The organism is Pseudomonas sp. CCI4.2 (genome assembly GCF_034350045.1).
Classification (GTDB): Bacteria; Pseudomonadota; Gammaproteobacteria; order Pseudomonadales; family Pseudomonadaceae; genus Aquipseudomonas.
Window position 1 is genome coordinate 3,272,501 of sequence record NZ_CP133781.1, and the last position, 57,223, is coordinate 3,329,723.

The following is a 57,223-nucleotide window of genomic DNA, read 5'->3' on the forward strand; positions in this document are numbered from 1 at the left end:
TGCGGTAGAGGAGCGTTCTGTAAGCCTGTGAAGGTGAGTTGAGAAGCTTGCTGGAGGTATCAGAAGTGCGAATGCTGACATGAGTAACGATAATGGGTGTGAAAAACACCCACGCCGAAAGACCAAGGTTTCCTGCGCAACGTTAATCGACGCAGGGTTAGTCGGTCCCTAAGGCGAGGCTGAAAAGCGTAGTCGATGGAAAACAGGTTAATATTCCTGTACTTCTGGTTATTGCGATGGAGGGACGGAGAAGGCTAGGCCAGCTTGGCGTTGGTAGTCCAAGTTTAAGGTGGTAGGCTGGAATCTTAGGTAAATCCGGGATTCTAAGGCCGAGAGCTGATGACGAGTGTGCTTCGGCACATGAAGTGGTTGATGCCATGCTTCCAAGAAAAGCTTCTAAGCTTCAGGTAACCAGGAACCGTACCCCAAACCGACACAGGTGGTTGGGTAGAGAATACCAAGGCGCTTGAGAGAACTCGGGTGAAGGAACTAGGCAAAATGGCACCGTAACTTCGGGAGAAGGTGCGCCGGTGAGGGTGAAGCATTTACTGCGTAAGCCCACGCCGGTCGAAGATACCAGGCCGCTGCGACTGTTTATTAAAAACACAGCACTCTGCAAACACGAAAGTGGACGTATAGGGTGTGACGCCTGCCCGGTGCCGGAAGGTTAATTGATGGGGTTAGCTAACGCGAAGCTCTTGATCGAAGCCCCGGTAAACGGCGGCCGTAACTATAACGGTCCTAAGGTAGCGAAATTCCTTGTCGGGTAAGTTCCGACCTGCACGAATGGCGTAACGATGGCGGCGCTGTCTCCACCCGAGACTCAGTGAAATTGAAATCGCTGTGAAGATGCAGTGTATCCGCGGCTAGACGGAAAGACCCCGTGAACCTTTACTATAGCTTTGCACTGGACTTTGAATTTGCTTGTGTAGGATAGGTGGGAGGCTTTGAAGCGTGGACGCCAGTCTGCGTGGAGCCAACCTTGAAATACCACCCTGGCAACTTTGAGGTTCTAACTCAGGTCCGTTATCCGGATCGAGGACAGTGTATGGTGGGTAGTTTGACTGGGGCGGTCTCCTCCTAAAGAGTAACGGAGGAGTACGAAGGTGCGCTCAGACCGGTCGGAAATCGGTCGTAGAGTATAAAGGCAAAAGCGCGCTTGACTGCGAGACAGACACGTCGAGCAGGTACGAAAGTAGGTCTTAGTGATCCGGTGGTTCTGTATGGAAGGGCCATCGCTCAACGGATAAAAGGTACTCCGGGGATAACAGGCTGATACCGCCCAAGAGTTCATATCGACGGCGGTGTTTGGCACCTCGATGTCGGCTCATCACATCCTGGGGCTGAAGCCGGTCCCAAGGGTATGGCTGTTCGCCATTTAAAGTGGTACGCGAGCTGGGTTTAGAACGTCGTGAGACAGTTCGGTCCCTATCTGCCGTGGACGTTTGAGATTTGAGAGGGGCTGCTCCTAGTACGAGAGGACCGGAGTGGACGAACCTCTGGTGTTCCGGTTGTCACGCCAGTGGCATTGCCGGGTAGCTATGTTCGGAATAGATAACCGCTGAAAGCATCTAAGCGGGAAACTAGCCTCAAGATGAGATCTCACTGGGACCTTGAGTCCCCTGAAGGGCCGTCGAAGACTACGACGTTGATAGGTGGGGTGTGTAAGTGCTGTGAGGCATTGAGCTAACCCATACTAATTGCCCGTGAGGCTTGACCATATAACACCCAAGCAATTTGCGATGAAGCAAATTGAGGTGTGTGAAGACGACACAACCGAAAATTCGAAACCCACAGATCTATCACATCCCCATTCGCTGGCACGTGAACTCGCAGGAGGGCACGCACTGGCTACTGAATTTCTTGACGACCATAGAGCATTGGAACCACCTGATCCCATCCCGAACTCAGCAGTGAAACGATGCATCGCCGATGGTAGTGTGGGGTTTCCCCATGTGAGAGTAGGTCATCGTCAAGATTAAATTCCAGAACCCCTGATCGCTTACGCGTTCAGGGGTTTTGTTTGTACGCAGCAAAAACCACGACGAATCCAACGCATAAAAAAACCACCATACAGGTGGTTTTTGTATAACTGCCGACCTCAGTCGCCCCGATACTCGCAGCCACTGGTGCACGTCTCGTGAATACGAATGGCCGAGAGCTCCGGCAGCAGAGGCTTCAGCTGTTCCCAAATCCATTTGGCCAACACTTCGCTGGTAGGATTTTCAAGACCGGGAATATCGTTTAAGTAGTTGTGATCAAGACGCTCGTACAGCGGCTTGAAGATCGCTTTGATTTCAGAGAAATCGCGAATCCAGCCGGTATGAGGATCAACCTTGCCCGCCAAATAGATAGCGACGCGAAATGAGTGGCCATGCAGACGTCCGCATTTGTGACCTTCGGGGACATGAGGAAGGCGGTGTGCGGATTCAAACGTAAATTCTTTAAAAATTTCCACAGTGTATTGAGCTCTAAAAATGGCATTCGCCAGGGCGAAAAAAGCAGAAGGGCAGTTTAGCAGCAATGGTTTACCCGATGGGCGAAACAATGGAGCCAACACCGGGCCTGCATACCCAGTTTGAATTGGGTAACAGCGGCCAGTCGCTGCTGGTGTTGCGTGAGGACTTTCGACGGTTCGACCATTTGCTGTCCGTCACCCTGGCGCTGGACTACACGCCAGTTAAAGCCAGCTTCGATTGCTTTCGGCAAATTGGCATGGGCGTCGGAATGGCTGCATTGCTGTTAATGCTCGTACTGCAAGGCCTCACCGTTCGTAGGGCATTGCGGCCCCTTGAACGCATCCGTGAACAGATCGCTCAATTGCACAGAGAGCAGCGTTCACAACTGGAGGCTCATGTTCCGGTAGGGTTGGAGTCTCTGGTGGCTCAGGTTAACCATTACTCGCCCACACCGAAGACAGTCTCAAACGCTCGCGCAACGCGCTGGGCAACTCGGCCATGCACTCAAAACCCCGTTAGCGGTTTTGGTAAGCGTTACCGAAGGTGCAGAACTTGATGGGCAACCTACCTTGCGCAGGCTATTGCGCGGGCAGGTTGAACAGATGAGCTACGTCTTTCCCGCGAGTTGAACAGGGCGCGCCTTTCAGGAGACACGCTTGCGGGCGCCCAGTTTGACTGCGACACGGGGTTACCCAGCTTATTAGCGACACTACGCATGGTCCATGGCAGCCACCTTCAGATCAGCACCACGCAGCCCCTGGATTGCATTTGCCCGGAGAGAGGACCTCCTTGGGTTGTTGGGCAACCTATTAGACAGCGCCTGCAAGTGGGCGGACGGCAACGTCCACCTGACTATCATCCACCACTGGCCGACTTACTGCGTGGTGATTGACGATGACGGCCCGGGCACTCCCGAAACCCGTCGCGACGTCATGCTCAGTCGCGGCGCTCGGCTGGATGAGCAGGTCCCAGGGCATGGTTTGGGGCTAGGGATCGTCCGCGATATCGTCGACGCCTGGGGCGCACACCTGGAATTGGGGACCAGCCCCTTGGGAGGGTTGCAAGTGCGCATAGAACTTCCTGAAAAATAGTGGCTATTTGTGTTTTTTACCCATAAACAGCGTTTCCTGATGCCCCGACCGTTGAGGCTCAACTTTTTAACGCCGGGGCCGCTAACCAGACGAATGTATCAACTAAAACGCTGGATCCTGGATAAGAGTGGAAACTTATGCGTCTCAATTTGAAGGCCAAAGTACTGTCACTGGCAGTGTTGCCAGTGCTCATTTTCGCGTTAGTGATTAGTGCGACCACCGTCATCATGTTGCAGGATCAGGCAAAAAAAGAAGTTGACGACACCCGTGAGCGACTCCTTAACGACGCAAAAGCAAATCTGGAAAACTTCGTTGCGGTAGCGCTGGGCGCGATCAAGCCCTTGTACGATGCCTCCGCTCAAGGCGATATGGTGGCCCGCGCGCAAGTCGTGAAAATGCTCTCCGCTATTTCCTACGGCAAAGAAGGTTACTTCTTTGGCTACGATTCGGAGGCCGTTCGCCTGTTCAAAGGCAACAGTCCCGATGACATCGGTAAAAGCTTCAAAGACGTGCGTGACGCCAACGGCGTCTATTACAACCGCGATCTGGTAGCAGTGGGCAAAGCCGGGACGCATTACTTGCAGTATTCTTCGGCGATGCCGGGTAAGCCTCAGGAATTGATTCCGAAGTTGGGTTACACCGAGTACCTGCCGAAATGGGATATGGCGGTTGGTTCCTCCGTCAGCATTGCGGGCATTGAAGCCCAGGTAGCGGCTGTGGAGAAGAATGTCGACGAGCGCATGCACAACATGTTGATAAGCATCGTTGGTATTGCGCTGTTGGTATTGGTGATCATTTCCGTCGCTGGGGTGCTGTTGACTGGCACGATTGTGCGTCCGCTACGCCTGATGAAAGCCAACCTGGACGACATTGCCTCGGGCGACGGTGACTTGACCCGTCGGCTGAGCGTTTCAGGTGACGACGAATTGGGCGAGTTGGCAGGTTCTTTCAACCGTTTCGTCGACAAGATTCATGGTCTGGTGCGCCAGATCGCTGAGATGACCAGTCAGTTGTCTGGATTGGTCACTGAGGTGTCGGACCAGGCTCACCGTTCAGAAAAGGCCATGGACCGTCAGCGCCAAGAAACTGATCAGGTGGCTACCGCGATCAATGAGATGTCTGCCGCCGCCCATGAGGTCGCAAAAAGCGCTCAGGGCGCCGCGATTGCGGCGCAGCAAACCGACGCGGAAGGCCAGGCGGCCAAGCGTGTGGTGGACGGCAGCATTAAGCAAATTCACGCGCTGGTTAACGATATTCGCAGCAGCGGCGCGTCGTTGGACAGCTTGCAGAATGATGTTTCTTCGATCGTAAGTGTTTTAGGAGTGATTCGCTCCATCGCTGATCAAACCAACTTACTGGCACTCAACGCAGCCATCGAGGCCGCGCGAGCAGGTGAGGCGGGTCGCGGATTCGCGGTCGTTGCTGACGAAGTTCGGGCACTGGCCAGTCGAACCCAGCAGAGCACGCAAGAAATTCAGACCATGATTGACCGTCTTCAAACCGGAACGAAGGGCGCTGTTGAGGCCATGCGTCGCTCCAGTGAAGCAGGCGACGGCACCTCGGCGCAGGCTAACGAAGCGGGTACTTCACTGGACACCATTGCGGCGCTGATTGGCACCATCAACTCGATGAACGCACAGATCGCCAGTGCCGCAGATCAGCAAACCTCCGTGGCTGAAGAAATCAACCGCAGCGTGCACCAGATCGCCGAAGCGGTAGACAGCGTGGCCGACCAAACCCAACAAAGCGCACAAACCTCCCGCAACCTGGCGGACCTGGGACAGCGACTGGGCAAACTCGTTGGCCAATTCCGTATCTGATCTGCTCGGGGTAGGGCTGCAATGGCTCTACCCCATCTTTTTACTGGTATTTCCTCTCGTCTCTTCTCCCGTCCAAGGACCGAACAACAACGGCACTCGCTCGAAGATTGGCTGACTAATCAGTAAGTCGCGTTAACGCGGAGTCTTACTGACATGGATCGGACATGAACGAAACCACGCTGCAATACAAAACCTTCCTGGTGCTGATGGTGTTGGTCACCATCGCGTTCATCTGGATTCTGATGCCATTTTATGGCGCCGTGTTTTGGGCTGTGATCCTCGGCGTCATCTTCGCGCCCCTGCAACGGCGGTTGCTGATGAAATTTGGCTGGAAGCGCAACCTGACTTCGCTCTGTACCTTGACCGTGTGCCTGCTGATCGCCATCTTGCCGGTCATCATTATCGGCATGTTGTTGGTTCAAGAAGGGGCAATGGTCTACAACAACATCGAAAGCGGGCAACTGGACATCGCCAAGTACCTGGCGCATTTCAAAGACGCATTGCCGCCGTACCTCAGGCACCTGCTTGACCGAGTTGGAATGGGTGACTTGAATGGTTTGCGGGAAAAAATCGTCAAAGCGTCCATGGAAGGGAGTCAATACCTCGCGACCCAGGCCTTCACCTTCGGTCAGGGCACGTTCGATTTCGTGATCAGCTTTTTCATCATGTTGTACTTGCTGTTTTTCTTCCTGCGCGACGGGCACGACCTTGTGCGCAGAATTCGCATGGCAATCCCGCTGGCGGAGCCACAAAAGCGTCGTCTGCAGCTGAAATTCAATCGCGTGGTGCGGGCGACGGTGAAAGGTAACGTCGTCATGGCGGTGGTCCAAGGGGTGTTAGGTGGGCTCATCTTCTGGGTGCTCGATATTCCCAGTGCCTTGTTGTGGGCAGTGATGATGGCTTTTCTTTCATTACTCCCGGCAGTGGGAGCGGGCATCGTTTGGGCTCCGGTGGCGGCTTACTTCTTGCTCAGCGGCATGATTTGGCAAGGGGTGGTGCTCACACTGTTTGGCATCTTCGTCATCGGCTTGGTGGACACCGTATTACGCCCGATTCTGGTGGGTAAGGACACGCGGATGCCGGACTACCTGATCTTGATTTCGACCTTAGGTGGCATGGCGGTCTTTGGACTCAACGGATTTGTCATCGGCCCGATGGTCGCCGCCTTGTTCATGTCTACGTGGGCCCTGTTCACCGAAGCGAAACAAACCGTGCACCTGCCAGGGTGACTTTCTAGTGGCCAATAAAAAGCCCTGCAAATGCAGGGCTTTTTAAGTGCGGGTGAATCAAAAATCAGCTGACCAGTTGCAGGCCAGCGTGATGCACCATGTCCAGCAACGGTTGTGGGTACACGCCGAGGATGAACGCCAACACCGCGATCACCAGCAGCATCACGCCGCCGGTACGTTGTGCCCAGTTAAACGGGGCATCGTGGCGGTGCAGGGTAGGTTCCACTAGAAACAGCGTGACCATCACTCGCAGGTAATAGAACAGGCCGATGGCGCTACCAATCACCAGCGTACCAGTCAGCCACCACAAGTGCGATTCCACACCGGTCGCGATGATGTAGAACTTGCCGATGAAGCCAACGGTCAACGGGATACCCGCCAATGACAGCATCATCACGGTCATCACGGCTGTCAGGTACGGACGACGCCAGAACAGGCCGCGGAACTCGAACAAGGCGTCGGCATCGCGACCACTGTACGGCGAAGACATCAACGTCACGACTCCGAAAGCCCCAAGGGTCGTAATGACATAGGTCACCAAGTAAACACCGATGGCTTCGACGGCAATGCCCTTGCTGGCTACCAACGCAATCATCAGGTAACCGAAGTGAGCGATTGACGAGTAACCCAGCAGCCGCTTGAGGTTAGTCTGGGTTAAGGCCAGCAAGTTACCGATCAGGATCGACGCAACGGCGATCACTGCCATGACGGTGTACACCACACCGCTGCTGGCCGCCGGTGAAATCTGGAACAGACGGACCAGTACCGCGAATACCGCAACTTTACTCGCGGTTGCCAGGAACGCCGCTACCGGGGCAGGGGCGCCCTCGTACACGTCCGGGGTCCACAAGTGAAACGGTACCAACGACAGCTTGAACGCCAGACCGACCAGCATCATCGCCAAGCCCAGCTGTGCGATGGGGCTGGGGTAGCCTGTAGCCGCTAACGCATGGCCGATGCCGCTGAAGCTCAACGAGCCTGATTCGGCATACAGCAACGCCATGCCGAACAGCAGAAACGCAGAGCCGGCAGCCGACAGCACCATGTACTTGATGCCGCCTTCAAGAGAGCGCTTGTTGAAGTAGGCGTATGCCACCAAGCCATAAACCGGCACCGACAGCAGTTCCAGGCCGATAAACAAGCTTGCCAAGTGTTGCGCGCTGACCAATACCAGCCCACCGGCCGCAGCCATCAGGATCAGCAAGTAAAGTTCTTCGCGGTTACCCGGATAGCCTGTCGTCTTCTCGCCCAGATAGGCGTGAGCCAAGGTGACGCAAGCCAGCGTCGCCGCCAGGATCAGCGCCATGTACAGGCAAGCAAAGTTATCGATCTGCAACAGCGGGGTGACCACCAGCGGCGCTACTTTCATTGCTGGGTAGATTGACAGCAGCGCCAGGTTAAGACCGCCCACGGTGAGCAGGAAAGTTTGCGAGTGATTGCGACGCCATGCGATTCCCAGCATCACCACAACAACGGTGAGGCTGGTAATCAGCAGCGGCGCAAGCGCAATAAAGTGTTGAATCGTCAGGTCCATATCGCTCTTACCGGGCCGAAGCAAGTTGAGTGAAGGCAGTGCCGAGCCATTGCTGCACGCCATGCATCGTGGCGGCAGAGGTATCGAGGAACGGTTGTGGGTACACGCCGATGTAAACCAGCAATGCCGCCAGACCGAGCACCATGAGCAGCTCACGTGCGTCCATACCGTGCAAGACTTCTTCCGACTTGGAAGGGCCGAAATAAGCGCGGTGGATCATGATCAACGAGTAAACCGAACCGAACACCAGACCCGCTGTAGCAATCCCGGTGATCCACGGGGAGTTGACGAAGGTACCGATCAGAATCAGGAACTCACCAACAAAGTTACCCGTGGCAGGCAGGCCCAGTGACGCGGCGGCGAAGAACAGGCTGATTGCCGGCAAGTAAGCGATCCGCGACCAGATACCCCCCATTTCACGCATGTCACGGGTGTGCAGACGTTCGTACAACTGGCCGCTGAGAATAAACAGGGCCGCTGCCGAGATACCGTGAGCGAGCATCTGGATCACGGCACCTTGCAGGGCCAGCTGGCTGCCGGAGTAAATCCCGATCAACACGAAACCCATGTGCGACACGCTGGAGAACGCGATCAAGCGCTTGATGTCGGTCTGCGCAAACGCCAGGAACGCGCCGTAGAAGATACCGATCAGGCCCAGCGTCATGGCAATCGGCGCGAACTCCGCCGAGGCATTCGGGAACAGCGGCAGGGCGAAGCGCAGCAAACCATAGGCCGCTGTCTTCAACAGGATACCGGCGAGGTCAACAGAACCTGCCGTCGGTGCCTGGGCGTGAGCATCGGGTAGCCAGGAGTGGAATGGCACCACCGGCAGTTTCACCGCAAACGCGACGAAGAAGCCCAGCATCAGAATGTATTCAGTACCCGGCGCCAGTTTGGTCTTCAGCAGTTGGGTGTAATCAAAGGTGATCACCCCGGTGCTGTTGAAGTGGACCATCACCAGGCCGAGGATCGCCACCAACATGATCAAGCCGCTGGCCTGAGTGAAGATGAAGAACTTGGTCGCTGCATAGATTCGGGTTTTCTTGCCGTCCGATGAGCTGTGACCCCAGAGCGCGATGAGGAAATACATCGGCACCAGCATCATTTCCCAGAAGAAGAAGAACATGAACAGGTCGATGGCGAGGAACACGCCGATCACGCCGCCCAGAATCCACATCAGGTTGAGGTGGAAGAAACCGACGTTACGTTGGATCTCCTTCCACGAACACAACACCGACAAGATACCGAGCATGCCGGTCAGCAGCACCATTAGCAGCGATAAGCCATCGAGGGCCAAGTGAACGCTGATGCCGAAGCGGGCGATCCACTGCTGCTTGAATTCAACTGCCCAAGTAGGGTCGACGCCGGGCGCCGGGGCAAGATGGAAGTCACCGGTGCCCCACAGCCAAAGGCCGAGAGCAAGTTCCAGAGACATGGTCAGCAGCGCGATCCAGCGTGGCAGGGTGGCGCCGAAGCGCTCACCTTGCCAACACAGCAGGCCACCGATAAAGGGGATCAGGATTAGCCAAGGCAGAATCATGACGGGCTCATTTCCTTTCGCAAATTCGCAAGGTTCATATCAGACCGCAACCAGCACGATGGCGCCGAGCACCAATACAGCGCCTGCAGCCATTGAAGCAGCGTACCAACGCAGTTGGCCGGTCTCGGTGCGGCTCATGGCGGTGTTGCCGCCTTTGACCAGACGCGGGATCAAGCCAATCATGTGGTCGAGCGGGTCTTTGCGTAGCACGTGGCTGATCATCAGATACGGCTTGACGAAGAGTTTGTCGTACAACCAATCGAAGCCCCATGCCGCGAACCACCAGGCCGAGAGGAAACGACCCACGTCGCTATCGGCAATGGCCGTCGCAATGCGGCGCTTGCCAAGGAACAGCATCGCCGCCAGCAGAATACCGGCCAGGGCGATGGCGCCAGAGGCGATTTCCAGGCTGTCTTTGGCGGCGCCACCGGCATGCCCAACACTTTGCGGCAGCACACTGGCCAGCGGTGGAGTGATCAATGCACCGATGAAGGTCGACAGAACAATCAGCACCGACAGCGGCAACCAATGTGCAATGCCTTTACCCGCGTGGGCTTCAGTCTTGGCTTCGCCGTGGAAGGCGATGAAGATCAGGCGGAAGGTGTACAGCGACGTCATGAACGCACCGAACAGACCTGCATACAGCAGCGCGTGATTACCGCTGGCGAACGCTTCCCAAAGAATTTCATCCTTGGAGTAGAAGCCCGCAGTGATCAGAGGCAGAGCAGACAACGCGGCGCCACCAACGATGAAGCTGGTGTAAGCCAGCGGCAGCTTTTTCCACAAACCGCCCATCTTGAAGATGTTCTGCTCGTGGTGGCAGGCAACGATTACCGAGCCAGACGCAAGGAACAACAGCGCCTTGAAGAACGCATGGGTCATCAGGTGGAAAATCGCACCCTCCCAAGCGCCAACGCCCAAGGCCAAGAACATGTAGCCGATCTGGCTCATGGTCGAGTACGCGAGGATGCGTTTGATGTCGGTCTGGACCAGCGCCGCAAAACTCGCCAACACCAGCGTGACACCACCAACGATACCGACCAAGTGCAGAACGTTCGGTGCCAGCTCGAACAGACCGTGGGTCCGGGCGATCAGGTAGACACCGGCGGTCACCATGGTAGCGGCGTGGATCAACGCGGAAACTGGCGTCGGACCCGCCATTGCATCCGCCAGCCACGTTTGCAGCGGCAGTTGTGCGGATTTACCGACAGCGCCGCCGAGCAGCATCAAGGTCGCGAACACGATCCAGAAGTCACCGGTGGCGAAGTGCTGCGGTGCGCGGACCAGCAGCTCTTGAATGTTCAACGTTCCCAGTTGCTGGAACAGAATGAACAGGCCGATGGCCATGAACACATCGCCGATCCGGGTCACGATAAAGGCTTTGAGTGCGGCGTTACCGTTGTTGCGGTTGCTGTAATAGAAACCGATCAACAAGTAGCTGCACAGGCCTACGCCTTCCCAACCCAAGTACAGGAACATCAGGTTATCGCCGAGGATCAGAAACAGCATGCTGGCAATAAACAGGTTGGTATAGGCGAAGAAGCGCGAGTAACCGGCCTCACCGCGCATGTACCAGGACGCGAACAGGTGAATCAGAAAGCCAACGCCCACCACCACACCCAACATGGTGATCGACAGGCCGTCCAGGTACAGGGCGAAGTTAGGTTCTAGGCCATCCACCGACATCCAACGCCACAGCACGTAAGTGACATGGCCACCTTCGGGCGGGGAAACGTTGAACTGGAAGATGACCCAGGCAGCAACAATGGCTGATAAACCAATGGAGCCAACGCCAATCAGCGCGGCCAGGTTTTCAGAGATTTTCCCGCGAGAAAACGACAGCAGCAGGAAACCAATCAGGGGGAATACGAATGTCAGAAAGAGAAGGTTCATCCGCGCATCTCGCTGGCAGCGTCGATATCGAGAGTGTGGAAGCGGCGATACAACTGCATCAGGATCGCCAGGCCAATACTGGCCTCGGCGGCCGCAAGGCTGATCACCAGAATGAACATGATCTGTCCATCCGGCTGTGCCCAACGGCTGCCGGCGACGACGAAGGCCAGAGCTGACGCGTTCATCATGATCTCCAGGCTCATCAGCACGAAGAGGATGTTGCGCCGCACCATCAGGCCGACCAGGCCAAGGCAGAACAGGATGCCGGCAACCGCCAGACCATGCTCTAGAGGTATTGCATTCATGGCTTAGCTCCTTCGCTCTCACTGCGGCCGAGATGGAATGCCGTCACCGCCGCTGCAAGCAGCAGCATGGAGGCCAGTTCAACCACCAACAGATAAGGACCGAACAGGCTGATGCCCACGGCCTTGGCGTCTACAGTGGTGTGGCCGATGGCAGCGCCGGTGGAATTGTTGAACAGCACATACAACAATTCACCCAGCAACAGGACGCCGAGAATAACCGGCCCCGTCCAGATGCCAGGCTTGAGCCAGACACGTTCTTGCTGCACCGAGGCAGGACCCAGGTTCAGCATCATCACCACAAACACGAACAGAACCATGATGGCGCCAGCGTAAGCGATGACCTCCAGTACCCCGGCAAACGGCGCGCCGAGGCTGAAAAACGTCATCGCCACAGCAATCAGCGAAATGATCAGGTAGAGCAGGGCGTGCACCGGGTTGGTGTTGGTGATCACCCGAAGGGTGGACACAACAGCGACGCCGGACGCGAAATAGAAAGCAAATTCCATCTTTCTTCCTTAAGGCAGCAAGCTCTTCACGTTGATCGGCTGGGCTTCATTCTGCGCGGAGCCTTTAGGCTTACCGGCGATGGCCATACCGGCAACGCGATAGAAGTTGTAATCAGGGTTTTTACCAGGGCCGGAGATCAACAGATCTTCCTTCTCGTAAACCAGATCCTGACGTTTGAACTCGGCCATTTCGAAATCCGGTGTCAGCTGGATCGCGGTGGTCGGGCAGGCTTCCTCGCAGAGGCCACAGAAAATGCAGCGCGAGAAGTTGATGCGGAAAAACTCCGGGTACCAGCGACCGTCGTCGGTTTCGGCTTTCTGCAACGAGATGCAACCGACCGGGCAGGCCACGGCGCACAGGTTGCACGCTACGCAACGTTCTTCGCCGTCAGGGTCACGGGTCAGGACAATACGGCCACGGTAGCGGGGCGGCAGGTAAACCGCTTCTTCCGGGTACTGCAACGTGTCGCGCTTGCGGAATGCATGCGAGAACACCATCACCAAGCTGCGAAGCTGGGTGTAGGTGCCATGCACGATGCCAATTAGATACTTGAGCATGGTTATATCCTCACTGAACCGCGCCAGCGGGCGTGCTTAACAACACGATCGCAGCGGTCACCAACAAATTGATCAGGGTCAGCGGCAGGCAGAATTTCCAGCTGAAATCCATCACTTGGTCATACCGTGGGCGCGGAATAGACGCACGCAACAGAATGAACAGCATGATGAAGAACCCGGTCTTCAAGGCGAACCAGATAAACGACAGCGAAGGCAGAATGTTGAACGGACCATGCCAGCCGCCGAAGAACAGGGTCACCAGCAATGCCGAGATCAGCACAATGCCGATGTACTCACCGACAAAGAACATGCCCCACTTCATGCCTGCATATTCGATGTGGTAACCGTCGGCCAGTTCCTGCTCCGCTTCCGGCTGGTCGAATGGGTGACGGTGAGTCACCGCGACGCCAGCAATAAAGAACGTACAGAAGCCGAAGAACTGCGGAATGATGAACCACAGGTGTTGGGCTTGGTACTGGACGATATCGCCCATGTTGAATGAGCCGACCTGGACCACGATGCCCATCAATGACAGGCCCATGAACACTTCATAGGACACGGTCTGGGCCGAGGCCCGCAGACTGCCGAGCAAGGCAAACTTATTGTTACTCGACCAACCGGCGAACAACACCGCGTAGACCGACAAACCAGCCATGGCGAAGAAGAACAGGATGCCGATGTTCAGGTCAGCGATGACCCAGCTTTCGGTGACCGGGATAATCGCGAAGGCGATCAACAAGGCGCTCATGGCCACCACCGGAGCCAAGGTGAAAATCACCTTGTCGGCGAACGGCGGTGTCCAGTCTTCCTTGAAGAACATCTTGATCATGTCGGCAGCGATCTGAAACGCACCAAATGGGCCGACCCGGTTCGGACCGTAACGGTCTTGCCAGAGGGCAAGCAGACGACGCTCGACCCAGCTTAACAGGGCGCCACTGACCACCACGGCCAATAGAATCACAATGGCTTTGACGACCGCGATGATCGAGTCGATCACGACAGGGGTAAACCAAGTCATAGTGCTGCCTCCTGCAGACCATCAACGGTTTTGCCAAACAGCGCTGGCGGAATCCCAGCCAGACCCGAAGGCAGAGCCACCAGACCGGCGCCCAACTCTTCGCTGATTCGCAGCGGCAAGCGCAGGGTTTGGCCATCAATGTTCAGGCTAAGCAGTGCGCCTTCGTTGACACCCAGGCGATCGGCTTCCGACTTGGCAAGCGCGACATAGGCGGCTGGAATACGCTCTTGAACCGGAGCGGCTTTGGACGACGTTTCGTCGCTGCCAAACAGGTGATAGAACGGCACCACTTGCCACGTTCCGCGAGCCGGCGAAAACGCGCCCGGTACGCTGGCGAACCAGGACAAATTGTCGCCTTGGGTTTCGATCAAACGTGCACCTGGGTCACCGGCACGCAAGTGACCACCGACTTCGTCCTGAAACTTGTTCCAGGCTTGCGGCGAATTCCAACCCGGCGACCAGGCGAACGGCACCTGTTGACGAGGTTCGACCGAGCCCGAATAACCTTCCATCGAGAACGAGAATGCGGTGTCTTTGTCCTGCGACGTACGCGGTTCATGCACGCTGATGTTGGCGCGCATGGCGGTACGGCCGCTGTAACGCAGCGGTTCGCGCGCCAGCTTCAGACCTTTGATGCGGAACGACGCGGACGGCGCTGCGTTAACGATGCCGGCCAGCTGCGCAGTGCTGCTAGCAACCGCAGCGGTGACGTGATCAAGCTGAGTCCAGTCAATCGGCTTGTTCAGCAGTGTCGAGCGCAAGGCGTGCAACCAACGCCAGCCTTCATGGATCAGAATGCCAGCGTCGAGGTACGTTGGGTCATAGACCTGGAAGAAGCGCTGGGCGCGGCCTTCCTGGCTAACCAACGTGCCATCGCCTTCCGCAAAACTGGCCGCCGGCAACACCAGATCAGCGCGATCGCTGGTCGGGGTTTTTTGGTGGTCAGCAACGATCAGCACCTTGGTGGCCTTGAACGCGGCATTGACAGTCGCGGCGTCAACACGGGTAAACAGGTCGTTCTCCAACACCACCATGGCGTCGGCTTTGCCGGAAATCACGGCGTGCAGCGCGTCGTCGAGGGACCCGCCGCCGAGCATCGCCAGGCCGAGGCTGTTGGCTTCAGGCACGATCAGGCTGATCGAGCCTTGCTTGTCTTGCAGCTTCAACGCTTTGGCAATGTTTGCCGCAGCTTCGATCAGCGCGGTTGAACCTAAGGAGCTACCGGAGATGATCAATGGGCGCTTGGCGGCGAGCAGGGCGGTGGCGATACGCTGAGCCAGTTCAAGGGCTTCGCTGTCCAGGCCTTCTACCGCTGGCGCGCTGGCGTCAATGGCGTGGGCGACGGCGAAACCGATACGGGCCAGGTCGTCCGGTGCTGCGTGAACGCATTCTTCGGCAACATCATCGAGACGGGTCTCGGCAAGGCTGGCGATGAACAATGGGTTCAGCGCGTGTTGACCAATGTTTTTAACAGCAGCGTCGAGCCACGGCTGGACTTTCATCGCCGCGGCCATATCTTCGGCTTTGCCTTTGACCGCTTGGCGCAGGCCCAAAGCCATACGCGCTGCGGTTTGGGTCAAGTCTTCGCCAAGGACGAAAATCGCATCGTGATCTTCGATGTCGCGCAGGGTCGGGATCGGCAGCGGACTGTCTTTCAAGACCTTGGCGATCAGTTGAATACGCGCCAGTTCACCCGCTTCGATACCTGAGTAGAAATGCTCGGCACCTACCAGTTCGAGAAGCGCGTAGTTGCTCTCGAGGCTGGCACGCGGTGAACCGATGCCGACGATGTTGCGACCGCGCAATAAATCAGCGGCTTTATCAAGGGCGGCGTCCAGACCCAGCTTGACCATGCCGTGAGCCAACAGCGGCTGGCGCGGACGGTCTTCGCGGTTAACGTAGCCATAACCGAAGCGGCCACGGTCACACAGGAAATACTGGTTTACCGAACCGTTGTAGCGGTTTTCGATACGACGAATTTCGCCATAACGTTCACCGGGGCTAATGTTGCAACCGCTCGAACAGCCGTGGCAAATGCTCGGCGAGAACTGCATGTCCCATTTACGGTTGTAACGCTCGGAGTGAGTCTTGTCGGTGAAGACACCGGTCGGGCAAACCTCGGTGAGGTTGCCGGAGAACTCGCTTTCCAGCGCGCCGTCTTCAACGCGACCGAAGTACACGTTGTCGTGGGCACCGAAAACGCCGAGGTCAGTGCCGCCGGCGTAGTCTTTATAGAAGCGGACGCAACGGTAGCAGGCGATGCAGCGGTTCATCTCGTGAGCGATGAACGGGCCGAGTTCCTGGTTCTGGTGCGTGCGCTTGGTGAAGCGATAGCGACGTTCGTTGTGTCCCGTCATTACTGTCATGTCTTGCAGGTGACAGTGACCGCCTTCTTCGCAGACTGGGCAGTCGTGCGGATGGTTGGTCATTAGCCATTCGACGACGCTGGCGCGAAACATTTTCGCTTCCTGGTCGTCGATGGAAATCCAGCTGCCGTCGGTGGCGGGGGTCATGCAGGACATGACGATACGACCACGGGTGTCGTTCTCGTCGGTGAACTGCTTAACTGCGCATTGGCGACAAGCGCCAACGCTGCCAAGGGCGGGGTGCCAGCAGAAATAGGGAATATCGAGGCCCAGCGACAGACATGCCTGTAACAGGTTGTCTGCGCCATCGACCTCGAGCGCTTTGCCGTCTACGTGGATAGTGGCCATGGTTCAAAGTTCTTCGTTGGCCCGATGTCAGCGGGCGTGGCTAATGGAATCTCGGTGCAACCCGTATCAAACAGCCCGTCAGGACGTCATCGGGTACGAGGTCGGCGGCTTTATGGGCTGCCGACCTTTTCTATCTTGTTATGCGCCAACCACTGTCGGACTGATCACCTGAGTCAGGCTGCCCGCACGTGCTGGCGCGATACCGGCTTCGAATTCCGACCGGAAATACTTAATGGCTGCGCCCAGCGGTTCCACGGCGCCCGGTGCGTGGGCACAGAAGGTTTTGCCAGGGCCGAGGAAGTTGACCAACCCCAACAGCGTTTCGATATCGCCCGGTTGACCTTCGCCGTTTTCGATGGCGCGCAAAATCTTTACGCTCCATGGCAAACCATCACGGCATGGGGTGCAGAAGCCGCAAGACTCTTGGGAGAAGAACTCTTCCAAGTTGCGCATCAGCGACACCATGTTGACTTTGTCATCCACGGCCATGGCCAGACCGGTGCCCATCCGCGTGCCGACTTTGGCGACGCCACCGGCATAAAACAGGCAGTCCAGATGCTCAGGTAGCAGGAACCCCGTACCGGCGCCGCCTGGTTGCCAGCACTTGAGCTTGAAGCCGTCGCGCATGCCGCCTGCGTAATCTTCGAATAACTCGCGAGCCGGCAAGCCGAACGGCAGCTCCCACAGGCCAGGGTTCTTCACCTTGCCGGAGAAGCCCATGAGCTTGGTGCCCATGTCTTCGCTGCCTGGACGCGCGATGGCTTTGTACCAATCGTTGCCGTTGGCGACGATGGCCGGGACGTTGCACAGGGTTTCAACGTTGTTCACGCAGGTCGGCTTACCCCACACACCCACGGCCGCCGGGAAGGGCGGCTTGGAACGTGGGTTGGCGCGACGGCCTTCCAGGGAATTGATCAGCGCGGTTTCTTCGCCGCAGATGTAACGCCCGGCGCCGGTGTGGACGATCAGTTCGAAATCGAAACCGGTGCCCAGAATGTTTTTACCGAGCAGACCGGCCGCTTCGGCTTCTTTCACTGCACGGCGCAGGTGCACCGCTGCGGTGGTGTATTCGCCGCGCAGGAAGATGTAGCCGCGATAGGCTTTCAACGCACGAGCGCTGATCAACATGCCTTCAATCAGCAGATGGGGCAGTTGCTCCATCAACATCCGGTCTTTCCAGGTGTTCGGTTCCATTTCATCCGCGTTGCACAGCAAGTATCGGATGTTCATGGAATCGTCTTTCGGCATCAGGCCCCATTTCACGCCGGTGGGGAAACCCGCACCGCCGCGGCCCTTGAGGCCGGAGTCCTTGACCGCTTGAACGATCTCGTCCGGCGACAGCTCGGCCAATACCTTGCGCGCGGCTGCATAGCCGTCCTTGCGCTGGTATTCGTCCAACCACACCGGCTCGCCGTCATCGCGCAAGCGCCAAGTCAGCGGGTGAGTTTCCGGCGCGCGCGCAATGGTATTGGCGGGGCCGAAGGAAGTGATGGTCATAGGTAACCCTCCAACATTTTGGCCACACCGCCAGGCTGCACGTTGCCAAATGTATCGTCATCGACCATCACGGCCGGGGCCTTGTCGCAATTGCCCAAGCAGCAGACAGGCAGCAAGGTGAAGCGGTCATCGGCCGTGGTTTGCCCCGGGACGATACCCAGCGAAGACTGAATCTCGCTGAGCACAGACTCGTGGCCGGCAATAAAGCAGACCATGCTGTTGCACACGCGAATGATGTGGCGACCGACCGGCTGGCGGAAGATCTGGCTATAGAACGTCGCCACGCCTTCTACGTCGCTGGCAGGAATGCCAAGGAGTTCGCCGATGGCATAAATAGCGCCATCCGGCACCCAGCCACGTTCCTTTTGAACAATTTTCAACGCTTCGATAGACGCCGCGCGCGGGTCTTCGTAGTGATGCATCTCGTGCTCGATGGCCGAGCGCTCGGTTTCGCTCAGGGCGAAACGGTCTGTCTGGATCAGCGTGCTATTCATGCTTAGCGGTCCACGTCGGCCATAACGAAATCGATACTACCCAGGTACGCAATCAAGTCCGCGACCATGCTGCCTTTGATCACCGAAGGGATCTGCTGCAGGTGCGGGAAGCTTGGGGTGCGAATCCGGGTACGGTAGCTCATGGTGCCGCCGTCGCTCGTCAGGTAATAACTGTTGATGCCCTTGGTCGCTTCAATCATCTGGAAGGCTTCGTTTGCCGGCATGACCGGGCCCCACGAAACTTGCAGGAAGTGCGTGATCAAGGTTTCGATGTGCTGCAAGGTGCGCTCTTTGGGCGGCGGCGTCGTCAGCGGGTGATCCGCTTTGTACGGGCCTTCCGGCATGTTGCGCAGGCATTGGCCGATGATTTTGATGCTTTGGCGCATCTCTTCAACGCGCACGATACAACGGTCATAGGCATCGCCATTGGCCGCGAGCGGCACTTCGAATTCGAAGTTTTCGTAGCCTGAATATGGACGTGCTTTACGCAGGTCGAAGTCCAGGCCGGTAGCGCGAAGGCTTGGGCCGGTAACGCCCCACTCCAGCGCTTCCTTGGTGTTGTACGCGGCAACGTTGACGGTACGACCCTTCAGGATGCTGTTGTCCAATGCGGCTTTTTGGTACTCGTCCAGACGCTTTGGCATCCAGTCGATGAAGTCCTTGACCAGCTTTTCCCAACCGCGCGGCAAATCGTGGGCGACGCCGCCGATGCGGAACCAGGCCGGGTGCAGACGGAAACCGGTGATGGCTTCGATCACGGTGTAGGCGCGTTGACGGTCGGTGAACGTAAAGAACACCGGGGTCATTGCGCCCACGTCCTGGATGTACGTCCCGAGGAACAGCAGGTGGCTGGTGATACGGAAGAACTCGACCATCATGATGCGAATGACGTCGACTTTTTCCGGCACCTTGATGCCGGCCAGCTTCTCGACCGAGAGCACGTACGGCAGATTGTTCATCACCCCGCCCAGGTAGTCGATGCGGTCGGTGTACGGAATGTAGCTGTGCCAGGACTGGCGCTCGGCCATTTTCTCGGCACCACGGTGGTGGTAACCGACATCCGGAACGCAGTCGACGATTTCTTCACCGTCCAACTGCAGGATGATGCGGAATGCGCCGTGAGCGGAAGGGTGGTTCGGGCCGAGGTTAAGGAACATGTAGTCCTCATTCGCGCCCGAACGCTTCATGCCCCAGTCTTCAGGGCGGAAGCGTGCGGCCTCTTCTTCAAGCTGCTGTTTAGCCAGGTTCAGGCTGAACGGATCGAATTCAGTGGCGCGAGCCGGGAAGTCTTTGCGCAGCGGGTGACCTTCCCAGGTCGGCGGCATCATGATTCGAGTCAGGTGCGGGTGGCCGGCAAAGTCGATGCCGAACATGTCCCACACTTCACGCTCGTACCAGTTGGCGTTTGGCCAGATACCGGTGATCGTCGGCAGGCTGAGGTCGCTCTCAGACAAGGCGACCTTGATCATCACGTCACTATTACGCTCGATCGACAGCAGGTGGTAGAACACGCTGAAGTCAGCGCCGGGCAAGCCGCGACGGTGAGTGCGCAAGCGTTCGTCCATGCCATGCAGGTCGTACAGCATGACGTAGGGTTTGGGCAGCTGGCGTAGGAACTTCATCACCTCGACCAGTTTCGCGCGGTCAACCCACAGCACCGGCATGCCGGTGCGCGTAGGCTGGACGGTAAACGTCTCTGGGCCAAAGCGGGTGTTCAATTCAACGACGACGTCTTGGTCGTCAGCCTTGTAAGGCGGGATGTACAGAGCGGTGTCTGCAGTCATAGGTCTCGATCGCTTTCGGTCAACGTACAGAATGAACCCGGGTTCTTGTCTCTTTTTATAAAAGAAAGAGCCGAATCAGACTTCGTCGGGGCTGCGCAGGTTGGTGACCTGAATACGCTGTTCGCGGCGCTGTTCCTTTTGCGACGGCATCTCGGCGCGATATACGCCTTGATCACCGACAACCCAGGAAAGCGGACGACGCTCTTGGCCAATGGATTCCTGCAACAGCATCAAACCTTGCAGAAAAGCCTCTGGACGGGGCGGGCAGCCAGGCACGTAGACATCCACGGGAAGGAACTTGTCCACCCCCTGGACTACAGAATAGATGTCGTACATGCCACCGGAGTTCGCGCACGAGCCCATGGAGATAACCCACTTGGGTTCGAGCATTTGCTCGTAGAGACGCTGAATGATAGGCGCCATCTTGATGAAGCAAGTCCCGGCAATAACCATGAAGTCCGCCTGACGCGGCGATGCCCGAATAACCTCGGCGCCGAAGCGTGCGATGTCATGGGGTGCCGTGAAAGCGGTGGTCATTTCCACATAGCAGCACGACAGGCCGAAGTTATACGGCCACAAGGAGTTTTTACGCCCCCAGTTGACGGCACCGTTCAGCACGTCTTCGAGCTTGCCCATGTAGATGTTTTTGTGGACTTGATCTTCTAGCGGGTCGGCAACGATTTCTCGTTTGCCGATTGGATAGTCCTCGTTAGGAGCATCCGGATCGATCTTTGTAAGAGTGTATTGCATCGCCAAAGCCTCATTGTTTCAGCTTCGCTTGCCGAATACGGCGACCTTCAGGAGCCCAATCAAGTGCTCCAACCCGCCATAAGTAGACAAGACCTGCCAACAGAATTGCTATGAAAACGAGAGCTTCAACGAATCCGGTCCAGCCGCTTTCGCGGACGGACACAGACCAGGCAAAGAGAAAAAGGGCTTCGATGTCGAAGATCACGAAGAGCATCGCGACCAGATAGAATTTTGCCGAGAGCCGCAGTCGGGCGCCACCAGTGGGCAGCATGCCGGATTCGAACGGTTCGTTTTTGCTGCGGCCCCAAGCTTTACTGCCCAGAAGGCTAGAGACACCGAGCATGAAGGCACAAAGGCCTACTACACCCAAAAGGAAAATGGCGAAGCCCCAGTTATGGGCAATCAGACCTGTCGATTCGGGCATCTGTAATCCTTAACAGAGAGCAAAGGTCTCTGAGCTTGAGTAACAAAGCAGTGACGATATGTCGCAGCAAATCAATCGAGTGATTTTATGGGTAAACAGGTTCCAAGTAAAATTATCTAACTCAAAAATATTGATCGTTTAACCCGCCAAACTCGCCAAAGCAGGCGCGGGGCCAGTCTCTACGGGCGTTGCACGGCATTTCGCTGCCGTTCATTCTTTCGTAGGGTAATGAACATATGGTTTTTATAAATGATAATTAATATCATTTAGTGACTGTTTCCGTAACATATTGATGTTTGATGCGAATAACTTAGATTTAAAACAATGTTACCGGTCATCTGTAAGAGCCAACTTGTTGGCAAACAACCGATGGAGAGGTGTCAGACGGGCTGCGCGAACACGTTCGCTTGCCATGGCGGGTCGCAAACCCTTTATCGGACAGAAACGAAAAAGCCGCCCCAGATGGGACGGCTTTTCGGTGCTGCGTGGTGCGAGAAGACTTAGTGGAACTGTTCTTCTTCGGTCGAACCGGTCAGTGCGGTCACGGACGAAGAGCCGCCCTGAATCACAGTGGTCATGTCGTCGAAGTAGCCAGTACCGACTTCCTGCTGGTGAGCCACAAAGGTGTAGCCCTTGGAGGCGTCAGCGAACTCTTGCTCTTGCAGCTTCACGTAGGCAGTCATGTCGTTGCGGGCATAGTCGTGCGCCAGGTTGAACATGCTGTGCCACATGTTGTGAATACCCGCCAGCGTGATGAACTGGTGCTTGTAGCCCATGGCCGACAGTTCGCGCTGGAACTTGGCGATGGTCGAGTCGTCCAGGTTCTTCTTCCAGTTGAAAGAAGGCGAGCAGTTGTAGGACAGCAGTTGATCCGGGTATTCCTTTTTGATCGCTTCGGCAAAGCGACGAGCTTCCGCCAGATCCGGTTTGGCGGTTTCACACCAGATCAGATCGGCGTACGGCGCGTAAGCCAAGCCGCGAGCGATGGCTTGGTCCAGGCCGGCACGTACTTTGTAGAAACCTTCCTGAGTCCGTTCGCCGGTCACGAATGGCACGTCATACGGATCGCAGTCAGAAGTCAGCAAGTCAGCTGCGTTAGCGTCGGTGCGGGCCAGAATGATGGTCGGTACGCCAGCAACGTCAGCCGCCAAGCGAGCAGCGGTCAGCTTTTGCACGGCTTCTTGGGTGGGCACCAATACTTTGCCGCCCATGTGGCCGCATTTTTTGACTGAAGCCAATTGGTCTTCGAAGTGCACGCCAGCAGCGCCCGCTTCGATCATGCTTTTCATCAGTTCGTAAGCGTTCAGTACGCCGCCGAAACCGGCCTCAGCGTCAGCAACGATTGGCGCGAAGTAGTCGATGTAACCTTCGTCGCCCGGCGTCTTGCCAGCTTTCCATTGAATCTGGTCAGCGCGGCGGAACGAGTTGTTGATGCGCTTGACCACGGTTGGAACTGAATCCACTGGGTACAGCGATTGGTCAGGGTACATGGACTCGGCGGAGTTGTTGTCCGCAGCCACTTGCCAGCCGGACAGGTAGATCGCCTGAATACCGGCCTTAACCTGTTGCACCGCTTGGCCGCCGGTCAGGGCGCCCATGCAGTTCACGAAATCTTTGTCAGGACGGAAAGACGGGTGGGCACCTTGGGTGACCAGGTTCCAGAGCTTTTCGGCGCCCAGCTTGGCGAATGTATGCTCAGGCTGGACAGAACCACGCAGGCGGACGACGTCAGCAGCAGAATAATTGCGCGTCACGTTTTTCCAGCGTGGGTTTTCAGCCCAATCTTTTTCAAGGGCTGCAATTTGCTGTTCGCGTGTCAGTGCCATGGAGATAAGCCTCGTCGCATAGTCTTGGGTGGAAAATCCTTGCTCCGCCAAATACCGCCTTATTCCATAAGGCGCGTGATGGGCTACTCACTAATCAGAGGCGTGGCGGTCAAGCCGATGTCCGGGGGGTTGTAGCGGATGAACGATGTGTTCGAGAAGTGGAAGAAAACAGGTATAAAAGGCTCAACTGACAGTCGCAATTCGGCTCGTGGATGCCTTGTTGTGATCACCAGAACGCTGTGCCGATTCACCGTATTAAGCTTCCGTCCCTCAGGACAACTTCGTTCTCAGTCACAACCTCGTCAAACAGCCTTGTGGGCAGTACAGACACGAATCGGCTCAGGTTGGGTAAGTCAGAGCGGCGATCCGAAGGCTCGTTGCAGAGCCTCTGATTAGCGGGAGCGGGGCAATCATGCCTCGCCAGATTTGACTCGTCAAATGTTTTGTAGTGCTTTTTTAAAAGCACTACATATTTGCGTTGATGCGACCAGTCGGTCAATTTTCGGGGATCAGGTTTTGTGCTCAATCAAGAGCGTCAACTTTGACCCGCAAGCTCATGTCGCTACGGCCCTGGGTACTATAGCGCTGGACTAAACCTTGTTGATTGGCTTGCGACTGTTCGCTGACACCGGCGAGGGTTATCCACTCTCCCAAACGTCCGGTGACGGTTGTGTCGGTGCTTTGAACATTCACTACATCAGGGTGTTCTTGGCTCATCCGGTCGTGATTGGTGCTGATGCTCAGGTGTACGGTGTCGCCGGTCAGGCTGGCGGTGACGTAAAAACCCTGGGTCACGTTGCGGTACTGAGTATCACTTTGCGCATAGCCATTGGAGTCGGTGCGTGTAGTGGTCAGCGGCACGGATTGGCCGACTTGAATCAGTGCAGGCATGCCTTCGCTGGCCTGGACCTGCTGCACGCCACCGTCCCGGCTGCCCGTGCCGCGGTTGATGATCCGAGTCTGATTGGCGCCTTGGCTGTCTTGAACAGTGTTGTCGCTGGTGTCGACGCTGATCAATAAGCGCTTGGGTGCCTTGTCCAGCTGTCCCAGCAGCGTGCGCAACTCTTCGATCTTGCCGGGCTCAGCGTTGACAATCAGTTGGTTGCCGTAGGCGCTGACAGTGCCGTCCTTGCCCAAGAAGGACTTGGCCACTGGTAGCAAATCGTCGCTGGTGCGGTAGTTCAACGGCACGACTTCTGTCGCGGCCACGGCGCTGAAACTGCAAACGAGCAATAGCGACGTAAAGAGGGTGCGTAGGAACATGTCTGTGTCTCCGCAATAGGCGCATTAAAGCGTGAGTTTGACAGTTTGTCGGCCTCAGAGGGATCAAGTTGAATCGTAGACAGCAAAACGCCCCGGCCTAGAGAGCGCGGGGCGTTGCATAAAGTGAAGTTTGTTCGCAGAGCTTTACGCGCCGCGCAGCATGTCGACGTGTGGAATCCCGGCTTCGAGAAACTCGCCGCTGACGATGGTAAAACCCAAACGCTCGTAGAAGGGCGTGGCCTGTACCTGTGCGATCAACTTTTGCTGTTTCAGTCCGCGGTGTTCCGCTTCGCCGATGACGGCTTCCATCAGTGCGTCGCCGACTTTCAGGCCGCGCCAGTCCTTGAGCACCGACAAGCGACCCACTTCGCCGTCGGGCAACAAGCGGGCTGTACCAATCGGGAAATCACCTTCATACGCCAGAAAATGAACAGCACTGGCGTCTTCGGCATCCCATTCCAATTCAGGCGGCACGCATTGCTCGGCGATGAACACGGCTTCCCGAATGCGCCGTATGTCGGCGTTATCTTTCTGCCAATCGGCGACACGTACGTGGATTTTATTCATCAGCAAACCCCAGACTTCCTTGTTTAACCAGCTCGCAGAGCAGGTTGCGTCCATATTCATCAGCCAACCATGGGCCGAGGTTTTCTGTGTGTAAGGCGTCAGCGGCGCAGATCAACTTCAGGAAGTCGCGCAAATGACCTGGCAACAAACGGCTTTGGCCGCTGGCAAACAGTAGCAGGTCGTCATCAACCTCGGACCATGCCAAGCGCGCGCTTGGGTTACGAATCAGCACGGCACCTTGCTCCAGGCTGCTGAACAGGTCGTCTTCCTCCAGTTCTGGACCGACCACCATTTCAGGATAGCGTGGCTCGGTCATGAACTGGCCGAACCAGGTCAGCAACAGGCGCTCGTCACTCATGTGCTCAGCCAGCAAGCTTTTGAGGCGGTCAAGGGCGTCGTGCTGAATTTGATGCGGGTCGCTGACCGGCTGCGCATCGGCGTCGGAGTAACGGTCTTCATCCGGCAGGAACTGGCTCAAGAAATCGGTAAAGTGAGTCAGCACTTCGGCGGCGCTAGGTGCGCGGAAACCGACGGAGTAGGTTAGGCAGTCATCAACGGCTACCCCACAATGGGCCAGACGGGGTGGCAGATAAAGCATGTCGCCAGGTTCCAGTACCCACTCGTCGGTGGCATGGAAGTCCTTGAGAATGCGCAGGTCGGCATGATCCAGCAGCGGGCTGTCGGAATCGCACATTTGGCCGATTTTCCAGTTGCGCTGGCCGTGACCTTGAAGCAGAAACACATCGTAATTATCGAAATGCGGGCCAACGCTGCCACCGGGGGCGGCGAAGCTGATCATCACGTCGTCGATGCGCCAGCTCGGCAAGAAACGGAAGTTTTCCAGAAGTTCGGCGACGTCGGGTACGAACTGATCCACCGCTTGTACCAGCAGGGTCCAGTCACGCTCAGGCAATTTGCTGAATTCATCTTCAGCAAACGGACCACGGCGCATTTCCCAAGGGCGTTCGCCGTTTTCGATGATCAGGCGCGACTCAACTTCTTCTTCCAAGGCCAGGCCAGCCAGTTCGTCCGGGTCTATCGGACTTTGGAAATCCGGAAGAGCCTGGCGGATCAGCAGTGTTTTTTTCTGCCAGTAGTCGCGCAGAAAGACGCGAGCGCTGATGCCGCCCAGAAGTTGAAGAGGAATATCAGGATTCATGTGTAAGCCCTTGAAATGAAAACGCCCGGCACAGCCGGGCGTGCAAATTTTTGTTGCGTATCAGATCCGTGTAGCTTGGGTCACTGCACTGCCGATGTAATTGGCCGGGGTAAGCTTTTTCAGCTCAGCTTTGGCTTCGGCGGGCATTTCCAAACCGTCGATAAAAGTTTGAAGTGCTTCGGGGCTGATGCCCTTGCCGCGCGTCAATTCTTTTAGTTTTTCATACGGGTTTTCGATGTTGTAGCGACGCATGACCGTTTGGATCGGCTCGGCCAACACTTCCCAGCATGCATCCAGGTCCGCCGCGATTTTCGCCGCGTTGAGTTCCAGTTTGCTGATGCCTTTGAGGCTGGCTTCGTAGGCGATGATGCTGTGTGCGAAGCCCACGCCCAAGTTGCGCAGGACGGTAGAGTCCGTCAGGTCGCGCTGCCAGCGTGAAATGGGCAACTTGCTGGCCAGGTGCTGGAACAGCGCGTTGGCGATACCCAGATTGCCTTCGGAGTTTTCGAAGTCGATCGGGTTGACCTTGTGTGGCATGGTCGACGAACCAATTTCGCCAGCGATGGTGCGTTGCTTGAAATAGCCTAGGGAAATGTAGCCCCAGATGTCGCGGTCAAAGTCGATCAGGATGGTATTGAAGCGCGCAATCGCATCGAACAGCTCGGCGATGTAATCGTGAGGTTCGATTTGCGTGGTGTACGGGTTGAAGCCCAGGCCCAGTTCATCTTCGATGAAGGCGCGGGCATTCTCTTCCCAGTCGATGTTCGGATAGGCAGAGAGGTGGGCATTGTAGTTGCCGACGGCGCCGTTGATTTTGCCCAGCAGTGGGACCGCAACGATTTGAGCGATTTGGCGCTCCAAGCGGTACACCACGTTTGCCAGTTCTTTGCCCAGCGTAGTCGGGGAGGCCGGTTGACCGTGGGTGCGTGACAGCATTGGCACATTGGCGAAGCGGATCGCCAGTTCACGGATGGATCCTGCGATTTCATGCATCAACGGCAACAGCACGTTATCGCGGCCTTCGCGCAGCATCAATGCGTGGGACAGGTTGTTGATGTCCTCGCTGGTGCAGGCGAAATGGATGAACTCACTCACATTGGCCAGTTCAGGCAGCTTGGCCGCTTGTTCCTTGAGCAGGTACTCAATGGCTTTCACGTCGTGATTGGTCGTGCGCTCAATCTCTTTGACACGCTCAGCGTGGACCAGGGAAAACTCCTCGGCCAAGGTGTTGAGGATCGCATTCGCTTCGGCCGAAAATGCCGGAACTTCAGCCACTTGTGGGTGAGCGGCCAAGCGCTGGAGCCAGCGGACTTCGACCATGACGCGGAAGCGGATCAGACCGTATTCGCTGAAAATCGGGCGCAGGGCCTGGGTTTTGCCGGCGTAGCGGCCATCAACAGGGGAAACCGCAGTGAGCGAAGAAAGCTGCATGGGGTGTTCTCGGGCAGTCGGGCGACGAAATGGGGCGCGTATCATACATGAAAAGCGGGTCAGTCCGTTTCGGTCTGACCAGCGTAGGGCGCGCAATGAGTAGCAGTGGCGACGTTACAAATGAATGATTCAGCCGCGCAACATCGGATAAAGCTCTTTCAATAATTTGCGGCGGCTAACCACCAACTGCCAGCGATGACCGCCCAGCTGTCGCCACAACCGTGCGGACCGAATGCCGGCCAACAACAAGGCACGGATTTTCGACGCGTTGTTCGGTTGCTGCAAATTACGCATGTCACCGTGAACCTGAATCCGTTGGCGCAACGTACTCAGGGTGTCTTGGTACAGCGCACCGCTGGCGGCAATCACGTTGTCATGAACCGGGCCGAAATGCTCAACCTGGGATTTGATCTGGGGTATGCGTTTACCAATGACTTCGAGCAGGTCGTCGCGCTTGGCCAGCTTGCGCTCCAGACCAAGCATCGACAGGGCATAACGCAGAGGTTCGCGTTGCAACGCCGTAGGGTCGCGTTCCAGCGCACTTACCAGCGAGCGATAGCCTTCGCGCAGGTTCAAATCATCGCCGCCGTAGACTTCCATCGTGTCTTTGGGGTCCATGACCAACAGGCTGCCCAGCATGCAGCCCAGCGCCGCCTCACTGACCTGACCGGTCTTGGCAATTTTATCGACCAACACGGCTGCCTGGAATACACCGCCCAAAGCGACCAATTGTTCTTGCGTTGGAGTCATCAGCGCTTGTCCTTGCTGTGCCACGGCTCGGCGACTTCGATGACGCCGCCGCCGAGGCAGATTTCGCCGTCGTAAAACACCACGGACTGACCGGGTGTCACGGCGCGCTGAGGTTCATTGAAGGTGACGCGGTAACCCACCAAGGTCTGCTCCAAAGTGCATTGCTGGTCGCTTTGGCGATAACGCACTTTAGCGGTCAACTGCCGGGGGCTGCTCAGATCGATGGGGTTGACCCAGTAAATATCGGACGCCACCAGGGCTTGGGAGAACAACCAAGGGTGGTCATTGCCTTGGCCAACGATCAATTCGTTGTTTTCCAGATCCTTGACCAGCACGTACCACGGGTCATCGCTGGCATCTTTCAAGCCGCCGATACCAAGTCCCTGGCGCTGGCCGATGGTGTGGTACATCAAGCCGTGGTGGCGGCCGATGACTTCACCTTCAGTGGTTTTGATATCCCCCGGTTGGGCAGGCAGGTACTGCTTGAGGAAATCACTGAAACGACGCTCACCAATAAAACAAATGCCGGTGGAATCTTTCTTCTTGGCTGTCGCCAACTCGTGTTTTTCGGCAATGGCACGCACAGCTGGCTTTTCCAGTTCGCCGACCGGGAACAGAGTCTTGGCGATCTGTTCGCCGCCCACGGCATGCAGGAAATAGCTCTGGTCTTTATTTGCGTCCAGGCCTTTAAGCAGCTCGGTACGGCCGTCTATGTCGCGGCGGCGCACGTAGTGTCCGGTGGCAATCATGTCAGCACCGAGCATCAAGGCGTAGTCGAGAAAGGCCTTGAACTTGATTTCGCGGTTGCACAGGATGTCCGGGTTAGGCGTACGCCCTGCTTTGTATTCGGCGAGGAAGTGCTCGAACACGTTGTCCCAATATTCGACGGCAAAGTTGGCGGTGTGCAGCTTGATGCCGATTTTGTCGCAAACAGCCTGAGCGTCCGCGAGGTCTTCACGGGCGGTGCAATAGTCGGTTCCGTCGTCTTCTTCCCAGTTCTTCATGAACAGGCCTTCCACTTGATACCCCTGCTCAATCAGCAGAACGGCAGAAACGGAAGAGTCGACGCCGCCGGACATACCGACGATAACGCGCGTCTTTGCTGGATCGTGCAGGGCTTGATCACGCATAGGGATTCGATGTGTGTCTGTAAAAAGGACGCGATTCTAACAGGCTGTCGGCGCCAAGGCTAAATCGGTGATCAATCACGTATGAGCTCCAGGTCATGAAGCGGTCCGGCGAGGTAGTCGTCGATGCAGCGCATGACCAATTCACTGCGCCAGTTCTCGGGCTGAGAAAACAGCTCATCGCGGCTAAGCCAAAGGGCCCGGACGATGCCGGTGTCCAGCAGGCGTTCCAAGTGATGCAGCACCGGCTTAGCGGCGAAGCAGATGCGCTGATAGGTCACACCGTTGCTGGGCGCGGTGTACAGATAGATGCCGACGACACCGGTCAGTTCGACGTCCCAGCCGGTTTCTTCCAGGGTTTCGCGCACGGCGGCCTGGCGCAAGGTTTCGTTGGGATCAAGATGCCCTGCGGGTTGGTTGAGTACGTTTCGACCGCCCTTGAATTCCTCGACCAACAAAAACCGGCCTTGAATTTCAACGATAGTCGCCACGGTAATGTGGGGGTGCCAATCCATTTGAATGTTCGCCCTCTATAAAAGGAGGATAACGCAGAGACAGAAACCCCGGCACAGGGCCGGGGTCTCTGACAGGTCTGACGCTAATGCGTCTGGCCGGTTGCGCCTTAAAGTGCGGCGATCGCCGCGTTCAAGGTTTTGCTTGGACGCATGACTGCGCTCGCCAACTTAGGATCAAAGCGGTAGTAACCGACGATGTCCACTGGCTTGCCCTGTACTGCGTTCAATTCGGCAACGATGGTTGCCTCATTGTCTGCCAGGGTTTTAGCCAGTTTGCTGAACGGTGCTTGCAAGCTGGCGTCTTCAGTTTGAGCTGCCAACGCCTGAGCCCAGTACATCGCCAGGTAGAAGTGGCTGCCGCGGTTGTCGATGTTGCCGACTTTGCGCGAAGGCGACTTGTTGTTGTCCAGGAACTTGCCCGTTGCCTGGTCAAGTGTGCTGGCCAATATCTTGGCTTTAGGGTTGTTGTAAGTGACGCCCAGATGCTCAAGCGAGGCGGCCAAGGCCAGGAACTCACCCAGCGAATCCCAGCGCAGGAAGTTTTCTTCCAAAAGCTGCTGCACGTGTTTCGGTGCTGAACCGCCAGCGCCGGTTTCGAACAGGCCACCACCGGCCATCAACGGTACGATCGACAGCATTTTCGCGCTGGTGCCCAGTTCCATGATCGGGAACAGGTCAGTCAGGTAGTCGCGAAGCACGTTGCCCGTCACCGAAATGGTGTCTTGGCCCAAGCGAGTACGTGCCAGGGTGAACTTCATCGCGTCGTCGGGCGACATGATGCGGATATCGAGGCCTGAGGTGTCGTAGTCTTTCAGGTACTTCTGAACCTTCTCGATCACCACACCGTCGTGGGCGCGCAGCGGGTCCAACCAGAAAATGGCCGGGGTGTTGCTGGCGCGGGCGCGGTTGACAGCCAATTTGACCCAATCCTGGATCGGTGCGTCTTTGGCTTGGCACATGCGCCAGATATCACCCGTCTCAACGGTCTGTTCAAGCAACAAGCGGCCTTTGTCGTCGGTAATCCGCACAACGCCGTCAGCCTGGATTTCGAAGGTCTTGTCGTGGGAACCGTACTCTTCGGCTTTTTGCGCCATCAATCCCACGTTAGGCACGCTGCCCATGGTGGTCGGATCGAAAGCACCGTGTTTCTTGCAGTCTTCAATCACGGTCTGGTAGATCGTCGCGTAGCAACGGTCCGGGATGACGGCCTTGGTGTCTTGCAGAACCCCAGCGGTGTTCCACATTTTGCCAGAGTCACGAATCATTGCAGGCATCGAAGCATCAACGATGACGTCGCTTGGGACGTGCAGGTTGGTGATGCCCTTGTCGGAGTTGACCATCGCCAGAGGAGGGCGAGTGGCATAAACCGCTTGGATGTCAGCTTCGATTTCAGCTTGTTTCGCGGCTGGCAACGCTTTGATGCGCGAGTACAGATCGCCAATGCCGTTGTTCAGGTTGAAGCCGATTTCTTTCAGCACGGCGGCGTGCTTGGTCAGCGCTTCTTTGTAGTATTCGGCCACGATGATGCCGAACATGATTGGGTCGGAGACCTTCATCATGGTGGCTTTCAAGTGAACCGAGAGCAGAACGCCCTGCTTTTTAGCGTCTTCGATTTCGACCGCGATGAAGCTGCTGAGCGCTTTCTTGCTCAAGGTCGAGCAATCGATGATCTCGCCCGCTTTCACGGTGGTTTTTTCTTTCAGAACGGTGACGGCACCGCCCTTGGCGACCAATTCGATTTTGACGCTGCCTGCGCCGTCGATCAGGGCAGCTTTTTCGCTGCCGTAGAAATCACCGTTGTTCATGTAAGCAACGTGCGACTTCGAATCTGCACTCCATGCGCCCATTTTATGCGGGTGCTTGCGAGCGTAGTTCTTGACCGAAAGCGGCGCGCGGCGGTCTGAGTTGCCTTCGCGCAGAACTGGGTTAACAGCACTGCCTTTAATTTTGTCGTAGCGGGACTTAACTTCTTTGTCAGCGTCGCTCGTCGGTGCTTCCGGGTAATCCGGGATATCAAAACCGCCAGCTTGCAGTTCTTTGATGGCGGCGATCAGTTGGGGAGCCGAGGCACTGATGTTAGGCAGCTTGATGATATTGGCTTCTGGGGTGTTTGCCAGACTACCGAGTTCAGCAAGATGGTTCGGCACCTTCTGGTCTGCACTCAGGTTCTCAGGGAAGCTTGCAAGAATACGGCCTACGAGGGAGATATCGCGAGTTTCAACGTCGATATCAGCAAAGGCAGTGAAGGCTTCGATGATGGGAAGCAAGGAGTACGTCGCGAGTGCAGGAGCTTCGTCGGTGAAGGTGTAGATGATTTTCGAGCGGATGGACATTTTTGGTAACTCTCTTCTTTGCTGAGCGTGCACAAAATCTCGAGATGCGCAGGGTAGGCGCTTTCGTCCAAAGTCATCAATGAGGCGAAAGTCGAGGGGCGTCGCGGTGATGAGGAATGCATCCATACGGCGTCAAGCGCTTGAGCTAAGGTAGAAGCTCGGCCTGGTAGAGGCTGGGAAGTCCCGATCCAGAGGCTCCGTCCTCAGTGACTTGCTGGTCACCGGCGGCAGTATACCACCGGTGTTAAGCATTAATACGCAGGTAGTGGCCTGCGGCCGGATCATAGGCCGCGCATCTAAGGCTGGATCCTGTAGTTCCAGTCCAGTTTCAACTGGGTTACGCTCGGCCGTAACCAGGATGTTAACCAAAACGTGGAGTCCAGCATGGAATACAAGAAGATTCAGGTTCCCAAAGTCGGTGAAAAAATCACGGTCAACTCAGACCATTCCTTGAATGTGCCGAACAATCCGATCATCCCCTTCATTGAAGGCGATGGTATTGGTGTCGACATCAGTCCGGTGATGATCAAGGTTGTAGATGCGGCGGTTAATAAAGCGTACGGCGGTGAGCGCAAGATCTCGTGGATGGAAGTTTTCGCCGGAGAAAAGGCGACCCAGGTTTACGATCAAGACACCTGGCTACCCCAGGAAACCCTGGACGCGGCAAAAGATTACGTTGTCTCTATCAAAGGACCGCTGACCACACCGGTCGGTGGTGGCATTCGGTCCTTGAACGTTGCCTTGCGTCAGCAACTGGATCTTTACGTTTGCTTGCGCCCTGTGCGTTGGTTTGAAGGTGTGCCGAGCCCGGTTAAAAAACCAGGCGACGTGGACATGACCATCTTCCGTGAAAACTCTGAAGATATTTACGCCGGGATCGAGTGGAAGGCCGGCTCGCCCGAAGCGATCAAGATCATCAAGTTTCTGAAAGAAGAAATGGGCGTTACCAAGATCCGTTTCGACGAAAACTGTGGCATTGGCGTCAAGCCGGTTTCGTTGCAAGGTACTAAGCGTCTGGTACGCAAGGCGTTGCAGTATGTGGTCGATAATGACCGCGACTCGCTAACGATTGTACACAAAGGCAACATCATGAAGTTCACCGAAGGTGCCTTCAAAGAGTGGGCCTACGAAGTGGCGGCAGAAGAGTTTGGCGCGACCTTGCTCGATGGCGGACCCTGGATGCAGTTCAAAAATCCGCAAACTGGCAAAAACGTCATCGTCAAAGACGCAATTGCTGACGCCATGCTTCAGCAGATTTTGCTCCGCCCAGCTGAATATGATGTGATCGCTACGCTTAACCTGAACGGAGACTATTTGTCCGACGCCCTGGCAGCAGAAGTCGGCGGCATTGGTATCGCGCCGGGCGCCAATTTGTCCGACACCATTGCGATGTTTGAAGCCACTCACGGTACGGCACCCAAATATGCCGGCAAAGATCAAGTGAACCCAGGCTCGCTGATTCTTTCCGCTGAAATGATGTTGCGTCACATGGGGTGGATCGAGGCTGCGGACTTGATCATTAAAGGCACCAATGGCGCCATTTCTGCCAAAACCGTGACTTACGACTTCGAACGCCTGATGGACGGCGCCACGCTGCTGTCTTCTTCAGCCTTCGGCGACGCGCTGATCTCGCACATGTAACGTCAGTTCAGAACGCAAAAACCGGCCAGTTCAGGTGATGAACTGGCCGGTTTTTTTTGGCTTTTTTCGCTAAGGTCTTGAATTCGACGTTTCAGGCACTTACATCTGAGGTTGTCTTGGTCTCGCTGGGAGCAGCCACCGGTTGCTCCGATTGAATCTCGCTCGTGGCCATTATATTGACCGCATGCAGTCCTTTGGGGCCTTGAATGATTTCGAAAACAACGGGTTGACCCGCTTTCAGCGTCTTGTAGCCTTCCATCGTGATCGCTGAATAGTGGGCGAACAGGTCCTCAGTCTTGTCGTTTTCATTGATGAAGCCATAGCCTTTGGCATTGTTGAACCATTTGACCTTGCCGTGCTTGACAGAGTTGTTACTACTAACTATTGCCATTTCTCATCCCTCTGCAAAGGACTCCGTCTGGAGTATGATCCACCTCATCCGCCGGACCGAAAAGAATTTGGTTGACTGCACGGACCCTTTTTACCCAATGTGGGTTCTATTGTTTGTAACACTGTTTTGCCGATAGTCAAGGTCATGCGGCAGTCCGGTGAAAAACCGGCCCCGCTGCGGCTAAATTAATGAATCCGTCCACCTACGAACCCTTCTTTCCATGCATGCATTCAGCCAGATTCGACTAACATTCAATCAGGATCGTCCGGAAACACATGACGATGACGCCGCAGGAGTGGCGCTGAAAGAAGCTAAACCAGCGTTGCAGGCGCCACCGATGTACAAAGTGGTTTTGTTTAATGATGATTACACCCCGATGGATTTCGTCGTCGAAGTGCTCGAGGTATTTTTTAACCTGAATCGTGAGCTGGCGACCAAGGTCATGCTGGCCGTCCATACAGAGGGACGGGCAGTATGTGGATTGTTTACCCGCGACATCGCCGAGACCAAGGCAATGCAGGTGAACCAATACGCCAGGGAAAGCCAGCATCCGCTACTCTGTGAGATCGAGAAGGACGGTTAACGCCGACCACTTGGGTATGAGGTGAAGCTATGTTAAACCGTGAGCTCGAAGTCACCCTCAATTTAGCCTTCAAGGAGGCTCGTTCGAAGCGTCATGAATTTATGACGGTTGAGCATCTCCTTCTGGCTCTTTTGGACAATGAGGCTGCCGCCACCGTTCTGCGTGCCTGCGGCGCAAACCTCGATAAGCTCAAGCATGATCTGCAGGAGTTTATCGACTCCACGACCCCGTTGATCCCCGTCCACGACGAAGACCGTGAAACCCAGCCAACCTTGGGTTTCCAGCGCGTACTGCAACGTGCAGTCTTCCATGTGCAAAGTTCCGGCAAGCGTGAAGTTACCGGCGCTAACGTGCTGGTTGCGATCTTCAGTGAACAAGAAAGCCAGGCAGTATTTCTGCTCAAGCAGCAGAGTGTTGCCCGGATCGATGTTGTCAATTACATCGCTCATGGCATCTCTAAAGTACCAGGGCATGGCGATCACTCTGAAGGTGAGCAAGATATGCAGGACGACGAGGGCGGTGAGTCTTCTTCCTCAGGCAATCCTCTGGATGCCTATGCCAGCAACCTGAACGAATTGGCCCGTCAGGGCCGTATTGACCCGTTGGTCGGCCGCGAAATGGAAGTGGAGCGTGTTGCGCAGATCTTGGCGCGGCGTCGCAAAAACAACCCATTGCTGGTAGGTGAGGCCGGTGTCGGCAAGACTGCTATCGCCGAAGGCCTGGCCAAGCGCATCGTCGATAACCAAGTGCCTGACTTGCTCGCCAATAGCGTGGTTTATTCCCTCGACCTAGGCGCTTTGCTGGCGGGGACTAAATACCGTGGCGACTTCGAGAAACGCTTCAAAGCGTTGCTCAACGAGCTGAAAAAGCGCCCTCAGGCGATCCTGTTCATCGATGAAATTCATACCATCATCGGTGCGGGGGCAGCTTCGGGTGGCGTGATGGATGCGTCCAACCTGCTCAAGCCGTTGTTGTCCTCGGGCGATATTCGTTGCATCGGTTCGACGACCTTCCAGGAATTCCGTGGCATTTTCGAAAAAGATCGCGCGTTGGCCCGGCGTTTCCAGAAAGTCGATGTGTCGGAACCTTCGGTTGAAGACACCATTGGCATTCTGAGAGGCCTCAAGGGGCGTTTCGAGCAGCATCACGGCATCGAATACAGCGATGAAGCATTGCGCGCCGCAGCCGAACTGGCGTCGCGTTACATCAATGATCGTCACATGCCGGACAAAGCCATCGATGTCATCGACGAAGCCGGGGCGTACCAACGCCTGCAGCCAATCGAGAAACGCGTGAAGCGCATTGAAGTGCCTCAGGTCGAAGACATCGTGGCCAAAATCGCACGTATTCCGCCTAAGCACGTCAACAGCTCGGACAAAGAACTGCTGCGTAACCTGGAGCGCGACCTCAAGCTGACCGTGTTCGGTCAGGATGCAGCGATCGACGCGCTGTCAACTGCGATCAAGCTATCGCGTGCCGGCCTGAAGTCTCCGGACAAGCCAGTGGGTTCGTTCCTGTTCGCCGGTCCTACCGGTGTCGGCAAGACCGAAGCCGCTCGTCAGTTGGCCAAGGCCTTGGGCATCGAGCTGGTTCGCTTCGATATGTCCGAGTACATGGAGCGCCACACCGTTTCGCGCTTGATTGGTGCTCCGCCGGGTTATGTCGGTTTTGATCAGGGTGGTTTGCTGACCGAGGCGATTACCAAGCAACCGCATTGTGTCCTGCTGCTCGATGAAATTGAGAAGGCGCACCCGGAAGTCTTCAATCTGCTGTTGCAGGTGATGGACCACGGTACGCTCACCGATAACAACGGGCGTAAGGCGGACTTCCGCAACGTGATCGTCATCATGACCACCAACGCTGGCGCTGAAACTGCGGCGCGGGCTTCCATCGGCTTTACGCACCAGGATCACTCCTCTGATGCGATGGAAGTGATCAAGAAGAGTTTCACGCCGGAATTCCGGAACCGCCTGGACACCATCATTCAATTTACTCGCCTCAGCCATGAGGTTATTAAAAGCGTGGTGGACAAGTTCCTTACCGAACTGCAGGCGCAACTGGAAGACAAGCGTGTGCTGCTTGAAGTGACCGACGCGGCCAGAACCTGGCTGGCGGAAGGTGGCTACGATGCGCAGATGGGTGCGCGACCAATGGCGCGTTTGATTCAAGATAAAATCAAGCGTCCGCTGGCTGAAGAGATTCTCTTTGGTGAATTGGCCGAGCATGGCGGCGTAGTACACATCGACGTCAAGGACGGAGAAATGACCTTCGACTTCGAGACCACGGCAGAAATGGCGTAAGCCAACAAAAGCCCCGCATTCCACTGGGATGCGGGGCTTTTTTGTGGGCGATCGTATTTGGAAAATTTGTTCAAGCTGTGGGACCGAATTCATGACAGGCAATCCGCATCGGCAGCTTCCCGAATGAATTCGGTCCCATAGAAATGGTGATATGCCCCCAAAACCCAGGCACACAAAAACGCCCGGCATTAACCGGGCGTATTTGTTTAGGCCTGTTAGCGGGCGCGGTAAGTAATGCGGCCCTTGCTCAAGTCGTACGGCGTCATTTCGACGCGCACTTTGTCACCGGTAAGAATACGGATGTAGTTCTTGCGCATTTTGCCGGAGATATGCGCGGTGACTATGTGCCCATTCTCCAACTCCACACGGAACATGGTGTTGGGCAGGGTGTCGACGACAGTACCTTCCATTTCCAAGCTGTCTTCTTTCGACATGCAGTAAAAGCCCTCGGTATCCAATGAGTGGCCCGGTGCAACTGCGCCAGGCAAAAGCGGCGTGCATTGTGCCCGAAAAATAGGGGTTTAGCCAAGCGCTTCAATAAAGAGTGACCCAACGTTGATTTGTCAGTAGCTCGATGGGTCGGTATTGGGTTTTGTAATTCATCTTTTTGCAGTTCTTTATCCAGTAGCCCAAGTACACCGCATGCAGCTGTAGCCGGGCGGCTTCGGCTATCTGCCAAAGAATTGCGTAGCGCCCCAGACTGCGGCGCTCTTCGGCGGGTTCGTAGAAGGTATAAACCGCTGAAAGACCGTTGGGCAGAAGGTCGGTAACGGCCACCGCCAACAGGCGACCGTCGAGGCGAAATTCATAGAACGTCGAAAACGGCAGGTCACGGATCAAAAAAGTCGAAAACTGATCGCGGCTGGGAGGATACATGTCGCCGTCGGCATGACGCTGCTCGATGTAACGCTGATACAGGTCGAAGTACTCTTCGCTGAAATGAGGCTTTGCTGCGCGGACTTGCACATCAGCGTTGCGTTTGAATATACGTTTTTGCTGGCGATCTGGAACGAACAGTCCGACGGGAATGCGCGCAGGAACGCAGGCGCTGCAGTTTTGGCAGTGAGGCCGATACAGGTGGTCGCCGCTGCGGCGAAAACCCATGTCGGAAAGGTCGGCATACACCTGAACATCCATTGGCTGGCTTGGGTCCAGAAATAACGTCGTCGCTTGTTCCTCAGGCAAATAGCTGCAGGAATGGGGTTGAGTGGCATAGAACTTAAGCCGCGCCAGCTCGGTCATGGATCAACCCTCGGATAAAATCTTTAGTTAGAGTGTATGTCAGGCTATGAAACTCGCCTAGGTAACCAGTCGGCAACAGTGGGTCTATCCAGATGGGCGTGAAGGTAGTCAGCAAACGTCTTGCGCGCAATGGATCTGGCGCCAAAGCTCTCAAGGTGCTGAGTGGGCATCTGGCAGTCAATCAAAACGAAACCCCAAGCGATCAGCCGTTCTACCAGCGTTGCAAATCCCACTTTTGAGGCGTTGTCCGTCAGGCTAAACATGGACTCGCCGAAAAACAGTTGACCCATCGCCAAGCCATAAAGTCCGCCGACGAGCAGACCGTCTTCCCACACTTCCACGCTGTGTGCGAAGCCGCGTTGATGCAGTTCAAGGTAGGCCGACTGCATGGCGTCGGTAATCCAGGTGCCGTCGGCGTAGCTACGCGGTGCGGCGCAGGCGTGAATCACCGCCGCAAAGTCCTGATCAAAGGTCACTTGAAAATGCCCTTGGCGCATGACCTTGCTCAAGCTTCGAGATACATGCAGCTCTTCAGGAAACAGCACCGTGCGCGGATCCGGCGACCACCACAAAATCGGCTGACCCTCCTGGAACCACGGAAAGCAGCCGTGCCGATATGCCTGAATCAATCGGTCGGCACAAAGGTCGCCGCCTGCGGCCAATAAGCCGTTGGGCTCGCGCATGGCTTTTTCCAAGGGCGGAAATGTCAGGGTATTTCGCTGTAACCAAGTCAACATGGCGTCAGAACTTTGCGCAAGGGGAGGGTGGAATCGCTCGACGGTTGCAACTCTGGGTTGCTGGCGTGGTCGTAGACGGTCCCGTTAACGAAATGTGTTTTGAATTTCCGCAGTGGGCGGCAGTTGCTGAGTGCTTCAATGATCAGCCAAGTGCTGAGTGTAGGTTCAATAGCGCGTGTTGGAAGCATCTCATAACCCTTTGTCACAAAAGACAATGCATGCTCAAATTGCGCTGCTCAGTGGATACACGAAGCTATGCTAACCCATGCCAGTCGAACGTGGCATCGGTCGCGCAAACCCGTACAATGCCTTTCTTATTGACGTAGCTTCAGATTTTCGACCGAGTTGGAAGTGAACAGTGCCGTTGGTTTATTCTTTCTGGGCGCTGGAAGTTGTATTTCGTAGTCAATCATTAGATGTTCGCGCCGAGGCGCAGGAAAAAAAGCGTTTGAAGAAATCCACCGTAGCAACCAATCCCATACCGCTTTGGCGTCAGCAGTTGCACTACCGGCTCAAGGAAGGTGCTCTGATTGCCATCGGCGCCCTGTGCCTGTATCTGATGATGGCGTTATTAACCTACGACCAGAGCGATCCGGGCTGGAGCCATACCAGCAACTCTCAGCAGGTACAAAATGCTGCGGGTCGTGCTGGCGCCTTCTCGGCCGACATCCTGTTCATGGTGCTGGGCTACTTCGCTTACATCTTCCCGCTGTTGCTGGCGATAAAAACCTGGCAAATCTTCCGTCAGCGGCATGAGCCCTGGCAGTGGAGTGGCTGGTTGTTCTCCTGGCGCCTGATCGGTTTGGTATTTTTGGTGCTGTCCGGCGCTGCATTGGCCCATATCCATTTCCATTTTACGGCGGGCTTGCCAGCATCAAGTGGCGGCGCGCTGGGCGAAAGTCTGGGCGACCTGGCAAAAAACGCATTGAATATCCAGGGCAGCACGCTGTTGTTCATTGCGCTGTTTTTGTTCGGCCTGACAGTGTTCACCGACCTGTCGTGGTTCAAGGTGATGGATGTCACCGGCAAGATCACCCTTGATCTGTTCGAATTGTTCCAAAGTGCGGCTAATCGCTGGTGGTCGGCACGTACCGACCGTAAGCAAATGGTTGCGCAATTGCGTGAGGTCGACAGTCGCGTCAACGATGTAGTGGCGCCGGTAACCGCTGATCGTCGCGAGCAGGCCAAAGCCAAAGAACGCTTGATCGAGCGAGAACAAGCCCTCAGCAAGCACATGACCGACCGCGAGAAGCATGTGCCGGCGGTCATTGCCCCGGCCCCCGCGAAAGCGCCCGAGCCAAGTAAGCGCGTACAGAAAGAGAAACAAACACCGCTGTTCATCGACAGCGCGGTGGAAGGCACCTTGCCGCCTATTTCGATTCTCGACCCGGCCGAAGTCAAGAAGCTCAACTATTCCCCAGAATCATTGGCTGCGGTCGGTCATTTGCTGGAAATCAAGCTCAAAGAGTTTGGCGTGGAAGTCACGGTTGACTCCATTCATCCGGGACCTGTGATCACTCGCTACGAAATTCAGCCCGCCGCCGGGGTCAAGGTCAGCCGTATTTCAAACCTAGCCAAGGATTTGGCCCGCTCGCTGGCGGTGACCAGTGTCCGTGTGGTTGAAGTGATTCCGGGTAAAACCACAGTCGGCATCGAGATTCCCAACGAAGACCGTCAGGTGGTGCGCTTCTCTGAAGTGCTGTCGTCGCCTGAATATGATGACGCCAAGTCGCCCGTCACGTTGGCGCTGGGGCATGACATTGGCGGACGTCCGGTCATCACCGACCTGGCAAAAATGCCGCACTTGTTGGTGGCCGGTACCACGGGCTCCGGTAAGTCGGTGGGGGTCAACGCCATGATCCTGTCGATCCTGTTCAAGTCAGGCCCGGAAGACGCCAAGCTGATCATGATCGACCCGAAAATGCTCGAACTGTCGATCTACGAAGGCATTCCGCATCTTCTGTGCCCGGTGGTCACCGACATGAAAGACGCCGCCAATGCTCTGCGCTGGAGCGTCGCCGAAATGGAGCGGCGCTACAAGCTGATGGCGAACATGGGCGTGCGCAACCTCGCCGGCTTCAACCGCAAGGTGAAGGACGCGGAGGAGGCGGGCACTCCGCTTTTCGACCCGATGTACAAGCGCGAGAGCATTCACGACATCGCGCCGCTGCTGAAAACCCTACCGACCATTGTGGTGGTGGTGGATGAGTTCGCCGACATGATGATGATCGTCGGCAAAAAGGTCGAAGAACTCATTGCACGTATCGCCCAGAAAGCCCGAGCGGCCGGGATCCACTTGATTCTTGCAACGCAACGTCCGTCGGTGGACGTTATCACTGGTCTGATCAAGGCAAACATTCCTACCCGCATGGCGTTCCAAGTGTCGAGCAAGATCGACTCCCGGACCATCATTGATCAAGGCGGCGCGGAACAATTGCTGGGTAACGGCGACATGCTCTACATGCCGCCTGGCACCAGCCTGCCTATTCGCGTGCATGGCGCCTATGTTTCCGACGAAGAGGTTCACCGCGTCGTAGAAGCCTGGAAGCTGCGAGGTACGCCCGATTACAACGAAGAAATCCTGGCGGGCGTTGAAGAGCCCGGCAGCGGCTTTGACGGTGGCAGTGGTGAAGGCGGCGATGATAGCGAAAGCGATGCGCTGTATGACGAGGCGGTTCGCTTCGTTCTCGAAAGCCGCCGCGCTTCTATTTCTGCCGTTCAGCGCAAACTGAAAATTGGCTACAACCGCGCGGCCCGGATGATTGAAACCATGGAGCAGGCCGGCGTTGTGACGTCCATGAACACCAATGGCTCGCGCGAAGTGCTCGCGCCAGCCCCGATGCGCGACTGACCCGGACGGCGTGGTTGTGCGCCGTTCGGACTTTCACTGAATTCAATGAGGAATCCCATGCGCCTTATTCGCATGTTGTTGGTATCTGCACTGGCTTTTTCCGCGGTCTCGGCTCACGCCGACAGCAAGGACGTTGCGCGACTGACCCAGTTGCTTGAAACGTCGAAAACGCTGTCTGCACGCTTCTCTCAACTGACGCTAGACGGCAGTGGCACGCAGTTGCAGGAAACCGCCGGTGACATGTCACTGCAGCGTCCTGGGCTGTTCTACTGGCACACAGACGCGCCCCAGGAGCAGCTGATGGTTTCCAATGGCAAAAAAGTCTCATTGTGGGATCCAGATTTGCAGCAAGTAACCATCAAGACCCTGGACCAGCGCCTGACTCAAACCCCTGCGTTGCTGCTGTCGGGTGACGTCTCGAAAATCAGCGAGAGCTTCGACATCAGCGCCAAAGAAGCGGGCGGCGTGATTGATTTCATTCTCAAGCCGAAGACCAAGGACACGCTGTTCGACAGCCTGCGCCTGTCATTCCGTAACGGCATGATCAACGACATGCAACTGATCGACAGCGTCGGCCAGCGCACTAACATATTGTTCACCGGTGTGAAGGCTAACGAGCCGATCCCGGCCAGCAAGTTCGTGTTCGACATCCCGAAAGGCGCTGACGTCATTCAGGAATAAGAGGTTTCAAGCGCAGCCCATGGACTTGTTTCGAAGCGAACCGATTGCTCAGCCCTTGGCTGCACGCCTGCGCGCAGCCAATCTGGACGAGTACGTCGGACAGCAACACCTGTTGGCCCCCGGCAAGCCTCTGCGTGAGGCGCTGGAACAGGGCGCGCTGCATTCGATGATTTTCTGGGGCCCGCCGGGGGTGGGAAAAACCACCCTGGCGCGATTGCTGGCAAAAGTCTCCGATGCACACTTCGAAACGGTCTCGGCAGTGCTTGCCGGGGTCAAGGAAATCCGTCAAGCCGTCGAAATCGCTAAACAACAGGCCGGACAATATGGCCGTCGCACCATCCTGTTCGTTGACGAAGTACACCGCTTCAACAAGTCACAACAGGACGCGTTTCTGCCCTACGTCGAAGACGGCACCCTGATTTTCATTGGTGCGACCACCGAGAATCCGTCTTTCGAATTGAACAACGCCTTATTGTCCCGTGCGCGAGTCTACGTGCTGAAAAGCCTGGACGAAGCGGCGCTGCACAAGCTGGTGCAGCGCGCCCTGACCGAAGAGCGCGGCTTGGGCAAGCATCAATTGTCCTTGAGCGACGATGGTTTCAAGATGCTCTTGGCCGCCGCCGACGGTGATGGTCGGCGTCTGCTCAATCTTCTGGAAAACGCGTCAGACTTGGCCGAAGACGGCACTGAAATCGGTATTGAGCTGCTGCAAAGCCTGCTCGGGGACAGCCGTCGCCGCTTCGATAAAGGCGGCGAAGCGTTTTACGACCAAATTTCCGCGCTGCATAAGTCGGTTCGTGGCTCAAACCCGGACGCCGCATTGTATTGGTTTGCACGGATGATCGACGGCGGCTGCGACCCGTTGTACCTGGCCCGGCGCGTGGTGCGCATGGCCAGCGAAGACATCGGCAATGCTGACCCGCGCGCGTTGACCCTTTGCTTGTCGGCGTGGGACGTGCAAGAGCGCTTGGGCAGCCCTGAAGGAGAGTTGGCCGTGGCCCAGGCCATCGTTTATCTCGCGTGTGCGCCAAAAAGCAACGCCGTGTACATGGGCTTCAAGGCCGCGATGCGTGAAGCCACTGAGCACGGCTCGCTGGAAGTCCCACTGCATTTGCGTAACGCACCGACCAAACTGATGAAACAGCTCGGTTATGGGGAGGAATATCGGTATGCCCACGATGAACCTGATGCCTATGCCGCTGGCGAAGACTACTTTCCAGACAACCTTGAGCCGCGTCAGTACTACCAGCCCGTCCCGCGAGGTCTTGAGTTGAAGATCGGAGAAAAGCTCAACCATCTGGCGGCGCTAGACAAAGCCAGCCCGCGCAAACGGAGAAAGTAGTGATTCAAATGATTCTTGCGGTGTCCGTAGCCGGCATCGCTGGTACATTATTGCGCTTCGCTACGGGCAACTGGGTCAATGCGAACTGGCCACGCCACTTCTACGCGGCGACAATGGCTGTCAACTTGGTCGGCTGCTTGATCATTGGCATTCTGTACGGGCTGTTCTTGACCCGTCCTGAAGTGCCCATCGAGATTCGAGCTGGCATGATTGTCGGCTTTGTAGGTGGTCTGACGACCTTTTCATCCTTTTCACTGGATACGTTGCGCTTGCTTGAAAGCGGGCAAGTGCCACTGGCCCTGGGCTATGCGGGTATCAGCGTATTCGGCGGGCTACTTGCCACTTGGGCTGGCCTGTCCTTGACCAAACTTTGATAGACGAGAGAACGATATGCTCGATTCAAAACTGTTACGTACCCAACTTCAGGACGTAGCGGATCGCCTGGCGTCCCGTGGTTTCACCCTGGATATCGCCCGCATCGAAGCGCTGGAAGCTCAGCGCAAGACCGTCCAGACCCGTACTGAACAGTTGCAGTCCGAGCGTAATGCCCGATCTAAATCTATCGGCCAGGCTAAACAGCGGGGCGAAGACATCGCTCCACTGATGGCCGATGTGGACCGCATGGCTGATGAATTGGCTGCCGGCAAAATTGAACTGGACGCGATTCAGGTTGATCTGGATTCGATGCTGCTGAGCATGCCGAACCTGCCGCACGAATCGGTGCCGTTGGGCGCTGACGAAAACGACAACGTCGAAGTTCGTCGCTGGGGCACTCCCACTGCATTCGATTTCGAGATTCAGGATCACGTCGCGCTGGGCGAAAAGTTCGGCTGGCTGGACTTTGAAACTGCGGCCAAGCTTTCTGGCGCACGTTTCGCGTTGTTACGTGGCCCGATTGCCCGTATGCACCGCGCCCTTGCGCAGTTCATGATCAATCTGCACGTTACCGACCACGGCTACGAAGAGGCTTACACGCCTTATCTGGTGCAGGCGCCTGCGCTGCAGGGTACCGGCCAATTGCCGAAGTTCGAAGAAGACTTGTTCAAAATCACCCGCGAAGGTGAGGCCGACCTCTACCTGATCCCGACGGCGGAAGTGTCGCTGACCAACATTGTGTCCGGCGAGATTCTCGACGCCAAGCTGCTGCCGATGAAATTCGTCGCACACACCCCGTGCTTCCGTAGCGAAGCCGGCGCGTCGGGCCGCGACACCCGCGGAATGATCCGTCAGCACCAATTCGACAAGGTCGAGATGGTCCAGATCGTTCAGCCGGATCAATCCCAGGCCGCCTTGGAAAGCCTGACCGGTAACGCCGAACGCGTCCTGCAACTGCTGGAGCTTCCGTATCGCGTACTGGCGCTGTGTACCGGCGACATGGGCTTCAGTGCGACCAAGACTTACGACCTTGAAGTCTGGATCCCGAGCCAAGACAAATACCGTGAAATTTCGTCATGCTCCAACTGCGGTGATTTCCAGGCGCGACGCATGCAAGCACGCTGGCGCAACCCGGAAACCGGCAAGCCGGAACTGGTTCACACATTGAACGGTTCGGGTCTGGCTGTCGGTAGGACGCTGGTTGCCGTGTTGGAAAACTACCAACAGGCCGATGGTTCGATTCGGGTGCCTGAAGTGCTCAAGCCCTACATGGGTGGCCTTGAGGTCATCGGCTAAATGGAATTTCTACCGCTGTTTCATAACCTGCATGGCAGTCGCGTGCTGGTGGTGGGCGGGGGTGAAATTGCGTTACGCAAATCCCGCTTGCTCGCTGACGCCGGTGCAGTGTTGCGGGTGGTCGCACCTGCCATAGAAGTGCAACTGCGCGAATTGGTAGAAGGTGGCGGCGGCGAAGTAATTGTTCGTGGGTATGTCGAGAGTGATCTCGATGGCTGCGTGCTGATCATCGCGGCCACCGACGACGAGCCGCTCAACGCCCAGGTCTCCCGTGACTCCAAGCGGCGTTGTGTGCCGGTCAATGTGGTGGATTCGCCAGCGTTATGCAGCGTGATTTTTCCGGCCATTGTTGACCGCTCGCCATTGGTGATCGCGGTCTCCAGCGGCGGGGATGCTCCGGTACTGGCGCGATTGATTCGCGCCAAGCTGGAAACCTGGATTCCATCGACCTACGGTCAATTGGCTGGCCTCGCTGCGCGGTTTCGCAGTCAGGTGAAAAACCTGCTCCCGGATGTTCAGCAGCGACGGGCGTTCTGGGAAGAGGTGTTTCAAGGGCCGATTGCTGATCGGCAGTTGGCCGGGCAAGGCGCAGAAGCCGAGCGTTTATTAGTTGCCAAGATCAACGGCGAAGTACCCAGCGCGGTGGGCGAGGTGTATCTGGTCGGTGCGGGTCCGGGCGATCCGGACTTGTTGACCTTTCGTGCCCTGCGATTGATGCAGCAAGCCGACGTGGTGCTGTACGACCGCTTGGTTGCGCCGGCGATTCTTGAGTTGTGCCGACGCGACGCCGAGCGGGTGTACGTGGGTAAACAGCGTGCCGATCACACATTGCCGCAAGACGAGATCAATCAGCAGCTGGTTGAACTGGCCAAACAAGGCAAGCGTGTTTTGCGCCTCAAGGGCGGCGATCCGTTTATTTTCGGACGCGGCGGCGAAGAAATCGAAGAGTTGGCGGCCCACGGCATACCGTTCCAAGTGGTGCCAGGCATTACCGCCGCCAGTGGTTGCGCGGCCTACGCCGGTATTCCGTTGACCCACCGTGATTATGCGCAGTCTGTGCGCTTCGTCACTGGGCACCTTAAAGACGGCAGCACCGACTTGCGTTGGAACGACTTGGTGGCACCGGCACAGACGTTGGTGTTTTACATGGGGCTGGTTGGGTTGCCGATTATCTGTGAGCAACTGATCAAGCATGGTCGCAGCGCCGACACTCCTGCCGCGCTGATCCAGCAAGGCACCACATCGAATCAGCGGGTGTTTACTGGCACGCTGGCGAACCTTGCGCAATTAGTGGCCGAGCATGAAGTTCATGCGCCGACACTGGTTATCGTTGGTGAAGTGGTGCAGTTGCGGGAAAAACTGAAGTGGTTTGAAGGCGCTCAGTCGAATATCTAACACTACGGGAGATCAAGGCTGTTTCAATTGCCTGACCAGATGCCGCTGCCTGCAAGCCGTGCGCGATCATGGGTGGCCTTGAGGTTCAGCGCCGGTCCCTTAGGCACAATTCCGGTGGGGTTAATGGTCTTGTGGCTTGCGTAGTAATGGTTCTTGATGTGCTTGAAGTCCACGGTCTCAGCAACACCTTCCCACTGATACAACTCGCGTAGCCAATTACTGAGGTTCGGGTAATCGGCAATGCGTCGCAAGTTGCATTTGAAGTGCCCGAAATACACGGCGTCAAAACGAATGATGGTGGTAAATAGGCGTACATCGGCTTCGGTCAGGTGCTCGCCAGCCAGATAGCGTTTCTCGCCAAGCAGGGCTTCCAGCGTGTCCAGCTCAGCAAACAGCTCATCAAACGCCTGCTCGTACGCGCCTTGCGACGTGGCAAAGCCAGCGCGGTAAACGCCGTTGTTAACCGCTGGGTAGATTCGATCATTCAGCGCGTCGATGTCGCGACGCAGTGATTCCGGGTAGAAGTCCAGTCGGTTGCCGGTCAACCCGTCAAACGCTGAATTAAACATGCGGATGATTTCCGAGGATTCATTGCTCACGATGCGCTGCTGTTGTGTGTCCCACAGCACCGGCACCGTTACCCGACCGGTGTAGTTAACGTCGTCTGCGGTGTAACGCTGGTGGATAAACTCGAAGCCGTCCAACTTGTCGCCGCTGGAGCCGAGGTTCTTGTCGAAGGTCCAGCCATTCTCCAGCATCAGCCAGCTGACCACGGACACGTCGATCAAGCTTTCGAGGCCTTTGAGCTTGCGCACGATCAAGGTGCGATGAGCCCAAGGGCAGGCGAGGGAAACGTACAAATGATAGCGGCCAGCTTGCGCGGAAAAACCGCCTTCACCGCTAGGCCCGGCACTGCCGTGGGCGGTGATCCAGTGGCGCCGTTGCGCGTTTTCGCGCTGAAACGCGCCGTCTTTGCTGCTTTCGTACCACTGGTCATGCCAGTGTCCGTCGACCAGAAGGCCCATGTTTGTCTCCCAATAAAGGTAATCCCTCTCCTACAGGGATATGGAATCAGTCTAAAGACAATGGTTCGAACGAATAGCGCAAAGCGTCGGCGGTTATGATCGGTTAAATCGATCGGTCTCGAGCGTCCCAATACTGCTGAGCCAGCACAAACGCTTCATCCCGCGGTGTTCCGAGTCCGCGCAAGGCCAAGGCAATAGTAGAGATCAACGCCAGTTGCGGGTAGCTGTCTTCAACTTCGCCACGCCATAGCGCCGTTAGCTGCAAGGGGTCAAGGGTAGCGGGTTTGACGTGACGTCGAGGCGCCAGAGCCGGCCATTCTTCATCCCAGCTTTGACCGCCGGTGGTGCCGTAGAGATGGCTGATGGTGTCAGGATTCATTTCAACTTCACCGCCATCGCCTTTAATGACGATGGCGTTATCCCCCAACAGACCGCTGGCTTCGCGGTGCATCCCTTGGTAGCCGGGGTGGAAAATACTTTGCAGGCCGCAGCGCGCGCCCAGCGGGTTGAGCACCCGTGCCAACGAGTGAATCGGCGAACGCAGGCCCAAGGTGTTGCGCAGGTCGATCATGCGCTGTAACTGCGGCGCCCAATCGCCCAGCGGAATAAACGCCAGGTTGTGTTGTTCAAGCGCGATTCCGACCGCTTGCCAATTGCGGCACAGCGGGATGCCCAGCAGGTCAAGCAACTGCTCGCTGTACAACCGGCCAGCGGTATGTGCGCCACCGCCGTGGAGCAAAACTCGCACACCGTTCTGAGCCAGGCATTTGGCCGCCAGCAGGTACCACGGCAGATGACGTTTCTTGCCTGCGTAGGTAGGCCAGTCGATGTCTACCCTGAGGGCCGGCGCGTGCAAACGTTCGCGCACGGCTTCGGTAAAGCCTGCGAGTTCTTCTGCGCTTTCTTCCTTGTGCCGCAACAGCATCAAAAAGGCACCCAGTTGGGTGTCTTCGACTTTATCGTCGAGGAGCATGCCCATGGCTTCCCGGGCTTCTTCACGGGTCATGTCGCGGGCGCCACGTTTGCCTTTGCCGAGAATACGCACGAATGGGGCAAACGGGTGTTCGGCGGGGGTTTCAAGGGTCAGCGGGGCAAAGTCGGTCATATGCAATTCGTCGGTTTGGGCAGGCCCGCCAGCTTAGCGGCGAGTTTGGCGGGAGTGCCATTGAACAGGCGATTGAGGTGCATGCTGTTGCCCTTTTCAGGGCCGAGCTTCAATGCCGTGTATTTGATCAGCGGGCGGGTGGCGGGCGATAGCTGGAACTCTGCATAAAACGCCCGCAGCAAGTGGAGAATTTCCCAATGATCGGCGTTAAGGGCAATGCCCTCTTGCTCGGCGATGGCAGTGGCCACTTCTCTAGACCAGTCATTGAGGTCTACAAGGAAACCATCCTTGTCCAACGCCACTCGGTGTTCGGCGATCTGCAACCGTTTCATAGCCAGGTATTCACTTTGTCGAAGCGCATCGACAGTGCAACGAAGCCGGGATAGTCGACACTTTCGGCCCAGAGCGGTAACGCTAGATTGCGCGCAATGAGATCTTCTTCCAGCACAAACAGCTTGAGTGAGGCGCTGTGGGCCTCAAGCGCCTTGAACGGCGCGCAGTCCTGACGCAGCCCATAGGCGGCATCTCCACACAGAAAAATGGCGTCTTCGGTGCCCAGCAGACGCAGGCAACTCGTCAGGCGGCTGTCGGTAAAGGGCGAATGGGACAAAACATGCAGAGTTGACATCAGAGCGTTATCACTTGGTCGTAGCGGTCAATAGTCGCCGACAGTTCCGGGCCGTGCAGCAGCGTCAGGTTTTCGATCGTCAACTCGTCGGGAAGTACGCCGCGCTCCGCGAGGCTGTCGCCACACGCGTAAATATCGTCGATGCCAAACAGTGAAAGAGCCTTCAAATTGGCGGTCAGGTCTTTCTGCTGCAACTCGGTGGCTGTCTGCTCAGGTAAGAGCTGAAACACCCCGTCATCCATGAAGAGAAGGCCAATCGGCAAATCGAATGCGCCGCCGGCCAACACGATGTCCAGCGCTTCCCGCGCACCGGGGCCGGACCATGGCGCCTGACGGCTGATAATCAATAAGGACTTAGGCATTCAAGGCCCTCCGAAGCAGATCAGTCGGTCGGCGTCTTGCACTGCATCGTGCAACTGGCCAAGCCCTGACAATGCCCACGGAGCGGGCAAGTTGGCGGCCGGTCGCTCGTAGCGTTGCGCTTCTTCTTCATTTAATACGCCTCGACGCAAGGCTGCGGCGATGCAGACCACGCCATCCAGTTGATGCTCGGTCACGAACTCGCGCCATTGGCGAGGCACATCGAGTTCATCCTGAGGTGTGACGATATTGCCCGATGTGCTGTGGACGCCGTCTTGATAGAAGAAGAGCCGCACAATCTCATGCCCACCGGCGAGCACCGCTTGAGCAAACAGCAAGGCGCGGCGGGAAGAGGGGGCGTGGGCCGCAGAGAACAGGGCAATAGCAAACTTCATGTGTCGGCTCGGTCAACGAATCTGTCGCCATGATAAAGAGTTTGCGAACGGCAGGCAGCAAAAAGCCCGCTAGGCGGGCTTTTTGTTAACGCTCAGATTATTGAGGCTTGGCAGTGCATCAGTTTCTGCTATTGCCCATCAGGCCGAAAATTTGCAGCAGGCTGATGAACAGGTTGTAGATCGATACATACAGGCTGATGGTCGCCATGATGTAGTTACGTTCGCCGCCCTGAATGATGGCGCTGGTCTGGAACAGGATGCACACCGACGAGAACAGCACGAAACCGGCGCTGATCGCCAATTGCAGACCGCTGATGTGGAAGAACATGCTCGCCAGCGTGGCACCCAGCAGAACGAAGAAACCAGCGGTAATGAAGCCGCCGAGGAAACTCATGTCCTTGCGAGTGATCAGCACATAAGCAGACAAGCCGCCGAACACCAAAGCAGTCATCGCAAACGCCGAACTGACTACCTCAGCGCCACCCTGCATACCCAGGTAACGGTTGAGGATCGGGCCCAGCAGGTACCCCATGAAACCGGTCAAGGCGAAGGTCGAAACCAGGCCCCATGCCGAGTCACGTAATTTGTTGGTGAGGAAGAAAAGGCCATAAAAGCCGATCAGCACCACGAAAACGTTCGGGTAAGGAACGTGATTCTGCTGAGCGATAAAAGCCATCAGACCGCTGAAGGCGAGGGTGATAGCCAGAAGACCGTACGTATTGCGCAGGACGCGGCTAATCTCTAGCTGATCGGCCTGCACGCCGTTTTTAACTGCGTAATCCTGTTCGCGCATGGCGAGACTCCCGGTGGTTGAAATGTTAAGACGCAAAGATCATAACAGAGGCATTGCTGCTGGCTAGCATCAGAGTTTGACAGTGTGTTTCATTCGGGTATTATGGCGCCCGCAACGCAGGTGTGGCCGAGTGGTCTAGGGCAGCGGTCTTGAAAGCTGCCGACCGTAACAGGTCCATGAGTTCTTATCTCAGGTACTTACTAGCTGCACGCCTACGGTTGCTCTACATGAAGAACGGGAAATTGGCAGAGTGGTTGAATGCACCGGTCTTGAAAACCGGCGAACGTTAATAGCGTTCCCAGGGTTCGAATCCCTGGTTTCCCGCCAACACTCAATAAAATCAAGGGCTCAGAGAAATCTGGGCCCTTTTTTTGTGCCTGACATTTGGATATGGATGCATATCTGGGCTCTTGGCGACCGCACGATCAAAGCGTACATCTAGCCCACTTTTGCTTTGCATTATTCCGACAGCTCTACAACAGTTTTCTGGACGCTTCTCTGGAATATTTTAACTGACCCAAGCGCCTGATCGCCGCCATCCGACTCCTGGCCTGCAGGGTATTACCAAGCAGAGTCGGTGAGAACCGCTGGGACAGCTTACGAGCGGACGCAGTAAACACCCCAACATTTTTGTTTGGAAGAGATGTGTGATTGTTTGATCACGGTGCCGAAGGGTTGGCATTGATGAACCGACGTATGAAAAGGATCAGTCCATCAATGCCAAAAACAGCGAGGAGTTATGCGTACAGCTTAAACGCTTAGAATTTGGCTTCTACATCCAATTGCAGGGTGTTGGCGTCCGCGTCTTTCTGAGTGGCGATGGCGTAGTCGGCCTTGGTCAGGAAGTAAGTTGCGCCGACGGCGAAGTTTTTGTCTATGTCGTAGCTCACCTTCAACTTGTGGCCGCGCGAACCGGTGGTGCCGTTCGCGAAGTCCGAGTCGGTGAAGGCGCCGACTACAGCGTTACGCTGAGTGTCGCGATAGTTGTAGTCCAGGCCAAAACCAAACACTTTGGTCTTTACACCGGTCAACCAACCAGTGTCTTCGTCACTGTCAGTGGCGTTGTTGACCACGTACTGACCATACACCGACAGCGGTACAGCCAGGCCGCCAATGTCTACTTGGCCGAAGCCTTCCAGTAAACGGAATCGATTGGTGTTATTGCCGTTGACCGACAAGGCCGCGCTGTCTTTGTCGTTCTGGTATTGATATACGCTGCCGCCCAGAGTGACTTTCAGAGTGTCGATTGGCGCGAAGCGAGCACCCAACTGACCAGCGTTCAAACGCAGATCGTTCTTGAATTGCGTGCCGTCGCCGTCGATGTTGTCCTTGAGGGTATAGTTACCCGCGCTGCCGAACAGCTCAAGGTTTTTGCTGACCGGGTAGCTATAGGTTGCGGCTAAACCTTCCGGGTTGATGTCTGCGTCCCAGATGATGTCACCCATGCTGACCCACGGCTGGCTCATTTTGCCGCCAATGACATGCAGGTTCTTGATTGCAGTCGGGTGGTAATCGATGTAACCCTGGTCCAACCACAGGTCTTTCTTGACGAAGTAACCGTCCAGGTCCTGGTTGGTTGAACGGGCATCGTTGCTGCTACCGGTGGCGATACGGATGCCAGTACTCACCTGCGGATTGATTTCGGTGTAGGCGCCCAAGCGAGCACGAATACGCTGGCGATCCTTGTCTTGGCTGTTGGTCTGACCGTCAATCTTGACGGTCTCTTGGCGCACACGCACGTCACCCTTGAACTGAGTCTTCGCAGCCCAGGCAATCTTCTGCTCGAAAGCACTGTAATCCGCCGACTTAGTTTGAACCGCTGCGATCTGCGCAGTAGTCTGCTGCTGCGCTAGCTGCTGAGCCTGTTGGTCGTTGGACAGTTCAGTCTGGAGTTCAGCGAACTGGGCGGCGGAAATCGACCCATTGGCCTTAAGCATTTCAAGCAACTTGGCGTCGACTGCGGCGCTGGCAGGAACGCTGATGGCTAACAGCAAGCCACCGTACAGGGCTGTCGCAGTTTTTGTGGAAGCAAAACGCATATAAATCTCCGTAACCGATCAAGGCTCAATAGTCATCCAAGGGACTAACAACCGGTGGGGCGTTAGTTCCTGCGGTAGACCAAGAGGTGTGAAAAAACTGGGACCATTATTACGGGGGTTTGTGACAGAGCTGTTTCTATGTAGTGGTAGATTAGTTATTATTTTTCGTCCTGCAATGCCCGAGCTAGAGCCTTTACGATATGTGCGCGTGCACTACCACGCGAGCTAAAGCAAACTATTTTTCAATAACAATGCGTAACGCTCGGTTACACTTTTTTTGTCTAATAATAATTTTAATCACACTAGGTAAACGAAGAAAAAGTATTTCAAATGTTGTGAAATGTCCTCCGCGACATGAGCTGAACGGTTAAGCCCCCATGAAACAGGTTTCTTTTGTCGATGCCCAATACGCAGGAAAAGCGAACTCTCCGTGAGGTTTTCCTGAGTAAGATGGACAACGTCCTACCTTGGAAGGGGGCGATCGCCTTGTAACCAGAAGGCGATGGGGAGAGCCCGGCGTATCCGTTGATGGCTATGTTGCGGGGTGCACCTGATGTAGAACTGGTTAAGCTACAGCGACCCGGCCATGGAAGAGTCGCTTTTATGGATATTTCACGCCCACCTTCAGTTCTTTGCAGGCCCACATGCCGACCAGCATAGCCAGCATGAAAACGATTATTTGCCAGCCGCCTGTCATTAGAATTACCACTGCGGGCCCAGGACAGATACCAGCAATTCCCCAGCCGATACCAAACAACAAACTGCCACCGATTAGGCGCGGGTCCAACTCATGCTTTACAGGTAGTTGCATAGGGCTTCCTAGCAACGAGCTAGACTGCTGGCGTGCCCAAGTAAAAGGGCCTATGGCTGTGCCAATCGCCCCAGCCATAACCAAGGCCAAGGAAGGGTCCCAAGCACCGGTTAAATCTAAGAAAGCCAGAACTTTTCTCGGATCGGTCATGCCCGCTAGAAGCAGGCCCAACCCAAATAACAGGCCGGCAATGAATGCAGTCAGTTTGACCATGTTCAAGCCCCCAACAAATGACGCAGGACAAGCACTGTAGTGAAACCGCTGAACATGAAACACCCAGTGGCGATCATCGAACGCGGCGACAGGCGCGATATGCCGCATACGCCATGGCCACTAGTGCAACCCGAACCGTAGCGGGTACCAATGCCTACCAATCCGCCCGCGGCGATCAGACTGAACCAGCTACCTTGGAATTCAATATGCGGCAGGGTGGCAAACAGTCCCCATAAAACCGGCGCGACGAGCAGGCCTAGAAGGAACAGCGCTTTCTCGGTCATCCCCTCGCTACCACGCTGTAAAAGATTGGCGATCAGGCCGCTGACGCCCGCGATACGCCCATTGGCAACGACGAATAAGCTGGCAGCCAGGCCAATCAATACGCCGCCTGCAAGGGATGACCATGGGGTGAAGTTGAACCAGTCGACCTTCACGAGGCTTCTGCGGCACAAAATTGTTGGTATAGGATTTGAATTACCGCCTGTGCTGCGGGACTGCTGATGCGATAGAAGACCTGCTTTCCTTCGCGTCGGGTTTCTACCAGCCCTTCGCGGCGGAGTATCGCCAGTTGTTGAGAAAGAGTCGGTTGCTGGATGCCTAGTAGCGACTCTAGATCGCTGACATTGCGCTCACTCTGGGATAACTGGCATAGCAGCAACAAGCGGTCCGAATTGGCCAGCGCCTTTAGGAACTGACTAGCAGCATCGACACTAGCGCGAAGCTGTTGGATACCTAATGGGGGAATGTGGGTGTTCATCAATTTCTCAATCTATTCATATACAATATATATTATTATATATTGTTTGCTTCTGCTGATTTTTTATCGAGGAGCTGCGGCAGGTGCTGCTGACCAGCACTGAAACAGTGCCCACGCCGTTATCGAATGCGTACCGGTGCGGTATTTAGCCAGCACGGGTTTTGTTGGGGGTTCAAGTACTTACCAAAGGTAACCTCTTGCTCTTCGATAACCTTTTGATTCAGCTGGAGGTGTGGCGGTGTGGCCTGATTTAGGGTCGTAATCAAAACTGTTTCTTTTGTTACGGGCTGATTTCGACTCAAACACAGGAAGGCGCTGCCATTGGCAGCGTTTGTTGACGCGGGTGGCAGTGCCGCCACACTATGGACGAATTTTTAGGCGTCATGATGACACGTAGCCCGCCCGCCCCGAACGGTCCACGGCCCGACCAAGTGCAATCACTTGTCTCGTTTCTTGAGCACGAGGCCGACCCGATGATTGTGCTTGATCCCGAATACAACATCCTGGCTGCTAACACCGCGTACCAGCGTCAGTTCGGCAGTGTTGACAAGCCTTTTATCGGCCATAAGTGCTATCAAATTTCACACCATTACGATGTTCCTTGCGATCAGGCCGGCGAGCATTGCCCGATGAAAAAAGCGCAGGACTTGCGCGGTCCAGACCGGGTTTTGCATATACACCACACGCCGCGCGGGCCTGAGCATGTCGAAGTCGAATTACGCCCAATTCTGGACGCAAAGGGTGTCATTACCGCTTTTGTGGAACGGCTTAAGCTGGTTCGCAGCGCATCCGCGCGGCCCTGTAAAGAGGGGCTGGTCGGCTCATCGCCGGCCTTCAACCTTGCCTTGTCGGAACTGCAGCGGGTGGCGCCCTCAATGTTGCCGGTACTGTTACTGGGAGAGTCCGGCACAGGTAAGGAGTTGTTCGCCCGCGCGGTACATGAAGCCAGTGAGCGGGCAGTTGGGCCGTTTGTTGTGGTTGATTGTTCGGGGCTGACCGAAACGCTCTTCGAGAGTGAACTGTTCGGGCATGAAAAGGGTGCGTTCACGGGTGCCACCACGCGCAAACCGGGCTTAGTTGAGACAGCGCAAGGCGGCACGTTGTTTCTTGATGAGATAGGCGACGTTCCGTTGGCGATGCAGGTGAAGCTGCTGCGCCTGATCGAGTCGGGTACGTATCGCCGTGTCGGCAGCGTCGAGACCTTGCACGCTAATTTCAGGTTGATTTCAGCGACTCACAAGCCACTGGAAAAAATGATGGAAAAGGGTGTATTCCGGCAAGACTTGTACTACCGCATCAGCGCTTTCCCGATTCAGTTGCCTCCACTGCGTCACCGGATCGAAGACATTAGCTTGCTTGCCAAATCATTTCTGCAACGGGTAGGTCCTGGCAAGCGCAGGCTGACCATAGATCTCGATGCTATGACGCAATTGCAGCGATTTGCCTGGCCGGGCAATATCCGCGAGTTACGCAATGTTCTAGAAAGAGCCAGTCTGTTCGCCGACGACGGCGTAATCCGCTCGGCCCATCTGCCGGCGGCGCCAGCGTCGATATCTCCTCAGGCCTCTAGCGCAACGCCTTTGGAAGGCGGCACGCTGGTACAGATAATGGCCACGTTCAAAGGGACCCGCAGCGAACTGGCCAAGCACATGGGCATTAGTGAACGTACTTTG

General features: G+C 56.2%; 50 protein-coding genes, 1 tRNA gene, 2 rRNA genes and 3 pseudogenes (2 of these 56 cut by a window edge). 18 read left to right on the forward strand and 38 right to left on the reverse strand.

Going from position 1 to position 57,223, the window contains the following annotated elements:
- Positions 1-1,721: ribosomal RNA gene (locus RHM65_RS14805) — 23S ribosomal RNA — on the forward strand (it extends 1,170 nt beyond the left edge of the window).
- A gap of 141 nt (positions 1,722-1,862) precedes the next feature.
- Positions 1,863-1,978, forward strand: a 5S ribosomal RNA gene (rrf, locus tag RHM65_RS14810).
- 123 nt (positions 1,979-2,101) lie between these two features.
- Here the strand turns inward: rrf and queD are convergent.
- Positions 2,102-2,458: a 6-carboxytetrahydropterin synthase QueD gene (gene queD / locus RHM65_RS14815; protein WP_297834181.1), complete on the reverse strand. Its 357-nt coding sequence runs from the start codon at positions 2,456-2,458 to the stop codon at positions 2,102-2,104.
- 83 nt (positions 2,459-2,541) lie between these two features.
- Between queD and RHM65_RS14820 the strand changes: the two are divergent.
- The 4 genes and pseudogenes from RHM65_RS14820 to RHM65_RS14830 all read left to right on the forward strand — a co-directional run.
- A pseudogene (locus tag RHM65_RS14820) lies at positions 2,542-3,550 on the forward strand (ATP-binding protein); the annotation flags it as partial.
- 227 nt (positions 3,551-3,777) lie between these two features.
- Positions 3,778-4,512: pseudogene (locus RHM65_RS25380) on the forward strand (cache domain-containing protein); the annotation flags it as partial.
- A 102-nt stretch (positions 4,513-4,614) separates the two neighbouring features.
- Positions 4,615-5,370 carry a methyl-accepting chemotaxis protein gene (locus RHM65_RS25385; protein WP_416195142.1) on the forward strand — a complete coding sequence of 252 codons (756 nt, stop codon included), beginning with the start codon at positions 4,615-4,617 and terminating at the stop codon, positions 5,368-5,370.
- 164 nt (positions 5,371-5,534) lie between these two features.
- Positions 5,535-6,599: an AI-2E family transporter gene (locus RHM65_RS14830; protein WP_322165221.1), complete on the forward strand. Its 1,065-nt coding sequence runs from the start codon at positions 5,535-5,537 to the stop codon at positions 6,597-6,599.
- 64 nt (positions 6,600-6,663) lie between these two features.
- Here RHM65_RS14830 and nuoN read toward each other — a convergent pair whose 3' ends face one another.
- The 22 genes from nuoN to RHM65_RS14940 form a co-directional block, all read right to left on the reverse strand.
- Positions 6,664-8,133 carry an NADH-quinone oxidoreductase subunit NuoN gene (nuoN, locus tag RHM65_RS14835; protein WP_322165220.1) on the reverse strand — a complete coding sequence of 490 codons (1,470 nt, stop codon included), beginning with the start codon at positions 8,131-8,133 and terminating at the stop codon, positions 6,664-6,666.
- 7 nt (positions 8,134-8,140) lie between these two features.
- A complete protein-coding gene (nuoM, locus tag RHM65_RS14840) occupies positions 8,141-9,673 on the reverse strand; it encodes an NADH-quinone oxidoreductase subunit M (protein ID WP_322183762.1) in 1,533 nt (510 codons plus the stop codon).
- A gap of 39 nt (positions 9,674-9,712) precedes the next feature.
- Positions 9,713-11,566 carry an NADH-quinone oxidoreductase subunit L gene (gene nuoL, locus RHM65_RS14845; protein ID WP_322165217.1) on the reverse strand — a complete coding sequence of 618 codons (1,854 nt, stop codon included), beginning with the start codon at positions 11,564-11,566 and terminating at the stop codon, positions 9,713-9,715.
- Positions 11,563-11,871, reverse strand: a complete 309-nt coding sequence (gene nuoK / locus RHM65_RS14850) for an NADH-quinone oxidoreductase subunit NuoK (RefSeq protein ID WP_219064405.1) — start codon at positions 11,869-11,871, stop codon at positions 11,563-11,565. The genes nuoL and nuoK overlap by 4 nt, the downstream gene beginning before the upstream one ends.
- Positions 11,868-12,377, reverse strand: coding sequence for an NADH-quinone oxidoreductase subunit J (nuoJ, locus tag RHM65_RS14855; RefSeq protein WP_322165216.1), 510 nt, complete (start codon positions 12,375-12,377; stop codon positions 11,868-11,870). The genes nuoK and nuoJ overlap by 4 nt, the downstream gene beginning before the upstream one ends.
- 9 nt (positions 12,378-12,386) lie before the next feature.
- On the reverse strand, positions 12,387-12,935 hold the full coding sequence (gene nuoI, locus RHM65_RS14860) for an NADH-quinone oxidoreductase subunit NuoI (RefSeq protein ID WP_322165215.1): 549 nt from the start codon (positions 12,933-12,935) through the stop codon (positions 12,387-12,389).
- 10 nt (positions 12,936-12,945) lie between these two features.
- Positions 12,946-13,953, reverse strand: coding sequence for an NADH-quinone oxidoreductase subunit NuoH (gene nuoH / locus RHM65_RS14865; RefSeq protein ID WP_322165214.1), 1,008 nt, complete (start codon positions 13,951-13,953; stop codon positions 12,946-12,948).
- Entirely contained in the window at positions 13,950-16,667 is a 2,718-nt protein-coding gene (gene nuoG / locus RHM65_RS14870; protein ID WP_322165213.1) for an NADH-quinone oxidoreductase subunit NuoG, read from the reverse strand. The genes nuoH and nuoG overlap by 4 nt, the downstream gene beginning before the upstream one ends.
- 138 nt (positions 16,668-16,805) lie before the next feature.
- The gene (nuoF, locus tag RHM65_RS14875) at positions 16,806-18,164 is read right to left on the reverse strand and encodes an NADH-quinone oxidoreductase subunit NuoF (RefSeq protein ID WP_322165212.1); all 1,359 of its coding nucleotides are present in this window, start codon (positions 18,162-18,164) and stop codon (positions 16,806-16,808) included.
- Positions 18,161-18,658 (reverse strand): NADH-quinone oxidoreductase subunit NuoE, encoded by a 498-nt coding sequence (gene nuoE, locus RHM65_RS14880; protein ID WP_322165211.1) that lies wholly within the window; start codon positions 18,656-18,658, stop codon positions 18,161-18,163. The genes nuoF and nuoE overlap by 4 nt, the downstream gene beginning before the upstream one ends.
- 2 nt (positions 18,659-18,660) lie before the next feature.
- Complete coding sequence (nuoC, locus tag RHM65_RS14885) at positions 18,661-20,442, reverse strand: NADH-quinone oxidoreductase subunit C/D (RefSeq protein ID WP_322165210.1); 1,782 nt, start codon at positions 20,440-20,442, stop codon at positions 18,661-18,663.
- A 75-nt stretch (positions 20,443-20,517) separates the two neighbouring features.
- Complete coding sequence (locus RHM65_RS14890; protein WP_322165209.1) at positions 20,518-21,192, reverse strand: NADH-quinone oxidoreductase subunit B; 675 nt, start codon at positions 21,190-21,192, stop codon at positions 20,518-20,520.
- Positions 21,193-21,202: 10 nt separating this feature from the next.
- Positions 21,203-21,616, reverse strand: a complete 414-nt coding sequence (locus RHM65_RS14895) for an NADH-quinone oxidoreductase subunit A (protein WP_322165208.1) — start codon at positions 21,614-21,616, stop codon at positions 21,203-21,205.
- 500 nt (positions 21,617-22,116) lie between these two features.
- Positions 22,117-23,442, reverse strand: a complete 1,326-nt coding sequence (aceA, locus tag RHM65_RS14900; protein ID WP_322165207.1) for an isocitrate lyase — start codon at positions 23,440-23,442, stop codon at positions 22,117-22,119.
- Between the two features lie 522 nt (positions 23,443-23,964).
- Entirely contained in the window at positions 23,965-24,705 is a 741-nt protein-coding gene (locus tag RHM65_RS14905; protein WP_322165206.1) for a secretin N-terminal domain-containing protein, read from the reverse strand.
- A gap of 144 nt (positions 24,706-24,849) precedes the next feature.
- A complete protein-coding gene (locus RHM65_RS14910) occupies positions 24,850-25,272 on the reverse strand; it encodes a GNAT family N-acetyltransferase (RefSeq protein WP_322165205.1) in 423 nt (140 codons plus the stop codon).
- Complete coding sequence (locus tag RHM65_RS14915; RefSeq protein ID WP_322183764.1) at positions 25,265-26,431, reverse strand: cupin domain-containing protein; 1,167 nt, start codon at positions 26,429-26,431, stop codon at positions 25,265-25,267. Before RHM65_RS14915 ends, RHM65_RS14910 begins: the two co-directional genes overlap by 8 nt.
- A 60-nt stretch (positions 26,432-26,491) precedes the next feature.
- Positions 26,492-27,862, reverse strand: coding sequence for an adenylosuccinate lyase (gene purB / locus RHM65_RS14920; RefSeq protein WP_322165203.1), 1,371 nt, complete (start codon positions 27,860-27,862; stop codon positions 26,492-26,494).
- Positions 27,863-27,991: 129 nt separating this feature from the next.
- Positions 27,992-28,612 (reverse strand): high frequency lysogenization protein HflD, encoded by a 621-nt coding sequence (hflD, locus tag RHM65_RS14925; RefSeq protein ID WP_322165202.1) that lies wholly within the window; start codon positions 28,610-28,612, stop codon positions 27,992-27,994.
- On the reverse strand, positions 28,612-29,742 hold the full coding sequence (gene mnmA / locus RHM65_RS14930; RefSeq protein ID WP_322165201.1) for a tRNA 2-thiouridine(34) synthase MnmA: 1,131 nt from the start codon (positions 29,740-29,742) through the stop codon (positions 28,612-28,614). Before mnmA ends, hflD begins: the two co-directional genes overlap by 1 nt.
- Positions 29,743-29,813: 71 nt before the next feature.
- Complete coding sequence (locus tag RHM65_RS14935) at positions 29,814-30,254, reverse strand: NUDIX hydrolase (RefSeq protein WP_322165200.1); 441 nt, start codon at positions 30,252-30,254, stop codon at positions 29,814-29,816.
- 107 nt (positions 30,255-30,361) lie between these two features.
- Positions 30,362-32,587, reverse strand: coding sequence for an NADP-dependent isocitrate dehydrogenase (locus RHM65_RS14940; protein WP_322165199.1), 2,226 nt, complete (start codon positions 32,585-32,587; stop codon positions 30,362-30,364).
- 384 nt (positions 32,588-32,971) lie between these two features.
- Between RHM65_RS14940 and icd the strand changes: the two genes are divergently transcribed.
- Positions 32,972-34,228, forward strand: coding sequence for an NADP-dependent isocitrate dehydrogenase (gene icd, locus RHM65_RS14945; RefSeq protein ID WP_322165198.1), 1,257 nt, complete (start codon positions 32,972-32,974; stop codon positions 34,226-34,228).
- Between the two features lie 91 nt (positions 34,229-34,319).
- Here the strand turns inward: icd and cspD are convergent, their stop codons facing one another.
- On the reverse strand, positions 34,320-34,619 hold the full coding sequence (gene cspD / locus RHM65_RS14950) for a cold shock domain-containing protein CspD (RefSeq protein WP_322165197.1): 300 nt from the start codon (positions 34,617-34,619) through the stop codon (positions 34,320-34,322).
- A 220-nt stretch (positions 34,620-34,839) separates the two neighbouring features.
- Between cspD and clpS the strand changes: the two genes are divergently transcribed.
- Both clpS and clpA read left to right on the forward strand, forming a co-directional pair.
- Positions 34,840-35,202: an ATP-dependent Clp protease adapter ClpS gene (gene clpS / locus RHM65_RS14955; RefSeq protein ID WP_322165196.1), complete on the forward strand. Its 363-nt coding sequence runs from the start codon at positions 34,840-34,842 to the stop codon at positions 35,200-35,202.
- Between the two features lie 29 nt (positions 35,203-35,231).
- Entirely contained in the window at positions 35,232-37,502 is a 2,271-nt protein-coding gene (clpA, locus tag RHM65_RS14960) for an ATP-dependent Clp protease ATP-binding subunit ClpA (RefSeq protein ID WP_322165195.1), read from the forward strand.
- Positions 37,503-37,717: 215 nt separating this feature from the next.
- Here clpA and infA read toward each other — a convergent pair whose 3' ends face one another.
- The 3 genes from infA to aat all read right to left on the reverse strand — a co-directional run bounded on the left by infA (position 37,718) and on the right by aat (position 39,481).
- Entirely contained in the window at positions 37,718-37,936 is a 219-nt protein-coding gene (gene infA / locus RHM65_RS14965; RefSeq protein WP_219064427.1) for a translation initiation factor IF-1, read from the reverse strand.
- 100 nt (positions 37,937-38,036) lie between these two features.
- Positions 38,037-38,744 carry an arginyltransferase gene (locus RHM65_RS14970; RefSeq protein WP_322165194.1) on the reverse strand — a complete coding sequence of 236 codons (708 nt, stop codon included), beginning with the start codon at positions 38,742-38,744 and terminating at the stop codon, positions 38,037-38,039.
- Between the two features lie 44 nt (positions 38,745-38,788).
- Positions 38,789-39,481, reverse strand: a complete 693-nt coding sequence (aat, locus tag RHM65_RS14975) for a leucyl/phenylalanyl-tRNA--protein transferase (protein WP_322165193.1) — start codon at positions 39,479-39,481, stop codon at positions 38,789-38,791.
- Positions 39,482-39,929: 448 nt separating this feature from the next.
- On the opposite strand from aat, the gene ftsK reads away from it, so the two are divergent.
- The 6 genes from ftsK to cysG are packed head-to-tail and all read left to right on the forward strand — an operon-like array spanning position 39,930 to position 47,421.
- Positions 39,930-42,332, forward strand: a complete 2,403-nt coding sequence (ftsK, locus tag RHM65_RS14980; RefSeq protein WP_322171030.1) for a DNA translocase FtsK — start codon at positions 39,930-39,932, stop codon at positions 42,330-42,332.
- A gap of 57 nt (positions 42,333-42,389) precedes the next feature.
- On the forward strand, positions 42,390-43,013 hold the full coding sequence (gene lolA / locus RHM65_RS14985) for an outer membrane lipoprotein chaperone LolA (protein WP_322165192.1): 624 nt from the start codon (positions 42,390-42,392) through the stop codon (positions 43,011-43,013).
- Between the two features lie 19 nt (positions 43,014-43,032).
- Positions 43,033-44,355 carry a replication-associated recombination protein A gene (locus RHM65_RS14990; protein WP_322165191.1) on the forward strand — a complete coding sequence of 441 codons (1,323 nt, stop codon included), beginning with the start codon at positions 43,033-43,035 and terminating at the stop codon, positions 44,353-44,355.
- Positions 44,355-44,729 (forward strand): fluoride efflux transporter CrcB, encoded by a 375-nt coding sequence (gene crcB, locus RHM65_RS14995; protein ID WP_322165190.1) that lies wholly within the window; start codon positions 44,355-44,357, stop codon positions 44,727-44,729. The genes RHM65_RS14990 and crcB overlap by 1 nt, the downstream gene beginning before the upstream one ends.
- A 16-nt stretch (positions 44,730-44,745) precedes the next feature.
- Positions 44,746-46,026: a serine--tRNA ligase gene (gene serS / locus RHM65_RS15000; protein WP_322165189.1), complete on the forward strand. Its 1,281-nt coding sequence runs from the start codon at positions 44,746-44,748 to the stop codon at positions 46,024-46,026.
- Entirely contained in the window at positions 46,027-47,421 is a 1,395-nt protein-coding gene (cysG, locus tag RHM65_RS15005) for a siroheme synthase CysG (protein WP_322165188.1), read from the forward strand.
- A 23-nt stretch (positions 47,422-47,444) separates the two neighbouring features.
- Here the strand turns inward: cysG and RHM65_RS15010 are convergent, their stop codons facing one another.
- The 7 genes from RHM65_RS15010 to RHM65_RS15040 all read right to left on the reverse strand — a co-directional run bounded on the left by RHM65_RS15010 (position 47,445) and on the right by RHM65_RS15040 (position 51,727).
- A complete protein-coding gene (locus RHM65_RS15010; RefSeq protein ID WP_322165187.1) occupies positions 47,445-48,446 on the reverse strand; it encodes a glutathione S-transferase family protein in 1,002 nt (333 codons plus the stop codon).
- A 103-nt stretch (positions 48,447-48,549) separates the two neighbouring features.
- Positions 48,550-49,551, reverse strand: a complete 1,002-nt coding sequence (locus RHM65_RS15015; protein WP_322165186.1) for a glycosyl transferase family protein — start codon at positions 49,549-49,551, stop codon at positions 48,550-48,552.
- Positions 49,548-49,883 (reverse strand): TusE/DsrC/DsvC family sulfur relay protein, encoded by a 336-nt coding sequence (locus RHM65_RS15020; protein WP_322165185.1) that lies wholly within the window; start codon positions 49,881-49,883, stop codon positions 49,548-49,550. Before RHM65_RS15020 ends, RHM65_RS15015 begins: the two co-directional genes overlap by 4 nt.
- Positions 49,880-50,179 (reverse strand): sulfurtransferase complex subunit TusB, encoded by a 300-nt coding sequence (gene tusB, locus RHM65_RS15025; protein ID WP_322165184.1) that lies wholly within the window; start codon positions 50,177-50,179, stop codon positions 49,880-49,882. The genes RHM65_RS15020 and tusB overlap by 4 nt, the downstream gene beginning before the upstream one ends.
- Positions 50,179-50,541, reverse strand: coding sequence for a sulfurtransferase complex subunit TusC (gene tusC, locus RHM65_RS15030; RefSeq protein ID WP_322165183.1), 363 nt, complete (start codon positions 50,539-50,541; stop codon positions 50,179-50,181). Before tusC ends, tusB begins: the two co-directional genes overlap by 1 nt.
- Positions 50,542-50,934, reverse strand: a complete 393-nt coding sequence (gene tusD, locus RHM65_RS15035; protein WP_322165182.1) for a sulfurtransferase complex subunit TusD — start codon at positions 50,932-50,934, stop codon at positions 50,542-50,544.
- Positions 50,935-51,052: 118 nt separating this feature from the next.
- Positions 51,053-51,727: a Bax inhibitor-1/YccA family protein gene (locus tag RHM65_RS15040; RefSeq protein ID WP_322165181.1), complete on the reverse strand. Its 675-nt coding sequence runs from the start codon at positions 51,725-51,727 to the stop codon at positions 51,053-51,055.
- A 236-nt stretch (positions 51,728-51,963) separates the two neighbouring features.
- Here RHM65_RS15040 and RHM65_RS15045 point away from each other — a divergent pair.
- A tRNA-Ser gene (locus RHM65_RS15045) sits at positions 51,964-52,054 on the forward strand.
- A 431-nt stretch (positions 52,055-52,485) separates the two neighbouring features.
- Here the strand turns inward: RHM65_RS15045 and RHM65_RS15050 are convergent.
- Positions 52,486-53,766, reverse strand: a complete 1,281-nt coding sequence (locus tag RHM65_RS15050) for a putative porin (RefSeq protein ID WP_322165180.1) — start codon at positions 53,764-53,766, stop codon at positions 52,486-52,488.
- Between the two features lie 377 nt (positions 53,767-54,143).
- Between RHM65_RS15050 and RHM65_RS15055 the strand changes: the two are divergent.
- Positions 54,144-54,322, forward strand: a pseudogene (locus RHM65_RS15055) (IS5/IS1182 family transposase); the annotation flags it as partial.
- Positions 54,323-54,367: 45 nt separating this feature from the next.
- Here the strand turns inward: RHM65_RS15055 and RHM65_RS15060 are convergent.
- The 3 genes from RHM65_RS15060 to RHM65_RS15070 are packed head-to-tail and all read right to left on the reverse strand — an operon-like array spanning position 54,368 to position 55,550.
- Positions 54,368-54,790: a DUF6691 family protein gene (locus RHM65_RS15060; RefSeq protein WP_322165179.1), complete on the reverse strand. Its 423-nt coding sequence runs from the start codon at positions 54,788-54,790 to the stop codon at positions 54,368-54,370.
- Between the two features lie 2 nt (positions 54,791-54,792).
- Positions 54,793-55,227, reverse strand: a complete 435-nt coding sequence (locus tag RHM65_RS15065; protein ID WP_322165178.1) for a YeeE/YedE family protein — start codon at positions 55,225-55,227, stop codon at positions 54,793-54,795.
- Positions 55,224-55,550 (reverse strand): metalloregulator ArsR/SmtB family transcription factor, encoded by a 327-nt coding sequence (locus tag RHM65_RS15070; protein ID WP_322165177.1) that lies wholly within the window; start codon positions 55,548-55,550, stop codon positions 55,224-55,226. Before RHM65_RS15070 ends, RHM65_RS15065 begins: the two co-directional genes overlap by 4 nt.
- Before the next feature lie 386 nt (positions 55,551-55,936).
- On the opposite strand from RHM65_RS15070, the gene RHM65_RS15075 reads away from it, so the two are divergent.
- Positions 55,937-57,223 carry the 5' portion of a sigma-54 interaction domain-containing protein gene (locus RHM65_RS15075; RefSeq protein ID WP_322165176.1) on the forward strand. Its footprint extends 33 nt past the window's final position, so 1,287 of the gene's 1,320 nt are visible here — the first part of the coding sequence; it begins with the start codon at positions 55,937-55,939; the stop codon falls past the right edge of the window.

What these genes read in the sequence shown, in the direction of transcription:
- RHM65_RS15020 (WP_322165185.1), bottom strand. Translation starts at nt 49,883, where the DNA reads ATGAAACGGTTGCAGATCGCCGAACACCGAGTGGCGTTGGACAAGGAT.
- RHM65_RS15010 (WP_322165187.1), bottom strand. Translation starts at nt 48,446, where the DNA reads ATGGGCCTTCTGGTCGACGGACACTGGCATGACCAGTGGTACGAAAGC.
- cspD (WP_322165197.1), bottom strand. Translation starts at nt 34,619, where the DNA reads ATGGCAATAGTTAGTAGTAACAACTCTGTCAAGCACGGCAAGGTCAAA.
- RHM65_RS25385 (WP_416195142.1), top strand. Translation starts at nt 4,615, where the DNA reads ATGGACCGTCAGCGCCAAGAAACTGATCAGGTGGCTACCGCGATCAAT.
- purB (WP_322165203.1), bottom strand. Translation starts at nt 27,862, where the DNA reads ATGCAGCTTTCTTCGCTCACTGCGGTTTCCCCTGTTGATGGCCGCTAC.
- RHM65_RS14970 (WP_322165194.1), bottom strand. Translation starts at nt 38,744, where the DNA reads ATGACCGAGCTGGCGCGGCTTAAGTTCTATGCCACTCAACCCCATTCC.
- mnmA (WP_322165201.1), bottom strand. Translation starts at nt 29,742, where the DNA reads ATGCGTGATCAAGCCCTGCACGATCCAGCAAAGACGCGCGTTATCGTC.
- RHM65_RS14830 (WP_322165221.1), top strand. Translation starts at nt 5,535, where the DNA reads ATGAACGAAACCACGCTGCAATACAAAACCTTCCTGGTGCTGATGGTG.
- nuoL (WP_322165217.1), bottom strand. Translation starts at nt 11,566, where the DNA reads ATGAACCTTCTCTTTCTGACATTCGTATTCCCCCTGATTGGTTTCCTG.
- nuoJ (WP_322165216.1), bottom strand. Translation starts at nt 12,377, where the DNA reads ATGGAATTTGCTTTCTATTTCGCGTCCGGCGTCGCTGTTGTGTCCACC.
- nuoH (WP_322165214.1), bottom strand. Translation starts at nt 13,953, where the DNA reads ATGACTTGGTTTACCCCTGTCGTGATCGACTCGATCATCGCGGTCGTC.
- nuoF (WP_322165212.1), bottom strand. Translation starts at nt 18,164, where the DNA reads ATGACCATCACTTCCTTCGGCCCCGCCAATACCATTGCGCGCGCGCCG.
- RHM65_RS14910 (WP_322165205.1), bottom strand. Translation starts at nt 25,272, where the DNA reads ATGAATAAAATCCACGTACGTGTCGCCGATTGGCAGAAAGATAACGCC.
- RHM65_RS14990 (WP_322165191.1), top strand. Translation starts at nt 43,033, where the DNA reads ATGGACTTGTTTCGAAGCGAACCGATTGCTCAGCCCTTGGCTGCACGC.
- nuoK (WP_219064405.1), bottom strand. Translation starts at nt 11,871, where the DNA reads ATGAATGCAATACCTCTAGAGCATGGTCTGGCGGTTGCCGGCATCCTG.
- RHM65_RS14935 (WP_322165200.1), bottom strand. Translation starts at nt 30,254, where the DNA reads ATGGATTGGCACCCCCACATTACCGTGGCGACTATCGTTGAAATTCAA.
- aat (WP_322165193.1), bottom strand. Translation starts at nt 39,481, where the DNA reads ATGTTGACTTGGTTACAGCGAAATACCCTGACATTTCCGCCCTTGGAA.
- nuoE (WP_322165211.1), bottom strand. Translation starts at nt 18,658, where the DNA reads ATGAATAGCACGCTGATCCAGACAGACCGTTTCGCCCTGAGCGAAACC.
- icd (WP_322165198.1), top strand. Translation starts at nt 32,972, where the DNA reads ATGGAATACAAGAAGATTCAGGTTCCCAAAGTCGGTGAAAAAATCACG.
- lolA (WP_322165192.1), top strand. Translation starts at nt 42,390, where the DNA reads ATGCGCCTTATTCGCATGTTGTTGGTATCTGCACTGGCTTTTTCCGCG.
- nuoG (WP_322165213.1), bottom strand. Translation starts at nt 16,667, where the DNA reads ATGGCCACTATCCACGTAGACGGCAAAGCGCTCGAGGTCGATGGCGCA.
- RHM65_RS15050 (WP_322165180.1), bottom strand. Translation starts at nt 53,766, where the DNA reads ATGCGTTTTGCTTCCACAAAAACTGCGACAGCCCTGTACGGTGGCTTG.
- cysG (WP_322165188.1), top strand. Translation starts at nt 46,027, where the DNA reads ATGGAATTTCTACCGCTGTTTCATAACCTGCATGGCAGTCGCGTGCTG.
- serS (WP_322165189.1), top strand. Translation starts at nt 44,746, where the DNA reads ATGCTCGATTCAAAACTGTTACGTACCCAACTTCAGGACGTAGCGGAT.
- tusC (WP_322165183.1), bottom strand. Translation starts at nt 50,541, where the DNA reads ATGCCTAAGTCCTTATTGATTATCAGCCGTCAGGCGCCATGGTCCGGC.
- tusB (WP_322165184.1), bottom strand. Translation starts at nt 50,179, where the DNA reads ATGTCAACTCTGCATGTTTTGTCCCATTCGCCCTTTACCGACAGCCGC.
- aceA (WP_322165207.1), bottom strand. Translation starts at nt 23,442, where the DNA reads ATGGCACTGACACGCGAACAGCAAATTGCAGCCCTTGAAAAAGATTGG.
- clpA (WP_322165195.1), top strand. Translation starts at nt 35,232, where the DNA reads ATGTTAAACCGTGAGCTCGAAGTCACCCTCAATTTAGCCTTCAAGGAG.
- nuoI (WP_322165215.1), bottom strand. Translation starts at nt 12,935, where the DNA reads ATGCTCAAGTATCTAATTGGCATCGTGCATGGCACCTACACCCAGCTT.
- RHM65_RS14895 (WP_322165208.1), bottom strand. Translation starts at nt 21,616, where the DNA reads ATGCCCGAATCGACAGGTCTGATTGCCCATAACTGGGGCTTCGCCATT.
- infA (WP_219064427.1), bottom strand. Translation starts at nt 37,936, where the DNA reads ATGTCGAAAGAAGACAGCTTGGAAATGGAAGGTACTGTCGTCGACACC.
- tusD (WP_322165182.1), bottom strand. Translation starts at nt 50,934, where the DNA reads ATGAAGTTTGCTATTGCCCTGTTCTCTGCGGCCCACGCCCCCTCTTCC.
- RHM65_RS15070 (WP_322165177.1), bottom strand. Translation starts at nt 55,550, where the DNA reads ATGAACACCCACATTCCCCCATTAGGTATCCAACAGCTTCGCGCTAGT.
- RHM65_RS14905 (WP_322165206.1), bottom strand. Translation starts at nt 24,705, where the DNA reads ATGTTCCTACGCACCCTCTTTACGTCGCTATTGCTCGTTTGCAGTTTC.
- RHM65_RS14915 (WP_322183764.1), bottom strand. Translation starts at nt 26,431, where the DNA reads ATGAATCCTGATATTCCTCTTCAACTTCTGGGCGGCATCAGCGCTCGC.
- RHM65_RS15015 (WP_322165186.1), bottom strand. Translation starts at nt 49,551, where the DNA reads ATGACCGACTTTGCCCCGCTGACCCTTGAAACCCCCGCCGAACACCCG.
- RHM65_RS15060 (WP_322165179.1), bottom strand. Translation starts at nt 54,790, where the DNA reads ATGGTCAAACTGACTGCATTCATTGCCGGCCTGTTATTTGGGTTGGGC.
- nuoM (WP_322183762.1), bottom strand. Translation starts at nt 9,673, where the DNA reads ATGATTCTGCCTTGGCTAATCCTGATCCCCTTTATCGGTGGCCTGCTG.
- RHM65_RS14890 (WP_322165209.1), bottom strand. Translation starts at nt 21,192, where the DNA reads ATGCAATACACTCTTACAAAGATCGATCCGGATGCTCCTAACGAGGAC.
- hflD (WP_322165202.1), bottom strand. Translation starts at nt 28,612, where the DNA reads ATGACTCCAACGCAAGAACAATTGGTCGCTTTGGGCGGTGTATTCCAG.
- RHM65_RS15040 (WP_322165181.1), bottom strand. Translation starts at nt 51,727, where the DNA reads ATGCGCGAACAGGATTACGCAGTTAAAAACGGCGTGCAGGCCGATCAG.
- nuoN (WP_322165220.1), bottom strand. Translation starts at nt 8,133, where the DNA reads ATGGACCTGACGATTCAACACTTTATTGCGCTTGCGCCGCTGCTGATT.
- RHM65_RS14940 (WP_322165199.1), bottom strand. Translation starts at nt 32,587, where the DNA reads ATGTCCATCCGCTCGAAAATCATCTACACCTTCACCGACGAAGCTCCT.
- nuoC (WP_322165210.1), bottom strand. Translation starts at nt 20,442, where the DNA reads ATGACTGCAGACACCGCTCTGTACATCCCGCCTTACAAGGCTGACGAC.
- clpS (WP_322165196.1), top strand. Translation starts at nt 34,840, where the DNA reads ATGCATGCATTCAGCCAGATTCGACTAACATTCAATCAGGATCGTCCG.